A 42487-nucleotide genomic window follows, 5' to 3' on the forward strand; every position below is an offset into this window, starting at 1 on the left:
TAGCTGCGCTGAATAGGCGTCTCAACTTCTAGAACTTGGGTCGGGGTGGCGGGATTTGAACCCACGGCCTCTTCGTCCCGAACGAAGCGCGCTACCAAGCTGCGCCACACCCCGCCTGAAGCCACGACAGCGTATCGCACCGACCCAGCGATTCGCCAAAGTGGATTGAGTGCCCACTGCCGTGGCGGGCATCGGTGCTTTGCGGGTCACATCCGACCCGGTCTGCGGACTTACACCACAGTTCGGCGTGGAATAAGCGGGATGTCGGCGACCTTAAATACACTAACTACCGCACGGTCGGTGCAATGGAAGCGAGGGAATCATGACGGTCTTAGGCGCCGTGGTGTTCGGTGGATTCCTGGCCTTGGGAGTGCTTTGGCTGCTGGTTACCGCTCCGGGCAGCGACGTTGATGTGGCCTGGGATGAATCCCAGTGGCCCGAGCAGTCGAACTCGGTCAGAGCCGGGGCGGGTGCGGATGTGTCGAGTTCTTGGGTCTTGACCCACTCGTCGCAGAAGTAGGTGTCGGTGTAGCGGTTGCTCCTGTCGGCGAGCAGTGTCTCCACCGAACTGGGACCCGGGCCGGTGGGCTCAACGCGCTGAATATGTCGGCTGCGACCGGCCCAGATCGCTGTGCGAATCGCGGCCGCCGATCGGTGACGCAATTAAAGTCAGCAGAGTGGCTTCGGGCCGGCAGCAGAACCGCACCGGCGCAAACGGCGACGTGCCAATCCCGGCGGAGACGTGCAATCGCATGGTGGCACCCCACCGCGACGGGCCCTTAGCGCGGGACCGGTCCAGACCCGAGTTGGTCACCACGGCCCCATAAAACGGCAAGCACAGCTGTCCGCCGTGGGTGTGGCCGGCCATCACCAGCTGATAGCCGTCGGCGGCGAAGCGGTCCAGCACCCTGGGTTCCGGCGAATGGGTCAGCCCCAGCCGCAGGTTGGCAGCCGGACTGGCCGGCCCCGCGATCGCCTCGTAGCGATCCCGCGCAATGTGCGGGTCGTCCACGCCTGCGGCCGCGATGTGCAGTCCGGCCGCCTCGAATTCGCGACGGTTGTGGGTCAGATCCAGCCAGCCGCGCTCGGTGAACGCCGCCCGCAGATCCTGCCAGGGCAGCGGCTGACCGTGCACGCGATGACCCGGGTTCGTCGCGTAGTTCAGCGGGTTCTTTGGACGTGGTCCGAAGTAGTCGTTGCTGCCGAAAACGAAAATGCCTGGCAGCGAAAGCAGCTCGCTCAAGCTCTGGATGACCGCGGGCACCGCCTTGGGGTGCGCCAGATTGTCGCCGGTGTCGACGACCAGGTCAGGCTCTAGGCCGACGAGTTCGCGTAGCCACGCCTGCTTGCGGCGCTGACCGGGCCGCATGTGAATGTCGCTGATGTGCAACACCCGCAGCGGCGACGAACCCGGCGTCAGCACGGGCATTGTCAGCTCTCGCACCACAAACGCATTGCGTTCGATGATCGAGGCGTAGCCGATCCCGGCGACGGCCGATCCGAGCGCAATGGCGCCGGTAGTTTTCAGAACGGAAATAGCGGACGGCATGCAGGCCACCCTACTGCCGTATGCGGCCCGACATCCGGCCACACGCCACCAGACCGCCTATGGCGGCGGCCCACCGGGCGGGGGCGGCGCCAGAATCGGGATCGTGATCGGCGGCAGACCCGGGATCTGGATGACTTGTGAGCCCACCGGCACCGGAACACCTGGGACACCTGGGCCACCTGCTGGCGGCGGGGGCGGCGCCGGCGGGATGCCGTTACTGGTTTGAATCGTGACGACCGCACCCGGGATCGTCTGGCCATTGGGTGAGCTCCCGACCACCTCGCCGTACTTCGCGCTGCTGTTGACCGAGGCGGGCTGCTCTGCGACCTGGAAACCAGCATCCTTGAGGCGCTGGCGGGCGGCGTCGACGTCGAGACCTGCCACGCTCGGCACCCGAGACCCGGGGCCACCTTCGACGTACTCCGGGTCAGTCGGCGGCAGGTGTATATCGCCGAATTTAGTGGCGATCGGTTTCATCGCGGTGAACCAGGTGCGGGCCGGCTCGTTACCGCCGTACAGGTTCCCGTCGCCACAGCGGCGAAGGGGTGACGAGCACAGGTCTGACGGCGAAGTCGAATCGTCGTAGATGTAGTTGGCCGCGGCGTATTGGTTGGTGAAGCCGACAAAGCCGGATGACCGGTGTGCCTCGGTGGTGCCGGTCTTGCCGGACACCGGCAGATTCCACCCCGCCGCACCGGCAGACCCCGATGCGGTGCCGCCCCCCTGCGCGTCCTTGCTCATCGCATTGGCGAGTGTGTTGGCCAGCCCTTCGGGTACCGCCTGGTCGCATGCCTCAGTGGTGACGGCGACTTGGTTGCCGTTGCGATCGATAAGCTTGTCGATGGGGTTCGGTGGGCACCACGTCCCGCCAGAGGCCAGTGTTGCCGCGACATTCGACAGTTCCAGCGCGTTCAGCTGGAACGGGCCCAGTGTGAACGAACCGATGTTCTGCCGCTTGATGAAGTCGGCCAGGCTCTCGTTGCTATCGGGGTCGTAATCGCGGGCGCTGCCGGGATCGGCGTAGGACCGCATTCCGAGCTTGATCGCCATATCGACCGCGCGCGGTACTCCTACCAGCTGGATCAGTCTGGCGAATGCGGTGTTGGGCGAGGTAGCCAGCGCATCGGTCACATTCATCGAACCGCGGTAGTTGCCGGCGTTGATGACGCACCATGTCTCCTTTGGGCAGCCCTTAGCGCCGCCGTTCCCCATGCCTTTGGTCTGAAACCTGCCCGGCACATCGAGTGTGGCGTTGATGCCCATCCCCATTTGCATCGCCGCGGCGGTGGTGAAGATCTTGAAAATCGATCCCGCGCCGTCACCGACCATGGAGAACGGCTGCGGTCGCATGGTCTCGCCGGCCTCGCTGTCCAAGCCGTACGTGCGGTTGCTGGCCATCGCCACCACTTTGTGCGCGTTCTTACCCGGCCTGATCACGCTCATCACGCTGGCAATGCCCTGAAGGGTGGGGCTGGCGTAGGTGTCGATTGCGTGCTTGACCGGCTCCTGCACGTCGGGGTCCAGCGTGGTGCGGATCAAGTAACCGCCCCGGGCGACCTGTTCCTTGCTAATGCCGGCGCGGGCCAAGTAGGCCTGCACGTAGTCGCAGAAGAAAGCGCGATCGCCCGCTGCGATACAGCCGCGCGGTAGCTCCTTGGGCTGCGGCAGGATGCCCAACGGCTCAGCTTTGGCGGCGCGCAGCGCATCGGCCTCGTTGGGCAGGTTTTCGATCATGGTGTCCAGGACGAGGTTTCGCCGCGCCAGCGCTCCGTCCGGGTTGGTGTAGGGATTCAGTGCGCTGGTCGACTGGACCAGCCCGGCCAGCAGGGCTGCCTGCTGCCAGCTCAGCTCGGACGCGTCGACACCGAAGTACGTTTGCGCCGCGTCCTGCACGCCGAAGGCGTTGTTACCGAAGGACACCAGATTCAGGTAGCGGGTCAGGATCTCCGGCTTGGTGAAGGTCTTGTCGAGGGTTAGCGCCATCCGGATCTCGCGCAGTTTGCGCGCCGGCGTGGTTTCGATGGCGGCGCGTTTTTCTGCGTCGGTCTGCGCGATTACCAGCAATTGATAGTTTTTCACGTACTGCTGCTCGATCGTCGAGCCACCGCGGGTGTCGACGTCGCCCGAGGCGTAGCCGGCCAGACCGGTCAGGGTGCCTTTCCAGTCGACGCCGTTGTGCTCGGCAAACCGCTTGTCTTCGATCGAGACGATTGCCAGCTTCATGGTGTTGGCAATCTTGTCGGTGGGTACCTCGAACCGGCGCTGCGAGTACAGCCAGGCAATCGTGTTGCCCTTTGCGTCGACCATCGTGGTCACCGCCGGGACCTCGCCCTCGAGCAATTGCGCCGAGGCGTTGCCGACGACTTCGGAGGCCCGGTTGGAGACCAGCCCGACGCCGCCGACCGCGGGGAACAGCAGGGCCGCGACGACGACGCTGGCCAACAGACAACACCCGACGAGCTTGGCGACAATGGTCGCAGTCGGGGGGCGCTCCGGCATGGCTACTAGACTAGCGGCGCTGCGGCGCAAGTTGCCCGGAGAGGTATTTAGGCGGTATGTTCTCCCTGGTCGCCGCTCAGGTTCCTCTCAGCCGCAGCTCAGGGGCATTTCAGCCCTCGCTTCGGCCCATTTCAGGGGCACTTTCATGATCGGACTGCACGGTCGTCCCAAAAAGGGGGTATGAGACTGTTGCGTAATTGGTACCTGACCACGTAGCTTATGCACACAGTGAGATACAGGTAACACCGAGGTGCAGAGTGTGGCGCAGATCGCATCAGCGGTCTGGATCCCCCACACGGAGCCGCCGCACGGGTGGCAGGAGCGAAGGGGAATCGCTGATGTCAGGTACACGGCCCGCGGTGCGCAAGACGAGCGCAGCACCCACAGGCAACATCCTTTATCAAGCTGATGCCGAGTCGAGGATCGCCTGGGTCTCCAAGGCGCTGTGTCGGGCAGCTGACCCCGACGAGCTGTTCGTCCGGGGGGCCGCGCAACGCAAGGCTGCGGTGATCTGCAGGCACTGCCCGGTGATGCTGGAGTGCGGCGCTGACGCGCTGGACAACCGTGTCGAGTTCGGTGTGTGGGGCGGCATGACCGAACGCCAGCGACGGGCGCTACTCAAACAACATCCCGAGGTGGTGTCCTGGGCAGAGTTCTTCGCTGCGCAGCGCAAGCATCGCAGCGTTGGCTAAGTAGCCGGGCGACTAGCCCATCGCCGACCGAAACCTGATTGGTCGGCTCCTCAGCCGACCGTTGCCCGACCCGCATCGTCGCCGACCGAAGTCATCTGGTCTGCGATCGCACGCAACGCCTCCAGATCGGAGACGTCGAACGGCAGCGATGGCACCCCGACAATCGCGACATGGGGATTGGCGCCGGTAAACCGGGACAACAGCCGGATCTCGCGCTTGGAAGTCGCCGCGCGGTCAGCGTGGATCTGTAGAACGGCCCATGCCAAGGCCTTCGTGCCCGGTGCATCGGTGGCTTCCGGCTCACCTTCGAGGGTCTTGGCTCCGTCAATGGCGCGCTCAACCGGCAACGAACACAACATCGGATGGGTTCGGTTCAGGATGAGGCCGGCCAGCGGCATGCGTTCCTCGGAAAGCCGGTCGACGAAGAACGACGCCTCCCTCAGCGCATCCGGCTCGGCCGCCGACACCACCACGAACTGGGTACCGCGGCGCTTCAACAACGCATAGGTCCGGTCCGCCTTCTCCCGGAAGCCGCCGAATGTGGCATCTAGCGATTGCACGAAACCCGCAGCTTCGGAGAGCATCTGCGAACCGAGGACCGTTGACAGTGCCTTCATCGCCAGGCCAACTGCGCCGGTGACGAGCCGCCCGATCCCACGCCCGGGTCCCAACAGCAGCCGCCATAACCGGCTATCCATGAAGCTGCCCAACCGTTTTGGCGCATCGAGGAAGTCCAGCGCATTGCGCGACGGCGGGGTATCCACCACCACCAGATCCCAGCGATCCTCGCTCAGCAGCTGGCCGAGCTTCTCCATCGCCATGTATTCCTGGGTGCCGGCCAGCGACGTCGCGACAGTTTGATAGAACTGGTTGTCCAAAATCGCCTGCGCCCGATCGGGTCCCGAATACTGGATCACCATCTCGTCGAACGTGCGGCGCATATCGAGCATCATCGCGAACAGCTGGCCGGGCACCTCCGGAGCCAGCGGTACGCGTTGCGGGGAATTGCCCAGGTCGCTGATTCCCAATGCTTGTGCCAGCCGCTTAGCCGGGTCAATCGTCAAAACCACCACCGTGCGGCCGTATTCGGCTGCGCGCAGCGCCATCGCGGCGGCGGCGGTGGTCTTTCCGACCCCGCCCGCACCGCAGCACACCACCACACGATTCGAGGTATCAGTCAGAATCGAGGCGATATCTAGGGTCGGCGGTGTGGCACTCATCGAACCCCCTGCTGCGCAAGGGATTCAGAAAGTTCGTAAAGGCTGCCCAGGTCGACGCCGTCGGCGATGGTCGGTAGCTCGAGGCGCGGCACGTTCAGCTCGTCGAGCTGCTCTGCAGTTGCAGCTCGCGCGGTCATCCGGGTGGCGTGCTGGATGGTCTCGGTCAGCAAACCCGCGAAGTCGGCATCGTGCAGCTTGATACCGGCGGCGGCCAGGCCGGAACGCACCGCGTCGGCATCTACATCGCCCTCAGCGGCTTTGGCGAGATCGTCGGGCTCCAGGTAGGCGGCGATATTGCGGTTGACGATCACGCTGCCGATGGGCAGGCCCAGTCCCTGCAACTCGTCGATTGCCTCCATCGTCTCTTGCATCGGCAGCGCCTCCAAGAGGGTCACCAGGTGGATGGCCGTTTGATCCGAGTGCAGGATCTTCACCACACCTTCGGCCTGCGAGTACACCGGGCCGCCCTTGGCGAGATCGGACACCGCCCTGGTGACGTCCAAAAAGCGCGCGATGCGTCCGGTCGGCGGCGCGTCGACGATGACCGCGTCGTAAACCGGCAGCTTGTCCTTGCCGACGCGGATCACTGATTCCTTGATCTTGCCGGTGAGCAAAACGTCGCGCAGGCCTGGCGCGATCGTCGTTGCGAACTCGATCGCCCCGATGCGTCCCATCGCCCGGCCTGCGAGGCCGAGGTTGTAGAACATGTCGAGGTATTCCAGGAACGCGGCTTCGATGTCGATCGCCAGCGCGTTGACCTGGCCGCCATGTTCGGCAGTCGCGATCTTGAGCTCTTTGTAGGGCAACGGCGGCACGTCGAAGAGTTGCGCAATGCCTTGGCGCCCTTCGACTTCGACGATCAAGACCTTCCGCCCACCAGACGCGAGAGTCAGCGCGAGCGCGGCGGCCACCGTCGACTTGCCGGTACCGCCTTTGCCGGTAACGAAGTGCAGACGGGCCTTCGACAATCGCGATGGCCAGCGCACGGTGCTGCCGCCGCTCGGTGTGGTCGCCACCAGTGCATGCTAACTACACTGCCCGGCCCCTCCTCGCGCTGCTCCGCTGCGCGCATCGTCGCCGGGCGCCAGAGACGTCGACGCTGCTGCCGATAAGCTCGGGTTATGAGCCAACCGACCGCGTGGGAGTACGCCACGGTCCCCCTGTTGACGCACGCCACCAAACAGATCCTCGACCAGTGGGGTGCCGACGGCTGGGAGCTGGTTGCCGTGCTGCCCGGACCGACCGGCGAGCAGCACGTCGCATATCTGAAACGCCCGAAATGAGTGTGTCTGCCCGACTCGTGGAGCTGGGGATCGAGCTCCCTGAACTGGCGAAGCCGTTGGCCTCCTACGTTCCGGCGGTGCGCAGCGGCAACCTGGTCTACACGTCGGGACAGTTGCCGATACAGGCCGGCGAACTGGCTGCGACCGGCAAGATCGGAGCCGACGTCACCCCCGAGCAGGGCAACGAACTGGCTCGGATCTGCGCGCTCAACGCGCTGGCTGCCGTCGATTCGCTGGTGGGCATCGACGCGGTAACCAAAGTGGTCAAGGTGGTCGGATTCGTCGCGTCCGCACCTGGATTCAACGGCCAGCCGGGCGTGGTCAACGGCGCATCGAATCTGCTTGCCGCGGTGTTCGGCGATCACGGCAGCCACGCCCGTTCGGCCGTCGGCGTATCCGAATTGCCATTGGACTCACCGGTGGAGGTCGAACTCGTGGTGGAGGTCGGCTAACGACCGTGACCGACGCCGCTGAATCGCTGACACACCCCGCGTACGGCCGGCTGCGTCCGGTCACCGATACCGCATCGGTGCTGCTGGCCAACAATCCCGGCTTGATGACGCTGGACGGCACCAACACCTGGGTGCTACGCGGACCAGGCAGCGACGAGGTGGTGGTGGTCGATCCCGGCCCCGACAACGACGAGCACATCGCGGAAATCGCAGGCCTGGGCCGCATCGCCCTGGTGCTGATCAGCCATCGGCACGGCGACCACACCGATGCGATCGACAAGCTGGTCGACCTGACCGGCGCACCGGTGCGCTCGGCGGGCAGCGGATTCTTACGCGGCCTCAGCGCTGAGCTGACCGACGGTGAAGTGATCGACGCTGCGGGCCTGCGGATCACGGTATTGGCCACGCCGGGCCACACCGCCGATTCGCTGTCGTTCGTTCTCGACGACGCCGTGCTGACAGCGGACACAGTGTTGGGTCGCGGAACGACCGTCATCGACACCGAAGACGGCAGCCTGGCCGCCTACCTCGAGTCGCTGCACCGGCTGCGCGGGCTGGGCCAGCGAACAGTGCTACCCGGCCACGGGCCGGACCTGGCCAATCTGGAAGCTGTGGCGTCGGGATACCTGGCGCACCGGGAGCAGCGGCTGGAACAAGTGCGCTTGGCACTACGTGCTCTCGGCGATGACGCCACCGTGCGCCAAGTCGTCGAGCACGTCTACGTCGACGTCGACGAGGAGCTGTGGGACGTCGCGGAATGGTCGGTGCAGGCGCAGCTGGACTATCTACGTCGCTGAGCCGGCAATTAGCGCGCGCGCCTGGCTAGCCTCTCCGAGTCCGAGATCAGCACGCTCTTGCCCTCCAGGCGAATCCAGCCCCGGTGGGCGAAGTCGGCCAGCGCCTTGTTCACCGTCTCACGGGACGCGCCGACGAGCTGGGCGATCTCCTCCTGCGTCAGGTCATGGGTGACCCGCATCGCGCCACCCTCCTGGGTGCCGAAACGCTGGGCCAGCTGAAGCAGCTGCTTGGCGACGCGGCCCGGTACGTCGGTGAAGATGAGGTCGGCGAGGTTGTTGTTCGTGCGTCGCAGCCGGCGGGCGAGCACCCGCAGGAGCTGCTCGGCGATTTCGGGTCGATCCGCGATCCACGCCCGCAACGCATCGCGATCCATCGACACCGCGCGCACCTCGGTGATTGTGGTGGCGCTGGAGGTCCGGGGTCCGGGATCGAAGATCGACAGCTCACCGAACATGTCGGACGGACCCATGATGGTCAGTAGATTCTCCCGACCGTCCGGTGAACGACGGCCGATCTTGACCTTTCCGGAAATGATGATGTAGAGCCGATCGCCCGGCTCGCCCTCCGCGAAAACCGTATGTCCGCGGGGGAAGTCGACGGGCTGTAGTTGTTTGGTCAGCGCGGCGACGGCGCTAGGCTCAACCCCCTGGAAGATTCCGGCCCTCGCCAGGATCTCGTCCACGTTGCCCCTTAGCTATTCAAATGATTCCGGTAAGCACAGGCCGCGTGGCCCGGGTCGATTGCCCGGCCGATCGCAGTCTAGAGGTCAGCCATCAACTCGACGTGCCAACGCTACACACGATTGGCATGCTGAGGCGGGCCAAATTGCCGATTCGCCTGTGAATGGTTATTCCGCCGTGTTGGTGAGCCGGGATGTTGAGCGGCGGAAATAAAGGCGGCCATCAGCAACGGATCTGTCACCGGCTCGGCGTCACCGGGTCGATGGGGCGATTCGTCGCTTACGCGGCCCATACGGCGGTGCAGGCTCTCTAAAGCCTCAGGCATTCCCTCCCGCGCCAATGTGCGCACGTCGATAGGCTCGGCCTGCTCGAGAAATTCCGCGACATCGCTCGCCGTAACGGTGTCCTTTTCCAGGCCCGCTTCCAGCCGCTCGAGCCCGAAAGTCGCCAGCATCAGCAACCCCGGGATGAATGCCACGAGCAACCAAGACACAAGCCGTAAGTAAACACGGCTAAGGTCTCAGCGGGATCACGAATTAGTACTCTGTCGAGGGTGATAGTGGGCAAACCTTCTGGTGCAGCCGCCCAAGTGTCCGGTGCTGCCGACGCCGGCGTCGCCCGCCGCTGGTCTTCAGAAACCCGATTGGGTTTGGTGCGACGAGCTCGCCGCATGAATCGTAAACTCGGACAAGCGTTTCCACATGTGTACTGCGAGTTGAATTTCACCACACCGTTGGAGCTGACGGTGGCGACGATCTTATCGGCGCAAAGCACGGACAAGCAGGTGAATCTCACCACCCCGGCGCTGTTCGCCCGCTACCGCACGGCGGTTGACTACGCACAGGCAGACCGCGAAGAACTTGAAGCCCTGATTCGCCCCACCGGCTTCTACCGGAACAAAGCGGCGTCACTGATCGGCCTGGGCCAAGCATTGGTCGAGCGGTTCGACGGCGAGGTGCCGGCCACCATGGACGAACTCGTGACGCTGCCCGGGGTGGGACGCAAGACCGCCAACGTCATCCTGGGCAACGCATTCGGTGTTCCGGGGATCACCGTCGACACCCATTTCGGGCGGCTGGTTCGGCGCTGGCGCTGGACGGCCGAGGAGGATCCGGTCAAGGTCGAGCATGCGGTAGGCGAACTCATCGAACGCAACCAATGGACCGTGCTGAGCCACCGGGTGATCTTCCACGGTCGCCGGGTGTGCCACGCCCGCAAACCGGCATGCGGGGTTTGCGTGTTGGCCAAGGACTGTCCCTCATTCGGGACGGGGCCCACCGAGCCGCTGATCGCCGCCGCCCTGGTGCAGGGTCCGGAAACCGAGCATCTCCTGGCGTTGGCCGGGTTGTAGCAGGCCATTGACGACATTCACCCAACGAACCACCCGCTGGACCGTCGCGGTCCTGGCGGTGGTCGCTGCGTTGCTGGTGGCGTTGCTGGTTGAGCTGCGTCATGACTCCCACTCGTCGACCGCCCCGTCGACCGGCGCTGGCCGCGAGCATCGCGACGCCGACACCCCGGCCGTCCTGGCCGGACCGCGGCAGCGTGCCCGCCTCGCGCCATGTCCGCATCCACGTGCCGAGCCCGGTCCGCCGGCGTTGCGCGGTGTGACGGCGGAATGCGCGGCCGACGGCTCGGTCGTTGACGTCGGCCCGGCATTGGCCGGGCAGCGCGTGGTTCTCAACTTATGGGCGTATTGGTGTGCACCCTGCGCGGCCGAACTTCCTGCGATGGCCGAGTATCAACGACGGGTTGGGCCGAACGTGATGGTGGTGACGGTGCATCAGGACGAGAATGAGACGGCCGCCTTGCTGCGGTTGGCCGAGCTGGGTGTCCGACTGCCGACTCTGCAGGACGGTAGCCGTCGAGTCGCGGCGGCGCTGGGGGTGCCAAATGTGATGCCCGCGACAGTAGTGCTGGGCTCGGACGGTAGCGTTGCGCAGACGCTGCCGCGCGCTTTCGCTAGTGCCGACGACATCGCAACTGCGCTCGGAGATCAGACGCGATGACGCACGGCGATGATGCGGCCGCGGAGGGGCGCGGGGGACGAGTCGGGCAATTTGGACGAAGGAGACGCCGGTGAGCGCAGGGGGCACTCGGCGATCGCGCGGTGGAGACCTCACCCACTCGCGAGGGGCGATTCCGTTGACACCTGAGCTCGGCCCGTCCTGGCTGCGTCCACTGGTGGACAACGTTGGTCAGGTGCCCGACGCTTACCGTCGTCGTCTTCCCGCCGATGTGCTGGCCATGGTGACTGCCGCCAAGGCGACGGCCTCACTGCGCAAAGACGGACGCGACGCCGCGGTGCTGGTGTTGTTTTCCGGTCCGCCGTCGGACCAGGCCAACGGCGCTCTTCCTGACTCCCCTCCTGATGAAGCCGACCTGCTGCTGACGGTTCGCTCCGCCACCTTGCGTCACCATGCAGGCCAAGCGGCGTTCCCGGGTGGCGCATCCGATCCGGACGACGCCGGGCCGGTGGACACCGCACTGCGAGAGGCACGCGAAGAGACCGGCATCGACACCAGCCGGCTGCATGCGCTGGCCACGATGGAGCGAACATTCATCGCGCCGTCGGGTTTTCACGTCGTCCCGGTGCTGGCGTATTCACCGGATCCGGGGCCGGTGGCAGTCGTCGATCAGGCCGAGACCGCAATCGTGGCCCGGGTTCCGGTGCGGGCTTTCATCAACCCGGCCAATCGGCTGATGGTGTACCGAAGCTCCTTGCACCGCCGCTTCGCCGGGCCGGCTTTCCTGTTGAATGAAATGCTGGTCTGGGGATTCACTGGCCAGGTGATTTCGGCAATGCTGGACGTGGCTGGTTGGGCTAAGCCCTGGGACACCCGTGATGTCCGCGAGCTGGATGAAGCGATGGCCCTGGTGGGCGACGGGGATGATGCCTGATGACCTCCTCTCAATGGCTCGACATCGCGGTGCTGTCAGTGGCTTTCATCGCAGCGATCTCAGGTTGGCGTTCGGGTGCGCTCGGTTCCCTGCTGTCATTTGTCGGTGTGCTGCTCGGGGCGATCGCGGGCGTCCTGCTGGCCCCGCACCTTGTCGCCCACATCAGCGCGCCGCGGGCCAAACTATTCGCCGCGCTGTTTCTGATCCTGGGCCTGGTCGTGGTCGGCGAGGTCGCCGGGGTGGTGCTGGGCCGCGCGGTACGCAGCGCGATCCACAGCAACTCAGTGCGATTCTTCGACTCGCTGATCGGGGTGGCGGTGCAGCTGGTGGTGGTGCTGGTGGCGGCCTGGCTGCTGGCGACTCCGCTGACGTCGTCGTCGGGTCAGCCCAGCCTGGCCGCTGCGGTGCGAGGGTCGCGGGTATTGGCCCAGGTCAACGACTTTGCGCCGGAGTGGCTCAAGTCCGTGCCCAAACGGTTGTCGTCGTTGCTGGACACCTCGGGTCTCCCACAGGTGCTGGAGCCGTTCAGTCGCACGCCGGTTGTGGCGGTAGCTGCCCCAGACGCGACGCTGGCCAACAACCCGGTGGTGGAGGCCACCCAAGCCAGCGTGGTCAAGATCCGTGCCATCGCACCAAGCTGTCAGAAAGTGTTGGAGGGCAGCGGATTTGTCCTCTCCCCAGACCGCGTGATGACCAACGCGCACGTGGTGGCCGGCGCGAACACCGTCACGGTGGAGGCAAGCGGCAACCCGTACGACGCCACCGTGGTGTCCTACGACCCGACTGTCGACATCGCGATCCTGTCCGTGCCCAACCTGCCGCCCGGACCGCTGGCCTTCGCCAACACCCCGGTGAAATCGGGCACTGAGGCAATAGTGATGGGCTATCCCGGTGGCGGGGGCTTTGTGGCAACTCCGGCCAGAATCCGGGAACTCATCGAACTCAGCGGGCCCGACATCTACCGGAGCGCGACGGTCAACCGCGAGGTCTACACCGTCAGAGCGAGTGTGGAGCAAGGCAATTCGGGCGGACCGTTGATTGACCTCAATGGACAGGTCCTCGGTGTGGTATTCGGCGCGGCGGTCGACGACAACGACACCGGTTTCGTCCTGACAGCCAAAGAGGTAGCCGCTCAGCTGGCGCACATCGGCGACACCACGCCGACGGCCACCGGGCAGTGCGTCAGCTAAGGGGTGACCTGTACACTCGCTCGAGGAAGCGCATCAGGTGACCGTTGACTTCCTCTGGCATCTCTTCGTGACTGAAATGTCCTGCGCCGGCGACTGATACGTAGCGACCATGTGGCGCGTAGCGCTGCGTTCGCTCGACCGGGTCGGCCAGCACGTACGGGTCGGCGTCACCGTGAATGTGCAGGGTCGGGATCCCGAAAGGGCGATTCATCGACCTCATGAAGCGGCGACCCTCTTCGCGCAGCTGGCTACGTACCGCCCAACGCTGATACTCCAACGCAGAGTGCGCCGCTGACGGAATCTGGATCGCCTGTCGCAGATGACCGATGGTCTCGGAAAAGTCTTCGGAGGCAACCCATTTAGCGCTGGCACGGCTACGGACCAGACGCTCGATCTCCGCGCCGTTATGCCGGGTCAGCGCGCGCTCCGGCCAGATCGGCACCTGGTAGCGCAGTAGTGAGGGCAACAGCGCACGGCCCTGATCACGACGGGTCAGGGCCGACCTGCGCAGTGCGGCGGGGTGCGGCGAGCTGATCACCGCGATGGCGCGGACCAGCCGTGAATGCAGGACCGAGGTCGCCCAGCAGACCAGCCCGCCGTCAGCATGCCCGACCAGGGTCGCCGATGTGTGCCCCAGCGCGCGGATCAGTCCGGCGGTATCCCCGGCGAGCGTCCAGCCGTCGTAGCCGCGGGGCGGTTTGTCGCTGCCGCCGTAGCCGCGCAAATCCACCGCGACCAGCCGGGCTCCGCTCAAACCGCGTAGCTGGTGACGCCACGACCACCAGAACGAGCCGAAACCGTGCAACATGATCACCAGTGGCTGCGCGGTCGGAGCGGTGGCAGCACCTCGATCCGCGAACGCCGCCTCCACAACATGGAACCGAATGCCGTTGGCGTGCACATCCAGATGGCGCCATGGCCCGTCGATACGGGTGACCGACGGATCTGGTGGGGTCATCTACCAACCCGAGGGGTCGGCGGGCGTCCCGCCATGCGAACTGACCGCGCGCCCGGAGCCCTTGTCATGACCCGGCGTGAAAGCGGTCCGGGTCTCTTTGACCGATTCGATGGTCTGCCGCGGTCCGCGGATCCGTCGCACCTTCAAGTACCCGAACAATGCCAGCACTACGGTGACCACCACCATGATCCCGAACACGATCAAGAAAGCGACCCAGCGCCACAGCCAGGTATCGAGCAGCTCGGCAAGGAAAAAGAAGAAAAAGAAAGTCGAGTAGAACAGCACGACCATCGCCGAGATGAAGAAAACGCTGCCGGTGAGACCTTTCTTGACATCGCGGGTGATTTCGGAGCGGGCCAATTCGACCTCGGCGCGCACCAGTGTCGATATCTGCGCCGTGGCGTCCTTGACCAGGTCACCTATCGACGGTTCGACGGACAGCGCGTGCGGGTCGGTCAATGGAATCGTGGTCAGCGTGCGAGGAACCCCATCCCTGTTGTCGGCGTTCTTTCGATCTGGCTTACTCACAGACGGTCCTCCCGGTTTCGCTGCCCGGCTTCTCCTCGAGCCGTTGCCCGGCGGGCATCGTCGCCGGGCGTTCGCGGTCGTCGCGGTTCATGTTGCCATGTGGTCCGGTGCCAGACGAGGCCAACCGGACACCGCGACAGTGGTTAAGGATCGACGCTGGCGGGCATCGATCACGCTAGACTGACGCCGCCGCTTCGGGTACGCGTCCAAGCTTGTCGACGGGAGCATTGCTTTGCAGACCACCTGCCGTCGGCTGCTTCGTGTCGTGGCGGCGTTGGTCACGGTGGCATCGGTGGGCCTGGTGGGCCTGCACGGCGCGCCCGCACGAGCTGACGACAAGCTTCGGCTCGGTGGCGGAGCGGGCATCGTGGTCGATGGCGACACCCTGTGCACGCTGACCACCATCGGCACCGATGGCAAAGGTGAGCTGATCGGTTTTACCTCGGCGCACTGCGGTGGCCCGGGTGCCCAGGTGGCCGCCGAGGCGGCGAAAGAGCGCGGCACGCTGGGAACCATGGTGTCCGGCAATGACAACCTGGACTACGCGGTCATCCAGTTCGATCCGGCCAAGGTGACACCGGTGGCTAACTTCAATGGCTTCGCGATCAACGGCATCGGGCCGGATCCGGCGTTCGGTCAGATCGCCTGCAAGCAGGGCCGCACGACCGGGAACTCGTGCGGCGTCACGTGGGGCCCGGGTCAGGACCCGGGCACGATCGTCATGCAGGTGTGCGGACAACCGGGCGACTCGGGTGGCCCGGTTACTGTCAACAACCTTCTGGTCGGGATGATCCACGGCGCCTTCAGCGAAAAGCTGCCGGCCTGCATCATCAAGTACATCCCGCTGCACACCCCCGCAGTGGTTCAGTCCATCAACGCGATATTGGCCGACCTCAACGCCAAGAACCGTCCCGGTGCGGGCTTCGTCCCGGTGCCCGCCTAGGTCAGACTGGCGGTCTACTGGGCCTCGCGGATCGCGTCGAACACGCTGGGATCGAGCAGCGTCGAAGTATCGCCGAGCTCTCGATTCTCGGCGACGTCGCGCAGCAGGCGTCGCATGATTTTGCCGCTGCGGGTCTTCGGCAACTCGGGCACCACGTGCAGTTCGCGGGGCCGGGCAATCGGCGAGATGACCCGGGCCACTTCGGCGCTTAGCTCGTCGATGATCTCCGCGCCCGTGGTCTCGGCGTGATCGGCTTGCAGGACAACGAACGCGCAGATCGCCTGACCGGTGGTGTCGTCGGTCGCCCCCACCACCGCGGCTTCGGCGACACCGGAATGTCCGACCAGCGCCGATTCCACTTCGGCGGTGGAGATGCGATGGCCGGATACGTTCATCACGTCGTCGATGCGACCCTCCAGCCAGATAGCGCCGTCGGGGTCGTAGCGGGCGCTGTCGCCGGTGAAATACCAGCCCCGCTCGGCGAACTTCGACCAGTACGCCTCGCGGAAGCGATCGGGATCACCCCAGATGCCGCGCAGCATGGACGGCCACGGCTTGTCCACCACAAGGTATCCGGTGACGTGCTCTCCGCGGTCGGGACAAGGATCCAGTTGATTGCCGTCGTCGTCGACGATCTTTGCCGAGATACCGGGCAGTGGCGCCATCGCCGATCCCGGTTTGGTTGCAGCGACACCGGGGAGCGGCGAGATCATCGCGGCGCCGGTCTCGGTCTGCCACCAGGTGTCCACCACCGGAGTGCTGTTCGTGCCGATGACGTTGCGATACCACCGCCACGCCTCCGGGTTGATTGGCTCGCCGACCGTGCCCAGCAGCCGCAGGCTGGACAGGTCGTGGGCATCCGGGATCTCGCGGCCCCACTTCATGAACGTCCGGATCATCGTCGGGGCAGTGTAATAGATTGTCGCGCCGTATTTTTCGATGATCTGGAAATGCCGGTGCTGGCTAGGCGTGTCCGGCGTGCCTTCGTAGAGAATCTCCGTCACACCGTTGGACAACGGGCCGTAGACACCGTAGGTGTGCCCGGTGACCCAGCCGATATCGGCGGTGCACCAGAACACATCGGTCTCCGGCTTGATATCGAAGATGTTGTGGTGGGTGTAGGACGCCTGGGTGAGGTAGCCGCCGCTGGTGTGCACGATGCCCTTGGGCTTGCCGGTGGTGCCCGAGGTGTACAGCAGGAACAATGGGTGTTCGGCGTCAAAAGCCTCGGCGCTGTGCTCTGACGACGCCGGGTTGACGACCTCGTGCCACCACACGTCACGCCCGTGGGTCCACGGGACGTCGATCCCGGTGCGGCGGACCACCAGGACGTGTTCGACCGGGCTTGCGCTGGCCCCGTCTTCTGCATCAGACCGGACCGCTTCGTCGGCCGCCGCCTTGAGCGGCGCCGGCTTTCCCCGCCGGAACTGTCCGTCCGCGGTGATCAGTAGTTTGGCTTGGGCGTCGGCGATTCGGGCGCGCAGCGCCGTGGCGGTGAAGCCCGCGAACACCACGCTGTGCATGAGGCCGAGCCGCGCGCACGCCAACATCGCGATGACGGCTTCCGGGATCATCGGCATATAGATGGCGACGCGGTCGCCGGCGACCAAACCCAGGCCGCTGAGCGCATTGGCGGCCTTGCGCACCTCGGTCTGCAGGTCGCTGTAGGTCAGGGTGCGGCCCTCACCGACCCGCTCGCCTTCCCAATGGATCGCGACTCGATCGCCGTTGCCGGCTTCCACATGGCGGTCCACGCAGTTGTAGGCGACGTTGAGGGTTCCGCCGGTGAACCACTTGGCGAACGGGGCATTCGACCAGTCCAGCACCTGGTCGAATGGCTTGGACCAGGACAGCCGATTGGCCTGCCTGGCCCAGAACTCCAACCGGTCTTGCGCGGCCTCGCGGTACAACTCGTCGCCGGCGTTGGCTTGAGCGGTGAAATGTTCTGACGGTGGGTACGTCGTCGCCTGGGCATGCGTTTCGGTCACGCCTGAGAGCGTAGTCAGCAAGTGTTCTTCGCTCGACAGTTCAGGTCGGCATCGCGCTGTGAGACGATCCGCTGGTGCGGCTGGGGTTACATGCGCTGGGTATCGGGGCGGGCGCACAGCGCGCGGTGATCGACGCGGTCGCTGCCGCCGCAGAGCAGCATGGATTCGCCACATTGTGGAGCGGCGAGCATGTGGTGATGGTGGACCACCCCGCATCCCGGTACCCGTATTCCGCCGACGGCAGGATCGCGGTTCCCGCAGCCACTGACTGGATTGATCCGCTGATCGGTCTGAGTTTCGCGGCCGCTGCGACCACGACGATTGGTCTGGCGACTGGTGTGCTGCTGCTTCCGGAACACAACCCAGTAGTGGTCGCCAAACAGGTCGCCACACTCGACCGGCTCAGCGGCGGCCGGTTCACCTTGGGTGTCGGCATCGGCTGGTCTCGGGAGGAATTCGATACGCTCGGCGTTCCCTTTGAACGCCGCGACGGACGGACCGCCGAGTACGTCGCTGCGATGCGGACACTGTGGAGCGACGACGTCGCCTCATTCGCGGGCGAATTCGTCCACTTCGAACGCGTGCGTCTCAATCCCAAACCTGTGCGCGACCGCCGCATCCCGATAGTGCTGGGCGGCAATAGCGACGCGGCTCTGCGACGGGTGGTGAAGTGGGGAGACGGCTGGTACGGCTTCAACCTGCGCGATGTTGCCGCCGTCGCCGAGCGGGTCGCGCTCATTCGAAGACTGTGCGCTGACGCCGGACGTGATCCGAGCGACCTGCAACTGGCCGTCGCGCTTCAACAGCTGCGACATACCGACGTCCCTGCGCTAAGTGAAGTGGGAATCAACGAACTGGTAATCGTCGACTCGCCACCCGACAACGTCCCCGCGATACCAGACTGGGTTGCCGGGCTGGCTGCACAGCTAGCCGCGGGCTCGCCAGACCCTGAACTCTGACCGAAGGCCGAGGCTCTAGGGTCGGGCACATGCGTCGGATGCGAGCCGCCGCGGCGGTGATCGGTTTCGCATTGCTCGCCGCCGCATCGCTGGCCGGCTGCGGGGTCGGCAATGTCCGCACGGACGTGGTGATCGTCAACGCAGGAGAGCCGCAGAATCCGCTGATTCCGACCAATACCAATGACAGCAACGGAGGCCGCATCATCGACCGGCTGTTCGCAGGCCTGATGTCCTATGACGCCAAGGGCAGGCCGGACCTGGAGGTTGCCCAGTCCGTCGAGACCAGCGATGACGTCAACTACCGGATCACCCTCAAACCCGGGTGGACGTTCAGCGACGGCACGCCGGTGACCTCGCATTCCTTCGTCGACGCCTGGAACTACGGCGCGCTGGCCGCCAACGCGCAACTACAGCAGAGCTTCTTCAACCCGATCGCCGGTTTCGACGAGGTGGCTGCGCCGAAACCGTCGGCAACCACAATGTCCGGATTGCGCGTCGTCGACGACCACCAGTTCACCGTGCAGCTCAAGGCGCCGACCATCGATTTCAAACTGCGGCTTGGGTTTTCGCCGTTTTATCCACTGCCGACTGCCGCGCTAAAGGATATGACAACTTTCGGTCAGCACCCGATCGGCAACGGCCCTTACAAGTTCGCCGACGTGCCCGGCGGTGCGGCCTGGCAACATAACGTCAAGCTGGATTTGGTGCCCAATCCCGGCTACCACGGCATCCGGATACCGCAGAACAAGGGTCTACGTTTCGTCTTCTACGCCAACCTCGAAACCGCCTATGCCGACTTGCTGTCCAGCAATCTCGACGTGCTGGACACCATTCCGTCCAGCTTGCTGTCGGTCTACCGCAGAGACCTGGGCGATCGTTACGTCGGTGCACCGGCCGCAGTGAACCAGACCCTCGACACCCCGCTGCGGCTACCTCACTTCGGCGGCGAGGAAGGCAGGTTGCGCCGGCTGGCGCTCTCGGCGGCCATCAACCGGGCACAGATCTGTCGCCAGATCTACGCCGGAGCGCGGGCACCCGCGCGTGATTTCACCGCGAGTTCGCTGCCCGGTTTCGACCCGCACATCGAGGGCAACGACGCGCTCAACTTCGATCCGGATCGGGCGCGGCGGCTGTGGTCGCAGGCCGATGCCATCGCGAAATGGTCGGGCCGATATGCGATCGCCTACAACGCCGACGGCGGGCACCAGGAGTGGGTGGACGCGGTGGCCAACAGCATCAAGAACATCTTGGGTATCGACGCGGTCGGTGCGCCGCAGCCGACCTTCGCTACGTTTCGTACCCAGGTCACCACGCGGCGCATCGCCACCGCTTTCCGCGCCGGTTGGCAGGGTGACTTCCCGTCGATGCTGGAGTTCTTGGAGCCGCTGTTCGTCACCGGGGCTGGCGCCGATGACGTCGGCTATTCCAACCCACAATTCGACGCCGCGATCGCCGCTGCGGAAGCCGCGCCCGGCTTGCGGCAGTCGTTTGCCCTTGCCAACGCTGCACAGCGAATCCTGTTGCGGGACATGCCCGTCGTGCCGTTGTGGTACACGATCAGCGTGGCCGGGAGATCACCGGCGGTCACTCACCTCACGCTGACATGGAATGGTTTGCCCGACTACGAGCACATCGTCAAGGCGTGAGATGGGCTGGTATATCGCTCGCCGTGTCGCGATCATGGTCCCGGTTTTTCTCGGCGCCACCCTGCTGATCTACGGCATGGTCTTTTTGCTGCCCGGCGATCCTATTGCCGCCTTGGGCGGCGACCGTCCGCTGAGTCCCGCGGTGGCCGCGCAACTGCGCGCCCAGTACCACCTGAACGACCCGTTCGTGTTGCAGTACCTGCATTATCTAGCTGGGATCGTGCACGGCGATCTTGGCCGCGCCTACTCTGGGCTGCCGGTGAGCGTCGTTCTGGTCCAAGCATTTCCGGTGACAATCCGGCTTGCGTTGATTGCCTTGGCAGTGGAGTCTGTGCTTGGGATCGGCTTCGGGGTCATTGCCGGGCTGCGGCAAGGCGGGATCTTCGACGCCTCGGTGCTGATCACCAGTCTGATCGTCATCGCGGTGCCGATCTTCGTGTTGGGTTTCCTGGCGCAGTTCGTCTTCGGGGTGCGGCTCGGCGTCGCCGCGGTCACCGTCGGAGATCAGCCGACGTTCGCGCGGCTACTGCTGCCCGGCGTGGTGTTGGGATCGGTGTCACTGGCCTACGTGGTGCGGTTGACCCGCTCTGCGGTGGCCGCCAATGCGCACGCCGACTATGTGCGCACCGCGACGGCCACGGGCTTGTCGCGGCCCAGGGTGGTCACGGTCCACATCCTGCGCAACTCACTGATCCCGGTAGTGACTTTCCTCGGTGCCGACCTCGGGGCGCTGATGGGCGGGGCGATCGTCACTGAGGGGATCTTTAACATCCACGGTGTCGGTGGCGTGCTCTATCAGGCGGTCACCCGTCAGGAGGCGCCCACGGTGGTGTCCATCGTGACGGTGCTGGTGGTGATCTATCTGGTCACCAATCTGGTGGTGGATTTGCTGTATGCGGCGTTGGATCCAAGGATCCGCTATGGCTGACCGAGACACCGAAGCGGTTGGCGGCGCAGGGTTTTGGCGTGACACCTGGCGGGGTTTGCGGCGACGTCCAAAATTCGTCGTCGCCGCGGCGCTGATTCTTGTCTTCGTCGTCGTGGCATTGTTTCCGGCGTTGTTCACCTCGGCCGATCCCGGCTACGCCGACCCATATCAGAGCCTGCTTGCACCGTCGGCCGCGCATTGGTTCGGTACCGACTTGCAGGGCCACGACATCTACGCCCGCACCGTCTACGGCGCCCGTGCCTCGATCACTGTCGGGGTGGGCGCCACCCTGGTGGTTTTCATTGTCGGCGGGGCGCTGGGAGCGTTAGCCGGCTTCTACGGCGGCTGGATCGACGTGGTGGTCTCCCGCGTCGCCGATGTCTTCTTCGGAATCCCGTTGTTGTTGGCCGCTATTGTGCTGATGCAGGTCATGCATCACCGCACTGTGGGGACGGTGGTCGCGATTCTGGCGCTGTTCGGTTGGCCGCAAGTGGCCAGGATCGCACGCGGGGCGGTGCTCGCGGTGCGCGGCAGCGATTACGTTATGGCCGCGCAGGCGCTGGGGTTGAGCAGGTTCGGGATTCTGATACGCCATGTCGTGCCCAATGCTCTTGGCCCCGTGATCGCCGTCGCCGCCATCTCGTTGGGGATGTTCATCGTGACCGAGGCGACGCTGTCCTACCTCGGTGTAGGGCTGCCGCCATCGGTGGTGTCATGGGGCGGCGACATCAACGTGGCACAGACCCGACTGCGGGCGGGCTCGCCGATCCTCTTCTATCCGGCTGGGGCCCTTGCGCTTACGGTGCTGGCGTTTTTGATGATGGGCGACGTGTTGCGCGACGTCCTGGATTCCACCTCGCGGGCGTGGCGCACATGACCCGCGCCGACGACGATGCAGAGCGCAACGGGGGAGAGGAGCGGCGCACATGAACACCGCCGAGCAGGCGCTGCTGAGCGTCACCGGCCTGGAGGTCAGGTTCGGCGACGACGCTCCCGCCGTCAGTAACGTCGAGCTGACCGTGCGCAGCGGGCAGACCGTCGCGATTGTCGGTGAATCAGGCTCCGGAAAGTCGACAACCGCCGCCGCGATTCTCGGCCTGCTGGCACCGGGCGGACGAATCACCGCCGGCCGCATTGTGTTCGACGGTATCGACATCGCTTCGGCCGATCAACGTCGGCTCCGCTCGATCAGGGGGACCGGCATCGGCTATGTACCGCAGGACCCGACGACCAACCTCAATCCCGTATGGAAGGTCGGCTTCCAGATTCGGGAGGCGTTGCGCGCCAACAACGTCAGTGACACGAAGCAACGATCACTACGACTACTCGACCAAGCCGGCATGCCGGACCCGCCGACTCAGGCCCGACGGTATCCGCACCAGCTGTCCGGTGGGATGTGTCAGCGCGCGCTGATTGCGATTGGTTTGGCTGGCCGCCCGCGCCTGCTGATCGCCGACGAGCCGACGTCCGCACTGGACGTCACCGTGCAACGGCAGGTGCTCGACCATCTGCAGCATCTGGCCGCGGAAATCGGCACCGCGGTGCTGCTGATCACCCACGATCTCGCGCTGGCAGGCGAGCGCGCCGAGCAACTGGTCGTCATGCACCGCGGCCGCGTCGTCGAAACCGGCGCATCGCAATCGATCTTGACTGACCCGCAGTATTCCTACACTCGGCAACTGGTCGCCGCCGCACCGTCGGTGAGCCCGGCCGGCGGGACGACGCCTCGACCGCGGCGCGGCAACGCAGCTCTCGCCGAAAAATCCGACGCCGACGATCTCCTCATCGTCGCCAAGCTCACCAAGACCTACCGGTCAACCCACGGAACACCCTGGCGGAAAACGGAATTCCGCGCCGTCGATGACGTGTCGTTCCGTCTGCGTAAAGCGACCACACTGGCAATTGTCGGTGAATCCGGATCGGGAAAATCCACCCTGGCGCGCATGGTGCTGGGCCTGCTTGCGCCGACCTCCGGGACGGTGAGGTTCGCCGAGCGCGACGTTGCCGTGATGAGCCGGCGAGAGTCCCTGGCCTTTCGCCGGCGAGTGCAGCCGGTCTTCCAAAACCCCTACAGCAGTTTGGATCCGATGTACTCGGTGTTCCGGGCCATCGAGGAACCGCTGCGCATTCATCGCGTCGGCAACCGCCGCGAACGGCGTGCGGCGGTGCGAGAGTTGGCGGAGCAGGTGGCGCTCCCGTCGTCAGTGTTGGACAGGCGTCCCCGCGAGTTGTCCGGCGGGCAGCGTCAACGGGTCGCTATCGCGCGAGCGCTGGCGTTGCGGCCCGAGGTGGTGGTCTGCGACGAGGCGGTCTCCGCGCTTGATGTCCTGGTGCAGGCGCAAATACTCGAACTGCTTGCCGGGCTCAAGGACGCGCTGGGGTTGAGCTATCTGTTCATCAGTCACGACTTGGCCGTCATCCGGCAGATCGCGGATGAGGTGCTGGTGATGAAAGCGGGCCGGGTGGTTGAGCACGCGCCCACCGACGAGGTGTTCACCCAGCCGCGGCACGACTACACCCGGCAACTGCTGGCGGCGATTCCAGGCGGCGATCGCAAGCCCGGCGAAGCCGGGCGCACCGGGTCGCCGCGACAAACCAGGCCTTATCGTGACAGCTCGTGACTTCTGACCCGTTGGCTCCGCTGATGGCGCTGCCCGGTGTCGCCGCCGCCAGCGACCAGGCCCGCGAGGCGCTCGGTAGAGCGCATCGCCATCGTGCCAACCTGCGGCGCTGGCCGGTGACGGCGGCCGAGGCGGCGCTGCGGGCGGCGAGGGCGTCGGCGGTGCTCGAGGGCGGACTGAAGCTGGATGAGCAGTTGGACGCCTCGACGGCCGGCGACCCGATATTCGCCGGCGCGCTGCGCGTCGCGCAAGCGCTGGAAGGCGGCGAGACAACTCTGGTCGGCGTGTGGCAGCGGGCGCCGCTGCAGGCGCTGGCGCGGTTGCATATGCTCGCCGCCGCCGACCGGGTCGACGAGAGCCGGTTGGGCCGGCCGCGTCCCGACGCCGATGTCGGGTCTCGTCTCGAGTTGCTGGCGAAGATCGTCACTGGAGTTAGCCAGGCGCCGGCCCCGGTGATCGCCGCGGTCGCCCACGGCGAACTGCTGACCCTGGCGCCGTTCGGCACCGCTGACGGTGTGGTGGCGCGGGCGGTGTCGCGGCTGGTCACCATCGCCACCGGGCTTGACCCGCATGGGCTCGGTGTACCGGAGGTCAGCTGGATGCGTCGCGCCGCCGACTACCGCGACGCTGCGCGCGGTTTTGCGGCCGGGACGCCCAACGGCATCGCCGCGTGGTTGGTGCTGTGTTGCCGGGCCATGCGGGCCGGCGCGCAGGAGGCGTTGTCGATTGCCGATTCGCTTGCTGAGTAGGTTGCCGGCACCGCGTCGCGGTACGCACTTCAGACGGACAAAGCGGGCGACGATCCGAAGGATTTCGGCTCGCCGCCCGCTAGCACGGACCTCGGTTACCAAGCGTGCAACTGTGGGCTGCGTGGGTGGCCTCGGCGATCTTGCGACGCTTCCGGCTGCAACCCCACCCAAAGGACCGTCGATGCCATCCGCTCTTCGCAATTTCGCAGGCCCGCAACACTTCTGCCATTTTCGCGGCTGTGACTCCGCGTGGGTGCCGGGAACCGTGCTGGGTTGCCCAGTTCGGGAGATCGAGCCTTCTCTTCCGGATCGATCTTGGCTGCACTGGACTTCCGTGACTCCTTTGTACTACGTGACCCTGGTCACATCAAGAGTCAAATGTCTTCAAATGCGGTGAAAACGCTGAACTGATATCGGCCGGTGACCCGGAGAAGTTTGCTGAAGCGGCGACGACGCTACAGCGAGAACCGGCGCAGCAGCGAGTAGGTCAGCGCCCCGGCGGCCAGCGCGCTGACACCTACCGCAGCGGTCGTGGCGACCGCGGCTCCCGACGGCGCCGGGATACGGTCGCGCAGCGATACCGGCCGTGAGAACGCCAGCACCGGCCAGCCGTGGGCGATCGCTTCTTTGCGCAGGGCGCGGTCGGGGTTGACCACACTCGGGTGGCCGACGACTTCGAGCATCGGCATGTCGGTGATCGAGTCGGAGTAGGCGTAGCAGTGCTCGAGCGGGTAGCCCTCGCGCGCCGCCAACTCGCGGATCGCCTGTACCTTGCCTTCGCCGTAGCAGTAGAACCCGATCTCCCCGGTGTACCTGCCGTCCTCGACGACCATCCGGGTCGCCATCGCATGGGTGGCACCGAGCGCACGCGCGATCGGTGCCACCAGCTCCTCGCCGGAGGCCGACACCACCACGACGTCGCGGCCGCACAGCTTGTGGCTGGCGATCAGTTCCGCGGCCTCGGCGAATACCAGCGGCGTGACGATGTCGTGCAGTGTTTCGCTGACGATCGACTTGACCTGCTCGACATCCCAGCCGGTGCACATGTTGGTCAGGTGGATGCGCATCCGGTCCATCTGATCGTGGTCGGCGCCGGATAGCAGGAACAGAAACTGGGCGTAGCTGGACTTGAGCACGGTGCGCCGGTTAATTAATCCCTGATCGAAGAAAGGTTTGCTGAACGCCAGGGTGCTGGACTTGGCGATGATGGTCTTATCAAGATCGAAGAAAGCGGCGGTGCGGGGGGTGGGACCGGTGCTTGTTGGTGATGTTTGCTGGTCAGCGGCCGAGTCCGAGACGGTCACCGCCCCAGCATAGGTGGACGACGCGGCAATTCGCGAGGTGGTCCACAAAACGCCCGGTCAGCAGGCATTCAGTTGCTCGCGACGACCAGGCTGTCCTGGCTGAACGCAGGTTAATGCCACGTGCACAACTCAAAACAGCACTTGCGCTGCGCAATGCTGTCGTGTGTATAGTAAGCATTACTCGGCTTAGCCGAGGGTGCATCAGCCCGACCCCCCGGGGCTGATACACGACGACCCTCGCCTCCTCCCCCCCTGGCGGGGGTCGTCCCTTTTGTGGGGTGAATTCACTCCGGCGGCGCTCGCTCATCGGCTATATCGACCAGCAAATGGCGACCTGATCTTCCAGCTTCGGTGCTAGCGCAATCGGCCGAGTTGTGCACAGATCAAGCGCTGTCCACAGATCCTCGTTCGGGACTGGCGGCGCACGGTTGTCCCCGGGCACGGTAGGCCAATGACCACCCCCACCGGCACTCGCGGCGCGCGCGGAATCCTGGCCGCCTTGGCCGAACCCGCACTGCGCGATGAGGTCGACCGGGTCGCGGCCGCCGTCGGCGTGCGGGTCGTCCATGGCAGCAGATCAGCGATCAGCAGGAAAACGTGGTCGGCGGCCGCGGCGGTAGTGCTCGACGAGGCCGCGGCGGAAGAATGCGCACGCGCTCGACTGCCGCGCCGCGCACACGTGATCGTGGCGACGGGCAGCGAACCGGCGTCGGCGACGTGGGCCGCCGCCATCGAGGTGGGCGCCCGGCTTGTGCTCACACTGCCCGCGCAAGAGCAGGATCTGGTCCGCGAACTCGCCGATGCCGGCGAATCCGTACGTGACGGCGGCGCCTTGGGCGCTGTAGTCGCGGTTATCGGCGGGCGTGGCGGTGCGGGTGCGTCACTGTTCGCCGCCGCACTGGCACGGGTCGCCACCGATCCGTTGCTGGTCGATCTGGATCCCTGGGGTGGTGGCATCGACCTGCTGGTCGGCGGCGAAACCGCTCCCGGCGTGCGCTGGCCCGACCTGGCGTTGCAGGGCGGACGGGTGAACTGGCCGGCGGTGCGTGAGGCGCTGCCCCGACACCGCGGGATCTGCATGCTCTCGGGCACTCGGCGCGGATACGAATTGGACGCCTTGGCCGTGGACGCCGTTGTCGATGCCGGCCGCCGCGGCGGGGCGACCGTGGTGTGCGACCTTCCGCGTAGGTTGACCGACGCTGCTCAAACTGCTTTGGATACAGCCGATCTCGTTGTCGTGGTCAGCCCGTGCGATGTGCGGGGGTGTGCGGCCACGGCGACCATCGCCGCGATACTTACCGGCATCAATCCCAATGTCGGGCTGGTCGTGCGTGGACCGTCGCCGGGCGGCCTGCGCGCGGAGGAGGTGGCTGAGATCGCCGGCCTACCGCTGCTGGCGTCGATGAAGCCGCACCCGCGGCTGGCCGAGCAACTCGAACACGGCGGTTTGCGGTTCGGGCGGCGCTGCGCGCTGGCGGTGGCGGCCCGCCGGGTTCTGGCTGTACTGCCTGCACACCCGACAGCCCATGCGGAGGGTAGGGCGGCATGAGCGGTTCGCTGATCGACCGGGTGCGTGAGCGACTGGCGACGGAACCCGCCCCGTTGCGCCCCATGGTCGTCGCCGACGCGATCCGGGCCGAATCCGGCGGGGTGCTCGGCGACACTGAGCTGCTGAGCAACCTTCGGGTGCTGCAGACCGAGCTGACCGGCGCCGGGATCCTCGAGCCATTGTTGTGCGCGGACGGTACCACTGACGTGCTGGTCAGCGCACCGGATGCGGTGTGGGTCGACGACGGAAACGGCCTGCGGCGCACTGATGTTCAGTTCGCCGACGAAGCTGCTGTGCGGCGCTTGGCACAACGGCTGGCGCTGGCGGCCGGTCGTCGTCTCGACGACGCGCAACCGTGGGTGGACGGTCAGCTGACCGGCGTGGGTGCCGGAGGCTTCGCGGTCCGGCTGCATGCCGTGCTTATGCCGATCGCCGTCGGCGGCACCTGCCTGTCGTTGCGGGTGCTGAGGCCGGCCACTCAAGATTTGTCCGCGCTGATCGCGGCCGGCGCCATCGCGCCGACGGCCGCCGCACTGCTCGCTGACATCATCGCTGCCAGGTTGGCGTTTCTGGTGTCCGGCGGCACCGGCGCGGGCAAGACGACGCTGCTGTCGGCGATGCTGAACGCAGTGGCGCCGGACGAGCGGATCGTGTGCGTCGAGGACGCTGCCGAGTTGGCGCCGCCGCATCCGCATCTGGTCAGGTTGGTCGCTCGATGTGCCAACGTCGAAGGCGTCGGCGAAGTCACGGTGCGCCAACTCGTCCGGCAGGCGCTGCGGATGCGGCCGGACCGCATTGTCGTCGGCGAGGTCCGGGGCGCCGAAGTGGTCGATCTGCTCGCGGCCCTGAACACCGGGCACGACGGTGGTGCGGGCACAGTGCATGCCAACAATCCAGGCGAGGTCCCGGCTCGCTTGGAGGCGTTGGGCTCTCTGGGCGGCCTGGATCGCGGTGCGCTGCATAGTCAACTGGCCGCGGCGGTTCAGGTGCTACTGCACGTTGCCCGCGATCGCGCCGGGCGGCGACGACTCAGCGAAATCGCCGTCCTACGTCAAACCGACGGAAGGGTCGGCGCGGTCACCGTGTGGCACGCCGACCGCGGACTCACCGACGAGGTCGCCGGCTTGCGTCGGCTGTTGCAGAGCCGGGTGCCTAGATGACCACATCGGTGGCGGCGCTGGCGTTGTCGGCATCCTTGCTCGTATCGCCATCATCGCCGCGTCGACGACTTGCTCGCCCCGACCGCGGCCGCAGCCGGTTGCCGGCGGGGGCCGCCGCATGGTTGGCCGTCGGCGCCGGAGCCGCCGGTGCTGTATTGCTGCCGCTGACAACGGTTCTGGCTGCCGCGGTATTCGCCGGAACAGCGAGCCTGCGCTACCGCCGCCGCCGCCGTCGCCGGCTGGGGATCAGTGAGAGCCGGGAACTGGAAACCGCAATCGATGTGTTGGTGGGTGAACTGCGGGTCGGTGCCCACCCGGCACGGGCCTTCGCCGTCGCGGCGGACGAAACCACCGGGCCGGTCGCCGCTTCATGTCGCGCGGTGGCGGCGCGGGCCCGGTTGGGTGCTGACGTCACCGCAGGATTGCGAAGCGTCGCAGAGAGCTCAGCGCTGCCGGCGCAATGGGATCGGCTCGCGGTGTGCTGGCAGCTGGCATCCGAACACGGCCTCGCGATGTCCACCCTGATGCGCGCGGCTCAACGCGATATCGTTGAGCGGCAACGATTCTCAGGACAGGTGATGTCGGCAATGGCTGGCGCCCGTGCCACCGCGGCGATCCTGGCTGGCTTGCCGGTGCTGTCGGTAGTGCTCGGCCAACTCATCGGGGCGGACCCGATGGCGTTCCTGCTGGCCGGGCACGTCGGCGGGTGGCTGCTGGTGGTAGGGCTGATGCTGATCTGCAGCGGGCTGCTCTGGTCGGACCGCATCACCGATCGGGCGGCATCATGAGCACCTCTGCGCTGCTGCTGGCCGCCGCTCTGTTGAGTGGTGTCCGGCCGTCGAGGGTGCGAGCGCGGGCCGCGGTGGCGGGCCGCGCGCCTGCCGCACCGAGGCGACCGGTGCGTGGCCCGGATCCGCTGGCCGTCGCGTCGAGCCTCGATGTACTGGCGGTCTGCCTGGCGGCGGGCATGGCGGTGTCGACCGCGGCGGCGGCGACTGCGCCGTCGGCGCCGCCGCTGCTGGCCCGAGTGCTGCGTCGCGCCGCCGACCTGCTGGCGCTGGGAGCCGACCCGGGCGTCGCATGGTCGGCACCGCCGGATCTGCCGCCCGGCTCGCTCGATCCGCAGACCGATGCGTTGCTGCGGCTGGTGCGCCGGTCGTCGGCTTCGGGCGTGGCGCTCGCCGAAGCGATGGCCGCGCTTGCCACGCAGTGCCGCCAGGACGCCGCGCACGCGGCCGCGGCGACTGCCGAGCGAGCCGGAGTGCTGATCGCCGGTCCACTCGGACTGTGCTTCCTACCCGCATTCGTTTGCCTGGGCATCGTTCCGGTGGTGGCCGGACTGGCCGGTGACCTACTGCAGTCAGGCTTGCTGTGACGGCAGGTACGGAGGAGGGAAAGTGAGATTAAACAACATGTTTCGTGTGCTACGAGCGCGTGCGATCCTGTTGGCGGTAGACGAGGCCGGGATGTCGACGGTCGAATACGCGATCGGGACGATCGCGGCGGCTGCGTTCGCTGCGATTCTCTACACGGTCGTCACCGGCGACTCCATCGTCTCGGCATTGACCAACGTTATCGCCCGCGCGCTCAATACCAAGGCTTAGTCGACGATGTCGGCGCGAGCACTGTCGAGGCGGCGCTGGGCGTCGCCACGCTGGTCGCGGTGCTGGTGCTGTGCCTGGCCGGGATCACAGCGGTGTCGATGCAGGTCCGTTGCATCGACGCTGCCCGCGAGGCGGCCCGGCTGGCCGCACGTGGTGACGAGCGTTCGGCGGTCACCACCGCCCGCGGTATCGCGCCTGGTGGCGCCCTGGTGCAGCTGCGCCGCGACGGCGAGTTCGTCGTCGCGACGGTCACTGCCCGGTCGAATCTGCTACCCACACTGGGCATTACGGCCACCGGCGTCTCGGCGATCGAGCCGTCGCAATGACCGGGGAGCAGCGACCGTGGTCGCCGCTGCGATGGTCGCCGCACTGCTGTCCATCACCGTCGGCGGCGTGTATCTGGGCGCTGCGGTGGTCGCGCGCCACCGGGCCCAGGCGGCGGCCGATCTGGCCGCGCTGGCGGCCGCGGCGCGGCTGGTAGCGGGACCCGAGACAGCGTGCGCGCTGGCGACCGCGGTGGCCCGCGAGATGCGGGTAAGCACCGCCAGCTGCATTGTGGACGATCTGGATGTCGTCGTCACGACTGAGGTGCGCCTTGCTATCGGGGGATGGGGCAGCGCGCGGGCCGGCGCCCGCGCTGGCCCGGCCGACAAGGTCTAGTCGCCCCGTGGGTCGGAATCGGACAGGCCCGCGTCGGCAAGTTCGGTCGCCGTGGGCAAGCGCAAGCAGACCAATCCGGCGAACGTCTCCTGCTCGACTTCCAACCGATTGACGGTCACGTGCACCGGAACCCAGCCGCCGTCGTGACCTGGCATGCGCAGCACCCCGCTGGTGGCCCCGTCGGCGAATTCCGCGGTCATCGCTGCCATCCTCGCCTCGTCGCTGGGATGCATCCGCGGGGCATCCGCCGCGACACGTCGCCAGTCATAGAAAGGGCACGGCTCGTCGAGCCATTTCAACACGGTCCAGTTGCTGGGATCGAACAACGCCCGGTGCACACCCGGCTGCGCCAATCCGTGCAGGATCCGCTGCGCGAGCCGGTCGGTCGGCTGCGCCGGGTTGGATGGTTCGGCACGCCAATTCATCCCCCGTGCGATCAAGTGGTCGCGGCCGTCCGGCCCCTGCTCGAGTCCATTGCGAGCGACGAAGCTCACCCGGATGGGATTGCCCTGCCAATCGGTGCTGTCCCAGGTGTCGCACAAGGTGTGCCCAGGTTGCGACTTCACCGCGGCCGCGAGCGCCTTGCCTTCGTTGGGCTTGAGATCACCCGACGACCAGCGGTCCGCGAACGCGCGCGCCTGCGGGTCCTCGACCTCGAGGTTCCTGCCGGTGTTGACCAGTGACTCCGGCGTATCGGTGGCCACCCCGAGCGTCATGTCCCATTTCAGCGGGCCGGGGATCGGCCGCTCCGGCGGTTCAGCCTCGGCCGGCCCGCTCCAGATGTGCACGCCATGCATGCGGCCGTCGGACATCAAGACCGGCTCGGTGCGGATCACTCGGCGACTTTTGGGTGTGATGCTGACCAGGCTCTGGTTGCTCTGCAACGACTCTGCGATTGCGGTCTGGATGGCAGCGAGATGCGGATTGCGCCGCAGAAACCTGGCAACGGGAACGAGATTCTTCAATTGACGGCCGAACGCTACTACGGCTGGTTCGTCGCCCAGCGTTTCTACCAGGAGCCACTCGCGGGCCATACCTCGGCATTTTACCGGTCAGGCAACGGATAGCTCGTTGCCTCGGTGTCGAACTCGGCGGACATTGACCACAGTCAACCTAAGGGTGACGTTGATACATCAGGCTGTGACTTGCACAGGTCATCGCGGCCGGGTAGTTTGCTGCCCACTGGGCTTGCGAACGGATTGCGTTCTGTCCGACCGTTCGCTGCACTGCTTGGTCATTTCGGCATGTGCGCGTTTCCTCAGCAGCGAGGAAATGCGTTTTCATGGCGGCTGCCACGGCACAGACACGTGGACGTCGACCGTCGAGGGGTCGGTCGTCACCGGTATGTCTCGCCCTCGTGATCCAGCGCTGTGAGCACCAAACGCAATACGCGCACAGCCCCGGCCTTATCCAGTGGTTCGTTACCGCTGCCGCATTTCGGTGACTGCACGCACGACGGGCATCCAGACGGGCATTCGCAGGCCTCGATCGCAGCCGCAGTCGCACCCAGCCAGGTGCTCGCCCGGCGAAAACCCTGCTCGGCGAAGCCCGCCCCGCCCGGATAACCGTCGTAGACGAAGACACTGGGCAGCCCATCGGGCTCGGGGCCCACCGCGGTGGACAAGCCGCCGATGTCACCGCGGTCGCAGCTGGCCACCAGCGGTAGCAGTCCGATTGCCGCGTGCTCGGCGGCGTGTAACGATCCGGGGATCTGCTGCGCCTCGATCCCGTTGCAGCCCAGGGCCTCTGGCGTGATGGTGCACATCACCGCAGTAGTGGCCAGGGTGTGCGCCGGCATTTCCAGCTCGATGAAGTCGATGACCTCTCCGGTCAGTCGACGGCGCAAATAGCCGACGACTTGGCTGGTGACGCTGACGGGTACCAGGCCCAGCGTGACCGATCCGAAAACCCGGCGTTCACCGGCTCCTGTGACCGCGATGTCGGTGAGTTCCCTCGCGAACGTCGCGTATCCAGGGTCCTCGCTGTGCACGAAGGCCAAACCCTCTTCGAAGTCCAGCGAATCGACGACGTAACTCTCACCCTGGTGCAGGTACACCGCCCCGGGGTGCACCGAAGCGGCGGCCTGACCGACGCCGGCGGTGCCAAGCAACCGGCCGGTCTCGCCTTCCACGATGACGATCTGGCCGCCCGTCGACCCCCGAATGTCCACCGCCGGATGCGGATCCACCCCCGGCGCCGGGTAGTACCTGCCGGAACGGCGTCGTAGCAGCCCATCGTCGACCAGCCCCGCGGTGACCTCCTCGGCGCCCAATGTCCGCACTTCCGCATCTTCTAGGGGCAATTCCGTTGCAGCACATAACAATTGCGGGCCGAGAATGTACGGGTTGGCCGGATCGATCACCACCCGCTCGATCGGCTTAGCCAGCAGTGCGGCGGGGTGATGCACCAAATAGGTGTCCAGCGGATCGTCACGGGCGACCAGCACGACCAGCGCGCCCTGACCACGTCGCCCAGATCGGCCGGCCTGCTGCCAAAACGACGTCACCGTCCCGGGAAAGCCGGCCAACACCACCGCGTCGAGCCCGGCGATATCGATACCCAGCTCCAAGGCGTTGGTGGTGGCGAGACCTCGCAACTGCCCGTCGACCAGCGCGCGTTCCAGCGCGCGGCGGTCCTCGGGCAGATAACCTGCCCGATAAGACGCCACCGTCTCGGTCAGGTCAGGGGCGATGTCCTCAAGTCGCGCACGGCTTGCCACCGCGGTCAATTCGGCACCCCGACGCGACCGGACAAACGTCAGGGTGCGCGCCCCCTCGGCGATCAGGTCGGCCATCACTCGTGCTGCCTCGCTGCCGGCGGACCGTCGCACTGGAGCGCCGTTTTCGCCGACGAGGTCTGTGCGCAGGGCCGGCTCCCACAACGCCACCGTGCGGGCGCCCTGCGGCGAGGTGTCCTCGGTGATCTCTTCGACCGGTTGGCCGATGAGCTCGCCGGCAGTTGCCCCGGGCGCCGCGGTCGTCGCGCTGGCGAAGATCACCGTCGGCGTGGCAGCCGGGTGGGCCGAGTAGCGCGCGCACAACCGCAGCAACCGACGCAGAACCATCGCCACGTTTGAGCCGAAAACACCGCGGTAGTAATGGCATTCGTCGACAACCAGATAGCGAAGGCCGCGCAGAAATAGCGCCCACCGGGCATGGTTGCGCAGTAGCGCGAGGTGGACCATATCGGGGTTGGAGAACAGCCAGCGGGAGCGCTCCCGGGCGAAGCGGCGCAATTCGGCCGGACTGTCGCCGTCGTAGGCCGTGGGCGCGACGTCACCCAGCCGGGGTACCGCCGCGGTCAGCGCATGCGCGGCCCGCAACTGGTCGTGGCCAAGCGCTTTCGTCGGCGACAGGTACAGCGCCCGGGCCCGCGGATCGGTCGCCAGCGCGTTGAGGATCGGAAGCTGGTAGGCCAGCGATTTCCCCGACGCCGTGCCGGTGCTGATAACGACGTGACGGCCGGCATGGGCTAGGTCCGCCGCGTCTACCTGATGTGCCCACGGTGAGCTGATGCCGCGATCGGTGAACGTGCGCACGACGTCCGGCTCGGCCCATGCCGGCCACGGGCGCCGACGGCCGTCCCTTGGCGGTAGCTCGGCGACATGACGTAGTGGATGTTCTCCGGGTTCGCTGCCGGCGACGGCGGCGGCGAGCAGTTCGCTGCCGAATGTCACCACGTATCCCCCCCTTTTGACGTGAGGTAAATACGGAATACCTCAACCGGCGGGGACCCTGCGGCCAGGGATTTCGGCGTCACACCTGAATTGTTTACCTCGTGGTCGCTGAATTGATCACCTGAGGCTGTCGCAGAAGCGATGAACATGGTTGACTGTTTGCGGTCGCAGCTTCTGTGTTCGTGTAAAACTTTCGCAGGATCGACGTTGCGGCCGCGGTTCCTGCGAGGGCGTAGGTCGGGTGAAGTTCCGGCGACTCGGCAAGGTATAGCGGTCGGAACGGGCCCGGGGCACCGAAAGGCGGTGCACCGCACCCGAGTAGTAAAGGAAAGATCAAGAAATGCCACAGGGAACTGTGAAGTGGTTCAACGCGGAGAAGGGATTCGGCTTCATCGCCCCCGAGGACGGTTCGGCCGACGTGTTTGTCCACTACACGGAGATCCAGGGAACGGGCTTCCGCACCCTTGAGGAGAACCAGAGGGTGGAATTCGAGGTCGGCCAAAGCCCCAAGGGCCCCCAGGCCACTGGCGTCCGCTCCATCTGAGCAGCCTCTAACGACAACCCCCCGCACCGTCCCGATTTACCGGGTTCGGTCGGGGGGTTCTCGCTGTTGTCGCCAGCCGCTGCGTGCAGCACGCGGCCGGCGACCACAGCCCGGAATGGGTGAGTAAGGCGGCGAACCGCCGCAGCGCCGCGGCGCGCATCGTCATCGGGACGCTTACTGTCGGTGACGTGAGCCAACTGTCCTTCTTCTCGGCGGAGTCGGTGCCGCCTGCGGTGAGCGACCTCACCGGGGTGCTGGCGGCCGCGGGCCAGATTGTGACGGTCGGCGATGCGGCCAGGCTGTCGGTGGTCGTTGACCAGCTGTGGCGGGCCGAGGCGCTGGCCGAGATGATCGGGGAGGCCGGATTGGTGGCCGAAATCACCCGTACCGACGAGAACACTCCGCTGGTACGGACCGCGGTCGACGTCAGGCTGCGTCCCATTGCCGATGACTGGACGCGCGGCGCGGTGAAGACCGTCCCGCCGCTGTGGTTGCCCGGGCCGCGCGAGCTGCGGGCCTGGATACTGGCGGCCGGCACCCCGGAGGCTGACCGTTATCTACTCGGACTGGATCCGCACGCGCCGGACACCCATTCGCCGCTGGCGTCGGCGCTGATGCGGGTCGGGATCGCGCCGACCCTGATCGGCACTCGCGGGGCTCGGCCGGCACTGCGGATCAGCGGCCGGCGCAGGCTATCGCGCCTGGTAGAAAGTGTCGGGGAACCGCCCGACACGGTAGCGGCGTTGCCCTACTGGCCGCACACTTAGCGGCGATTGGACGGGCTGTCAACGGGGGGTCGGTTTGCGTCGACCCATCCCGGGTGCCACATTGTCAGGTGTCCGCGGGCAAAGGGGCACCGCAGAACCTGAATTTCAGGAGTCGGCTGGTCGCTGGACCTGCGTCAGCGGGTCTGGCCAGGGGCCAAGACGGCTCGGGACGAAGTGGAAAGTGAGCGTAAACGCAGGTGGCTGACGCCGACTGGGCTGGCCCTGTCAATGGGCGAGGCAATGGAACCACCCGGCGACTCGTGATCGTCGAGTCGCCGACGAAGGCGCGCAAATTAGCCGGCTACCTGGGTGCGAACTACATCGTCGAGTCCTCCCGCGGACACATCCGCGACCTGCCCCGGGCGGCGGCCGACGTGCCCGCGAAGTACAAGTCGCAGCCGTGGGCCCGGCTCGGGGTGAACGTCGACGCGGACTTCGAGCCGCTCTACATCATCAGCCCGGACAAGAAGAGCACGGTCACTGAGCTCAGGGGCCTGCTCAAAGACGTCGACGAGCTCTATCTGGCCACCGACGGTGACCGCGAGGGCGAAGCCATCGCCTGGCATCTGCTGGAAACGCTGAAGCCCAACATCCCGGTCAAGCGGATGGTCTTCCACGAGATCACCGAACCGGCGATCCGCGCGGCCGCCGAACATCCCCGTGACCTGGACATTGACCTGGTCGACGCGCAGGAAACCCGCCGCATCCTGGACCGGCTGTACGGCTACGAGGTCAGCCCGGTGCTGTGGAAGAAGGTGGCGCCCAAGCTGTCAGCGGGCCGGGTCCAGTCGGTGGCCACCCGCATCATCGTGCAGCGCGAGCGCGATCGCATGGCGTTCCGCAGTGCCGCGTACTGGGACGTGGTCGCCGAGCTGGACGCCACCGTGTCCGACCCGGAAGCCCAGCCGCCCACCTTCACTGCGCGACTCACCAACGTCGACGGCTTGCGGGTGGCGACTGGACGGGACTTCGACTCGCTGGGCCAGCTGCGCAAAGGCAGCGAGGTCTCGAAAGAAGTCATAGTGCTCGACGAGTCGCACGCCAATGACCTGGCCGCGGGTCTGCGCGGCGCGCAGCTGAACGTGGCCTCGGTGGAGGAAAAGCCCTACACCCGGCGTCCTTACGCGCCGTTCATGACCTCGACGCTGCAGCAGGAGGCCGGCCGCAAGCTGCGGTTCTCTTCCGAGCGCACTATGAGCATCGCGCAGCGCCTCTACGAAAACGGCTACATCACTTATATGCGGACCGACTCGACCACGCTGTCGGAGTCGGCGATCAACGCCGCCCGCACCCAGGCCCGCCAGCTTTACGGCGAGGAATATGTCTATCCCTCGCCGCGCCAGTACACCCGCAAGGTGAAAAACGCCCAGGAAGCGCACGAAGCGATCCGGCCGGCCGGTGACACGTTCGCCACTCCGGACGCAGTGCGTCGTGAACTCGGCGGCGACGACTTCCGGCTCTACGAGCTGATCTGGCAACGCACCGTGGCCTCGCAGATGGCCGACGCCCGCGGCACGACGCTGAGCCTGCGGATCGCCGGTCAATCCGGAAGCCAGCAGGTGGTGTTCTCTGCCAGCGGGCGCACGATCACCTTCGCGGGTTTCCTCAAGGCCTACGTGGAGACCGTGGACGAACTGGCCGGCGGCGAAGCCGACGACGCGGAGCGGCGGCTGCCGCACCTCGCCGAGGGGCAGCGGTTGGACGCCACCGAGCTCACCCCCGACGGGCACGTCACCAACCCGCCGGCGCGCTACACCGAGGCATCGCTGGTCAAGGCACTCGAAGAGCTCGGCATCGGACGCCCGTCGACCTATTCGTCGATCATCAAAACCATCCAGGACCGCGGCTACGTGTACAAGAAGGGCAGCGCGCTCGTGCCGTCGTGGGTGGCATTCGCCGTCACCGGGTTGCTGGAGCAGCATTTCGGCCGGCTGGTCGACTACGGATTCACCGCCGCGATGGAAGACGAGCTCGACGAGATAGCCTCGGGCAACGAGCATCGCACCAACTGGCTGAACAACTTCTATTTCGGCGGCGACCACGGCGTGGCCGACTCGGTGGCGCGCTCCGGGGGGCTGAAAAAGCTGGTCGGGATCAATCTCGAGGGGATCGACGCCCGAGAAGTCAACTCCATCAAACTCTTTGACGATGCCGAAGGACGCACCATCTATGTCCGAGTGGGCAAGAACGGGCCCTACCTGGAACGGATGATGCTCGGCGATAATGGCGAGCTGAAACCGCAGCGGGCCAACCTCAACGACACGCTCACCCCCGATGAGCTGACGTTGGAAGTGGCCGAACAGCTTTTCGCGACACCCCAGGAGGGTCGGACGCTCGGGGTGGATCCGCAGACGGGGCACGAGATCGTCGCCAAAGACGGTCGGTACGGGCCGTATGTCACCGAGGTCCTGCCGGAGCCACCGGAGGAGCCAGACGCCACCGGAGCCAAGAAAGGCAAGAAACCCACCGGGCTCAAGCCGCGTACGGGTTCGCTGTTGCGCAGTATGGATTTGCAGACCGTCACGCTGGAGGACGCGCTGAAACTGCTGTCGTTGCCACGGGTCGTCGGTGTAGATCCCGACTCTGGCGACGAGATTACCGCGCAAAACGGGCGCTATGGCCCATACCTGAAGCGCGGCAACGACTCTCGCTCGCTGGCCACCGAAGACCAGATATTCGAAATCACTCTCGAGGAGGCACTGAAGCTCTACGCGGAGCCCAAGCGTCGTGGCCGGCAGGGAGCAGCGGCCCCGCCGCTGCGCGAGCTGGGCAATGACCCGGCGTCGGGCAAACCGATGGTGATCAAGGACGGCCGCTTCGGCCCGTATATCACCGACGGCGAGACCAACGCCAGTCTGCGCAAGGGCGACGACGTCTTGTCGATCACCGACCAGCGGGCCGCGGAACTGCTGGCTGACCGGCGGGCCCGAGGTCCCGTGAAGCGGACGGCCAAAAAGACCGCGCGCAAGAAGCCGGCGAAGAAAGCTGCCAAGCGGACCTGATCGCGCCCTGTGACGGCGGAAAGCCCGAGCTCAGAGCTCCTCAGGTTTCTTTTTCATCTTGTTGCTTAAAGGCTGGTGATTCTCAGCCTGTTCTCAGGTACACTAGTCCTGACGTCTGCTGTGAAACCGTCACGGCTGACCATAAGGGAGAGTTATGCGGTCCGCTATCCGATACTGCATCACCGCTGGTGTTGCACTCGGTGGCCTCAGCGTCATCATCGCCGCCCCGTCGGCGCCGCCGCTGCGCGACATCCAGGTGCCCGCGCTGCAGCTCTCCGGGAACACAGACGAGAACCCGGATGTGAACAGCTCGTCCGTCGAAGATTTGTTGCAGGTCATGTACGGATTGGAGACGCCGGTGGTGGTGCAGAACATCACCGAGTCCGATGCCGGAGCCCCGAACAGCGAACAACCGTCAAACGTGCCGGGCCTCAGCGGCCTGTTGAACCTCGGTGGTGACCCTGCCGGCGCCGCCGCGACCCAGCCCGGGAAGACGTTCGTGGATATCGCCCCGCCAACGCCGGGCGACCTCACTGCAGCGCCGACCAGCCCGCCACCGCCGGCCGGCTAGCCGATTTCGCTGGATACCTCTTCCGGCGCGGCAAGGTTGAGCGGCCGAGCCAGCTGGGTGGGGGCATTGCGTCCGCGCAGCGCGACGATCTCGGCGACGTCCCAGCACAAGGCTTCGGCATCAAGGGCGCCGCTGACCGCGACCGCCGAGGCCAGCACGTGGCCGTCTTCGAGCTTGGCCAGCTCGGTCAGCCGCGCAGCCTCGTTGACCGGGTCACCGATCACCGTGTACTCGAAGCGGGCCTGCGCGCCGATGTGACCGGCGATGGCGCGCCCGGAGGACACCCCGATGCCGAACTCCGCGGAGCCGATCACCGTTAGCAGCTCGTCGTGCAGCTCGCGGGCCGCTGCCAGCGCGCCGCCGGACGCGTCCGGGTGCTCGATCGGTGCGCCGAAGATGGCCAGCGCGGCATCGCCCTGGAATTTGTTGACGAAACCGCCGTGCTGGCCGACGGTGTCGACCACCACCCGGAAGAACTCATTGAGCAGGTTGACCACCTCTGCGGGTGGTCGTGTCGCCGCGAGCTGCGTCGAGCCGACCAGATCGACGAACAGCACCGCGACATCCCGCTCCTGCCCGCCCAACTCGGTGCCGCGCTCGAGCGCGCGGCGGGCAACGTCCTCACCCACGTAACGGCCGAACAGGTCGCGCAGCCGTTGCCGTTCGGACAGGTCGCGCACCATGTCGTTGAAGCCGGCCTGCAACAGCCCCAACTCGCTGGCGTCGTAAATCTGCATGTGCGCGTTGTAGTTACCGCGCTGTACCTCGCCGAGCGCCCAGCGCAGCTGACGCAGTGGGCCATCAATCGACATGGCCACCATCAGCGTGCTGGCCAGCCCGATGCCCAACGCCAGCAGCGCCAGCAAAAGTATCGGGTTCAACAGCTTCTCCGGCGGCCCATGAAGGTACGAAGCCTTGTCCCCCACCACGGCCAGCACGATCGCCAGCAGCGGCACCCCGGTGGACAGCGCCCAGGCCAGCATCTGGCGCCCGATGACACCCGATGCTTTGATGTTCTCCGGCAGCCCGCCCCGCAGGGCGGCAACGGCCACCGGTCGCAGCACCCGCTCGGACTGTAGGTAGCCGATGATGGCGGTGGCGGTGGCACCCAGGGCGGTAGCGACGGCCACCACCGGCGCGGCGTGCTTGGCCACCGGCCAGCTCGCGATGATGAACACCGTGCCGCCGATGCACCAGGACGCCAAGTTGATCACGGTGCGGTAGAACGGCGTCCGCAGTGCGCGGCTGCGGGCCAGCTCGGTGGCGGCCGGGTCGGTGTCGGTGAGCAGTCCGTCGCGGCGCTGCCACCGGAACACCGGCAGCAGTAAACGCGCACTGATCGCGGTTCCGAGGAGGAACAGCAGGACGGCCGAACCAGCGAAGATCGCCAGGTTGAGGGGCGGCAGTTCTTGCAGTTCGATGCGGTCTTCGGGTGGCAGCCCATAGCGCAGGAAGCCCAGCACCAGCAGTGCGCCGATGATGTCGGCCTGCAGCTGGCTCAGCGTGAACACCGGCCACGGTGTGCGGACAAACCATTGAACGAATGCGCTGATCCGCCCAGGGAGTGCCGCTGCCGTGCTCACCAACCCACCGTATCGGGCGTCTGGGACGAAAAAGTAGCCAGAACGTTCCGTGTACAGCCGCCTACGTTGTGGGGAGGTCAGCGCCGAGCAGTACTGTTGCCGGTGATGTCGCGGGTATTCGCACGGCTGGTCGGCCAGGAGTCGGTCGAAGCCGACCTGGTGGCCGCGGCCAAGGCGGCCCGCGGTGATTCGGCTCACACCGCCGCGATGACGCATGCCTGGCTGATCACCGGTCCACCGGGCTCGGGGCGCTCGGTCGCGGCGCTGTGCTTTGCGGCCGCATTGCAGTGCACATCGGCGGGCGTGCCCGGCTGCGGAGAATGCCGTGCCTGCACGACGACGATGGCGGGCACGCACGCGGACGTCCGTCGGGTCATCCCGGAGGGGCTGTCCATCGGCGTCGACGAGATGCGTGCGATCGTCCAGATCGCGTCCCGCCGCCCCAGCACGGGGCGCTGGCAGGTCGTGCTGATCGAGGACGCGGACCGGCTGACCGAAGGCGCGGCGAACGCCTTGCTCAAAGTTGTCGAGGAGCCGCCGCCATCTACGGTGTTTCTACTGTGCGCGCCGTCGGTGGATCCGGAGGACATCGCGATTACGTTGCGGTCCCGCTGCCGGCATATCGCGCTGGTGACTCCCTCGCCGGCGGCGATCGCCCAGGTGTTGATCGACGGCGACGGTCTCACGGTCGAGACCGCGAACTGGGCGGCTTCGGTCAGCGGAGGCCACGTCGGTCGGGCGCGGCGGTTGGCCACCGATCCGGAGGCGCGCGAGCGCCGGCTGCAGGCGCTCGGGCTGGCCCGGGACGCGGCCACCCGATCGAAGGCCTACGGTGCCGCCGAGGCGTTGGTGGCGTCCGCCGAGGCCGAGGCCGCAGTGCTGACCGCCGGCCGCGACGAGGCCGAAACCGAGGAGCTGCGCACCGCGCTGGGTGCGGGAGGCACCGGTAAGGGCACTGCCGGCGCTTTGCGCGGCGCCACCGGCGCGATCAAAGACCTTGAGCGACGGCAGAAGTCGCGTCAGACCCGGGCGTCTCGGGATGCCCTGGACCGCGCGCTGATCGACCTGGCGACCTACTTCCGGGACGCGCTGCTGGTGGCCGCCAACGCCGCAGGAGTGCGGCGCAACCACCCCGACATGGCGGAGCCCGTCGCGGCGATGGCCGCGCACGTCCCACCCGAGCGGTTGCTGCGCTGCATCGAAGCTGTGCTGGAGTGCCGCGAAGCGCTGGCGGTCAACGTCAAACCCAAATTCGCCGTCGACGCCATGGTCGCCACAATCGGGCAGGCGCTGCGCGACTAGCTGGGTTGCCCGGCTCTCCTCAGCTGCGCGGATCGTCGCTGGGCGAGGTTGGGCCACTCGCGTGCCCTGCCGTAGACTCATGCCGCCCGGCCGCACCGGGCGCCGCCGCCTTAGCTCAGTCGGCCAGAGCGATTCACTCGTAATGAATAGGTCGGGGGTTCGATTCCCCCAGGCGGCTCCA

At 66.3% G+C, this 42487-nt stretch carries 41 protein-coding genes and 2 tRNA genes; 29 read left to right on the forward strand and 14 right to left on the reverse strand.

The features are described 5' to 3' along the window. Window positions 1-40 precede the first annotated feature (40 nt). Window positions 41-114: transfer RNA gene (locus tag VEI45_RS24615), tRNA-Pro, on the reverse strand. Between the two features lie 208 nt (window positions 115-322). Here VEI45_RS24615 and VEI45_RS24620 point away from each other — a divergent pair. Further along, window positions 323-520, forward strand: a complete 198-nt coding sequence (locus VEI45_RS24620; protein ID WP_324857147.1) for a hypothetical protein — start codon at window positions 323-325, stop codon at window positions 518-520. 69 nt (window positions 521-589) lie between these two features. Here the strand turns inward: VEI45_RS24620 and VEI45_RS24625 are convergent, their stop codons facing one another. Together VEI45_RS24625 and ponA2 are read right to left on the reverse strand one after the other, a co-directional pair. Beyond that, window positions 590-1549 (reverse strand): metallophosphoesterase, encoded by a 960-nt coding sequence (locus VEI45_RS24625; protein ID WP_324857149.1) that lies wholly within the window; start codon window positions 1547-1549, stop codon window positions 590-592. A gap of 57 nt (window positions 1550-1606) precedes the next feature. Further along, the gene (ponA2, locus tag VEI45_RS24630; protein ID WP_324857151.1) at window positions 1607-4048 is read right to left on the reverse strand and encodes a transglycosylase/D,D-transpeptidase PonA2; all 2442 of its coding nucleotides are present in this window, start codon (window positions 4046-4048) and stop codon (window positions 1607-1609) included. A gap of 338 nt (window positions 4049-4386) precedes the next feature. Here ponA2 and VEI45_RS24635 point away from each other — a divergent pair, with 338 nt between their 5' ends. Beyond that, complete coding sequence (locus VEI45_RS24635; protein ID WP_324857153.1) at window positions 4387-4740, forward strand: WhiB family transcriptional regulator; 354 nt, start codon at window positions 4387-4389, stop codon at window positions 4738-4740. 50 nt (window positions 4741-4790) lie between these two features. Here VEI45_RS24635 and VEI45_RS24640 read toward each other — a convergent pair whose 3' ends face one another. Together VEI45_RS24640 and VEI45_RS24645 are read right to left on the reverse strand one after the other, a co-directional pair. Further along, the gene (locus VEI45_RS24640) at window positions 4791-5960 is read right to left on the reverse strand and encodes an ArsA family ATPase (RefSeq protein WP_324857155.1); all 1170 of its coding nucleotides are present in this window, start codon (window positions 5958-5960) and stop codon (window positions 4791-4793) included. After that, complete coding sequence (locus VEI45_RS24645) at window positions 5957-6979, reverse strand: ArsA family ATPase (RefSeq protein ID WP_324857217.1); 1023 nt, start codon at window positions 6977-6979, stop codon at window positions 5957-5959. Before VEI45_RS24645 ends, VEI45_RS24640 begins: the two co-directional genes overlap by 4 nt. 102 nt (window positions 6980-7081) lie before the next feature. Between VEI45_RS24645 and VEI45_RS24650 the strand changes: the two genes are divergently transcribed. From VEI45_RS24650 to VEI45_RS24660, 3 genes are read left to right on the forward strand one after another with little or no spacing between them, the layout of a single operon-like run. Next, a complete protein-coding gene (locus VEI45_RS24650; RefSeq protein ID WP_090350112.1) occupies window positions 7082-7243 on the forward strand; it encodes a DUF4177 domain-containing protein in 162 nt (53 codons plus the stop codon). Further along, the gene (locus tag VEI45_RS24655; RefSeq protein ID WP_324857158.1) at window positions 7240-7695 is read left to right on the forward strand and encodes a RidA family protein; all 456 of its coding nucleotides are present in this window, start codon (window positions 7240-7242) and stop codon (window positions 7693-7695) included. The genes VEI45_RS24650 and VEI45_RS24655 overlap by 4 nt, the downstream gene beginning before the upstream one ends. Before the next feature lie 5 nt (window positions 7696-7700). Beyond that, window positions 7701-8492, forward strand: a complete 792-nt coding sequence (locus VEI45_RS24660) for an MBL fold metallo-hydrolase (protein ID WP_324857160.1) — start codon at window positions 7701-7703, stop codon at window positions 8490-8492. An 8-nt stretch (window positions 8493-8500) separates the two neighbouring features. Here VEI45_RS24660 and crp read toward each other — a convergent pair whose 3' ends face one another. Both crp and VEI45_RS24670 read right to left on the reverse strand, forming a co-directional pair. Further along, complete coding sequence (crp, locus tag VEI45_RS24665) at window positions 8501-9175, reverse strand: cAMP-activated global transcriptional regulator CRP (protein ID WP_023368605.1); 675 nt, start codon at window positions 9173-9175, stop codon at window positions 8501-8503. A 110-nt stretch (window positions 9176-9285) separates the two neighbouring features. Continuing rightward, window positions 9286-9627: a hypothetical protein gene (locus tag VEI45_RS24670; protein ID WP_324857219.1), complete on the reverse strand. Its 342-nt coding sequence runs from the start codon at window positions 9625-9627 to the stop codon at window positions 9286-9288. A 216-nt stretch (window positions 9628-9843) separates the two neighbouring features. Between VEI45_RS24670 and nth the strand changes: the two genes are divergently transcribed. The 4 genes from nth (at window position 9844) to marP (ending at window position 13264) form a co-directional block, all read left to right on the forward strand. After that, window positions 9844-10524 carry an endonuclease III gene (gene nth / locus VEI45_RS24675; protein ID WP_324857167.1) on the forward strand — a complete coding sequence of 227 codons (681 nt, stop codon included), beginning with the start codon at window positions 9844-9846 and terminating at the stop codon, window positions 10522-10524. Window positions 10525-10531: 7 nt separating this feature from the next. Beyond that, complete coding sequence (locus tag VEI45_RS24680; protein ID WP_324857169.1) at window positions 10532-11182, forward strand: TlpA disulfide reductase family protein; 651 nt, start codon at window positions 10532-10534, stop codon at window positions 11180-11182. Between the two features lie 70 nt (window positions 11183-11252). Further along, entirely contained in the window at window positions 11253-12074 is an 822-nt protein-coding gene (locus tag VEI45_RS24685; RefSeq protein WP_324857171.1) for a CoA pyrophosphatase, read from the forward strand. Beyond that, on the forward strand, window positions 12074-13264 hold the full coding sequence (marP, locus tag VEI45_RS24690) for an acid resistance serine protease MarP (RefSeq protein WP_324857173.1): 1191 nt from the start codon (window positions 12074-12076) through the stop codon (window positions 13262-13264). The genes VEI45_RS24685 and marP overlap by 1 nt, the downstream gene beginning before the upstream one ends. Here the strand turns inward: marP and VEI45_RS24695 are convergent. Together VEI45_RS24695 and VEI45_RS24700 are read right to left on the reverse strand one after the other, a co-directional pair. Then, complete coding sequence (locus tag VEI45_RS24695; RefSeq protein WP_324857175.1) at window positions 13257-14222, reverse strand: alpha/beta hydrolase; 966 nt, start codon at window positions 14220-14222, stop codon at window positions 13257-13259. The genes marP and VEI45_RS24695 overlap by 8 nt on opposite strands. Next, window positions 14223-14750: a phage holin family protein gene (locus VEI45_RS24700; protein WP_324857177.1), complete on the reverse strand. Its 528-nt coding sequence runs from the start codon at window positions 14748-14750 to the stop codon at window positions 14223-14225. It lies immediately after the preceding gene. Between the two features lie 232 nt (window positions 14751-14982). Here VEI45_RS24700 and VEI45_RS24705 point away from each other — a divergent pair, with 232 nt between their 5' ends. Then, on the forward strand, window positions 14983-15693 hold the full coding sequence (locus VEI45_RS24705) for a S1 family peptidase (protein WP_414687584.1): 711 nt from the start codon (window positions 14983-14985) through the stop codon (window positions 15691-15693). A gap of 14 nt (window positions 15694-15707) precedes the next feature. On the opposite strand, the gene acs is transcribed toward VEI45_RS24705, so the two are convergent. Continuing rightward, on the reverse strand, window positions 15708-17681 hold the full coding sequence (gene acs, locus VEI45_RS24710) for an acetate--CoA ligase (protein ID WP_324857179.1): 1974 nt from the start codon (window positions 17679-17681) through the stop codon (window positions 15708-15710). A 74-nt stretch (window positions 17682-17755) separates the two neighbouring features. Between acs and VEI45_RS24715 the strand changes: the two genes are divergently transcribed. The 6 genes from VEI45_RS24715 to VEI45_RS24740 are packed head-to-tail and all read left to right on the forward strand — an operon-like array spanning window position 17756 to window position 24584. Continuing rightward, window positions 17756-18640, forward strand: coding sequence for an LLM class F420-dependent oxidoreductase (locus VEI45_RS24715; protein ID WP_324857180.1), 885 nt, complete (start codon window positions 17756-17758; stop codon window positions 18638-18640). A 29-nt stretch (window positions 18641-18669) separates the two neighbouring features. Beyond that, a complete protein-coding gene (locus tag VEI45_RS24720; protein WP_324857182.1) occupies window positions 18670-20286 on the forward strand; it encodes an ABC transporter substrate-binding protein in 1617 nt (538 codons plus the stop codon). A gap of 1 nt (window position 20287) precedes the next feature. Further along, window positions 20288-21214 (forward strand): ABC transporter permease, encoded by a 927-nt coding sequence (locus VEI45_RS24725; protein ID WP_324857184.1) that lies wholly within the window; start codon window positions 20288-20290, stop codon window positions 21212-21214. Continuing rightward, window positions 21207-22091 carry an ABC transporter permease gene (locus tag VEI45_RS24730; RefSeq protein ID WP_324857186.1) on the forward strand — a complete coding sequence of 295 codons (885 nt, stop codon included), beginning with the start codon at window positions 21207-21209 and terminating at the stop codon, window positions 22089-22091. Before VEI45_RS24725 ends, VEI45_RS24730 begins: the two co-directional genes overlap by 8 nt. Window positions 22092-22140: 49 nt before the next feature. Next, a complete protein-coding gene (locus VEI45_RS24735) occupies window positions 22141-23835 on the forward strand; it encodes an ABC transporter ATP-binding protein (protein ID WP_324857188.1) in 1695 nt (564 codons plus the stop codon). Beyond that, the gene (locus VEI45_RS24740; protein ID WP_324857190.1) at window positions 23832-24584 is read left to right on the forward strand and encodes an oxidoreductase; all 753 of its coding nucleotides are present in this window, start codon (window positions 23832-23834) and stop codon (window positions 24582-24584) included. Before VEI45_RS24735 ends, VEI45_RS24740 begins: the two co-directional genes overlap by 4 nt. Before the next feature lie 455 nt (window positions 24585-25039). Here VEI45_RS24740 and VEI45_RS24745 read toward each other — a convergent pair whose 3' ends face one another. Continuing rightward, window positions 25040-25888: an HAD-IB family hydrolase gene (locus VEI45_RS24745; RefSeq protein WP_324857192.1), complete on the reverse strand. Its 849-nt coding sequence runs from the start codon at window positions 25886-25888 to the stop codon at window positions 25040-25042. A gap of 451 nt (window positions 25889-26339) precedes the next feature. Here VEI45_RS24745 and ssd point away from each other — a divergent pair, with 451 nt between their 5' ends. The 7 genes from ssd to VEI45_RS24780 are packed head-to-tail and all read left to right on the forward strand — an operon-like array spanning window position 26340 to window position 30861. After that, a complete protein-coding gene (gene ssd, locus VEI45_RS24750; RefSeq protein WP_324857194.1) occupies window positions 26340-27437 on the forward strand; it encodes a septum site-determining protein Ssd in 1098 nt (365 codons plus the stop codon). After that, the gene (locus tag VEI45_RS24755; RefSeq protein ID WP_324857196.1) at window positions 27434-28597 is read left to right on the forward strand and encodes a TadA family conjugal transfer-associated ATPase; all 1164 of its coding nucleotides are present in this window, start codon (window positions 27434-27436) and stop codon (window positions 28595-28597) included. The genes ssd and VEI45_RS24755 overlap by 4 nt, the downstream gene beginning before the upstream one ends. Beyond that, window positions 28594-29385, forward strand: coding sequence for a type II secretion system F family protein (locus VEI45_RS24760; RefSeq protein ID WP_324857198.1), 792 nt, complete (start codon window positions 28594-28596; stop codon window positions 29383-29385). The genes VEI45_RS24755 and VEI45_RS24760 overlap by 4 nt, the downstream gene beginning before the upstream one ends. After that, entirely contained in the window at window positions 29382-29972 is a 591-nt protein-coding gene (locus VEI45_RS24765; protein WP_324857200.1) for a type II secretion system F family protein, read from the forward strand. The genes VEI45_RS24760 and VEI45_RS24765 overlap by 4 nt, the downstream gene beginning before the upstream one ends. Before the next feature lie 37 nt (window positions 29973-30009). Beyond that, window positions 30010-30201, forward strand: a complete 192-nt coding sequence (locus tag VEI45_RS24770; RefSeq protein WP_414687585.1) for a DUF4244 domain-containing protein — start codon at window positions 30010-30012, stop codon at window positions 30199-30201. Window positions 30202-30236: 35 nt separating this feature from the next. Beyond that, window positions 30237-30527 (forward strand): TadE family type IV pilus minor pilin, encoded by a 291-nt coding sequence (locus VEI45_RS24775; protein WP_324857223.1) that lies wholly within the window; start codon window positions 30237-30239, stop codon window positions 30525-30527. A 16-nt stretch (window positions 30528-30543) separates the two neighbouring features. Further along, entirely contained in the window at window positions 30544-30861 is a 318-nt protein-coding gene (locus VEI45_RS24780) for an Rv3654c family TadE-like protein (RefSeq protein ID WP_324857204.1), read from the forward strand. Here the strand turns inward: VEI45_RS24780 and VEI45_RS24785 are convergent. Continuing rightward, the gene (locus VEI45_RS24785; RefSeq protein WP_324857206.1) at window positions 30858-31895 is read right to left on the reverse strand and encodes a PAS domain-containing protein; all 1038 of its coding nucleotides are present in this window, start codon (window positions 31893-31895) and stop codon (window positions 30858-30860) included. The genes VEI45_RS24780 and VEI45_RS24785 overlap by 4 nt on opposite strands. Window positions 31896-32197: 302 nt before the next feature. Further along, window positions 32198-34540 carry a DEAD/DEAH box helicase gene (locus VEI45_RS24790; protein ID WP_324857208.1) on the reverse strand — a complete coding sequence of 781 codons (2343 nt, stop codon included), beginning with the start codon at window positions 34538-34540 and terminating at the stop codon, window positions 32198-32200. 337 nt (window positions 34541-34877) lie between these two features. Between VEI45_RS24790 and cspA the strand changes: the two genes are divergently transcribed. The 4 genes from cspA to VEI45_RS24810 all read left to right on the forward strand — a co-directional run bounded on the left by cspA (window position 34878) and on the right by VEI45_RS24810 (window position 39421). After that, a complete protein-coding gene (cspA, locus tag VEI45_RS24795) occupies window positions 34878-35081 on the forward strand; it encodes a cold shock protein CspA (protein WP_083088599.1) in 204 nt (67 codons plus the stop codon). 188 nt (window positions 35082-35269) lie between these two features. Further along, entirely contained in the window at window positions 35270-35848 is a 579-nt protein-coding gene (locus VEI45_RS24800) for a hypothetical protein (protein WP_324857225.1), read from the forward strand. A 197-nt stretch (window positions 35849-36045) separates the two neighbouring features. Then, a complete protein-coding gene (topA, locus tag VEI45_RS24805) occupies window positions 36046-38850 on the forward strand; it encodes a type I DNA topoisomerase (RefSeq protein ID WP_324857212.1) in 2805 nt (934 codons plus the stop codon). Between the two features lie 154 nt (window positions 38851-39004). Continuing rightward, the gene (locus VEI45_RS24810; protein WP_324857213.1) at window positions 39005-39421 is read left to right on the forward strand and encodes a hypothetical protein; all 417 of its coding nucleotides are present in this window, start codon (window positions 39005-39007) and stop codon (window positions 39419-39421) included. Here the strand turns inward: VEI45_RS24810 and VEI45_RS24815 are convergent. Then, a complete protein-coding gene (locus tag VEI45_RS24815) occupies window positions 39418-41061 on the reverse strand; it encodes an adenylate/guanylate cyclase domain-containing protein (protein WP_324857227.1) in 1644 nt (547 codons plus the stop codon). The two genes, VEI45_RS24810 and VEI45_RS24815, sit on opposite strands and share 4 nt — an antisense overlap. 48 nt (window positions 41062-41109) lie before the next feature. On the opposite strand from VEI45_RS24815, the gene VEI45_RS24820 reads away from it, so the two are divergent. Together VEI45_RS24820 and VEI45_RS24825 are read left to right on the forward strand one after the other, a co-directional pair. After that, window positions 41110-42306, forward strand: a complete 1197-nt coding sequence (locus VEI45_RS24820) for a DNA polymerase III subunit delta' (RefSeq protein WP_324857215.1) — start codon at window positions 41110-41112, stop codon at window positions 42304-42306. Window positions 42307-42410: 104 nt separating this feature from the next. After that, window positions 42411-42487: transfer RNA gene (locus tag VEI45_RS24825), tRNA-Thr, on the forward strand.

This window comes from Mycobacterium sp. (assembly GCF_035623875.1).
In the GTDB taxonomy this organism is placed as follows: Bacteria; Actinomycetota; Actinomycetes; order Mycobacteriales; family Mycobacteriaceae; genus Mycobacterium.

Excerpts from the sequence above, each read along its gene's own strand:
- VEI45_RS24770 (WP_414687585.1), top strand. The coding sequence starts at position 30,010 with ATGTTTCGTGTGCTACGAGCGCGTGCGATCCTGTTGGCGGTAGACGAG.
- nth (WP_324857167.1), top strand. The coding sequence starts at position 9,844 with ATGAATCGTAAACTCGGACAAGCGTTTCCACATGTGTACTGCGAGTTG.
- VEI45_RS24620 (WP_324857147.1), top strand. The coding sequence starts at position 323 with ATGACGGTCTTAGGCGCCGTGGTGTTCGGTGGATTCCTGGCCTTGGGA.
- VEI45_RS24765 (WP_324857200.1), top strand. The coding sequence starts at position 29,382 with ATGAGCACCTCTGCGCTGCTGCTGGCCGCCGCTCTGTTGAGTGGTGTC.
- VEI45_RS24695 (WP_324857175.1), bottom strand. The coding sequence starts at position 14,222 with ATGACCCCACCAGATCCGTCGGTCACCCGTATCGACGGGCCATGGCGC.
- VEI45_RS24625 (WP_324857149.1), bottom strand. The coding sequence starts at position 1,549 with ATGCCGTCCGCTATTTCCGTTCTGAAAACTACCGGCGCCATTGCGCTC.
- VEI45_RS24635 (WP_324857153.1), top strand. The coding sequence starts at position 4,387 with ATGTCAGGTACACGGCCCGCGGTGCGCAAGACGAGCGCAGCACCCACA.
- VEI45_RS24725 (WP_324857184.1), top strand. The coding sequence starts at position 20,288 with ATGGGCTGGTATATCGCTCGCCGTGTCGCGATCATGGTCCCGGTTTTT.
- VEI45_RS24655 (WP_324857158.1), top strand. The coding sequence starts at position 7,240 with ATGAGTGTGTCTGCCCGACTCGTGGAGCTGGGGATCGAGCTCCCTGAA.
- VEI45_RS24640 (WP_324857155.1), bottom strand. The coding sequence starts at position 5,960 with ATGAGTGCCACACCGCCGACCCTAGATATCGCCTCGATTCTGACTGAT.
- VEI45_RS24820 (WP_324857215.1), top strand. The coding sequence starts at position 41,110 with ATGTCGCGGGTATTCGCACGGCTGGTCGGCCAGGAGTCGGTCGAAGCC.
- ssd (WP_324857194.1), top strand. The coding sequence starts at position 26,340 with ATGACCACCCCCACCGGCACTCGCGGCGCGCGCGGAATCCTGGCCGCC.
- VEI45_RS24720 (WP_324857182.1), top strand. The coding sequence starts at position 18,670 with ATGCGTCGGATGCGAGCCGCCGCGGCGGTGATCGGTTTCGCATTGCTC.
- marP (WP_324857173.1), top strand. The coding sequence starts at position 12,074 with ATGACCTCCTCTCAATGGCTCGACATCGCGGTGCTGTCAGTGGCTTTC.
- VEI45_RS24760 (WP_324857198.1), top strand. The coding sequence starts at position 28,594 with ATGACCACATCGGTGGCGGCGCTGGCGTTGTCGGCATCCTTGCTCGTA.
- VEI45_RS24650 (WP_090350112.1), top strand. The coding sequence starts at position 7,082 with ATGAGCCAACCGACCGCGTGGGAGTACGCCACGGTCCCCCTGTTGACG.
- VEI45_RS24755 (WP_324857196.1), top strand. The coding sequence starts at position 27,434 with ATGAGCGGTTCGCTGATCGACCGGGTGCGTGAGCGACTGGCGACGGAA.
- VEI45_RS24785 (WP_324857206.1), bottom strand. The coding sequence starts at position 31,895 with ATGGCCCGCGAGTGGCTCCTGGTAGAAACGCTGGGCGACGAACCAGCC.
- ponA2 (WP_324857151.1), bottom strand. The coding sequence starts at position 4,048 with ATGCCGGAGCGCCCCCCGACTGCGACCATTGTCGCCAAGCTCGTCGGG.
- VEI45_RS24730 (WP_324857186.1), top strand. The coding sequence starts at position 21,207 with ATGGCTGACCGAGACACCGAAGCGGTTGGCGGCGCAGGGTTTTGGCGT.
- VEI45_RS24670 (WP_324857219.1), bottom strand. The coding sequence starts at position 9,627 with ATGCTGGCGACTTTCGGGCTCGAGCGGCTGGAAGCGGGCCTGGAAAAG.
- VEI45_RS24735 (WP_324857188.1), top strand. The coding sequence starts at position 22,141 with ATGAACACCGCCGAGCAGGCGCTGCTGAGCGTCACCGGCCTGGAGGTC.
- VEI45_RS24810 (WP_324857213.1), top strand. The coding sequence starts at position 39,005 with ATGCGGTCCGCTATCCGATACTGCATCACCGCTGGTGTTGCACTCGGT.
- cspA (WP_083088599.1), top strand. The coding sequence starts at position 34,878 with ATGCCACAGGGAACTGTGAAGTGGTTCAACGCGGAGAAGGGATTCGGC.